This is a genomic window from Psychrobacter sp. PP-21 (assembly GCF_033790785.1).
GTDB lineage: Bacteria > Pseudomonadota > Gammaproteobacteria > Pseudomonadales > Moraxellaceae > Psychrobacter.
Window position 1 is genome coordinate 57672 of record NZ_JAMYEB010000009.1, and the last position, 55528, is coordinate 113199.

Consider the following 55528-nt stretch of genomic DNA (forward strand, 5'->3'; position numbering starts at 1 on the left):
TATGTGGAAACAAGCCGTTGAACAGGCAGGTACCACTGATGTCGATAAAGTACGTATTAGCATGGCTGGACAGACATTTGATGCCCCTTCAGGCTACACGCTAAAAATGGATGAGGAAAACCATCATTTATGGAAACCTGTCATGATTGGTCAAATTCGTGCCGATGGTCAATTTGATACGATTTTTAAGACGCCAGAAGTTATCCAAGCCCAGCCTTGGAGCGAGTACATTCCTAAATAGACCGTCTTTTTAATGACTGTATGCTGACAAATATATGGCTGGTGAGACTATAATGCCTGAGCACAATCACGAATCAGCGCGCTCAACTGCCATAGCTATGTTTGACCTTATAGTTATGTTTGACCTTTTAAAACCCTTCAAACTTTATCAAACCTTTATCGCTCAAGACATGAGCGGTAAAGGCTGAAGGTTTGTTGTCTGTAAAACATAGGGAGCCGCATATGCAGCGCCACACTTTACGCCCATTTGCAGGGCAAATATCGTCCAAAAATGATAACGCTCAGCAAGCATCGTTAAGCGGGCTAATGACGCACGTCACTCGTTTTTCAGTGTGCACGATTTTGCGGCTACTTGCAGTCACCACGTTATTCATAACGACCTTGGCCACCACTGCACATGCTGATCACGGTGACCATAGTAATACAGAACATGCCTATGACCATGTGATTAAGGCCACTCAATCTGCGAACACCGTCGCTGCGACATCGGAGTCAATGACCGACGGTAGTGACACATTACGCACAAACAATGAGCAGTCATTGACCACACCTGCTAATGCCTCAACGCCTGCAAAATCTCCCACTGCTCATCCAGCAACGATTAGCCAACCAACTGTAGGCGATGCTATTCCCCAATTTGTGGCAGGAGACTTTAGTCAACGCCAAGCCATGCTAAGTGATTGGCCAGGATCGGTTGAGAGTTTGGACAGTTTGGTTGAGTTGATTGCAAATGACGAGCTATACCAAGGCAATGGTGGACAGACTTATTTGCTCAATGCAGAGGATCAGCTATTTACTTATCCCGAAAAAAAAGAAACGTCAGACTGGCCCAGTGATTTATCACAAATAACGTTGACCAACACATTACGCTCGGCGCTTATTTTTGGACAGGCAAAGGTAAAGCTCGAATCTGACAAGCCAGCTCAGCGCCTGCAAGCGGTGGAGATTTTGGCTAATAACATCGATCAAGTCGATCCAGCCATTATCACAGCAGCGGCCGCAAACGAAGACAATACCAAAGTTCAAAAAGCATTAGCTGCATTGCAGGCTCGTATTGACTTCAAAAACGGTGACCTCCCCACTCAGATCGCCGCGGTCAATCTACTCGCCGATAGCGACAGCCCGCAGGTATTGGTTGATATCGAGTCCGCTCTTGCAGCCGATAACGTGGATCCTACGCTCGAAGCAGCGCTAATTGATGCCAGAGATAGCGTGGCACGCCGTATTCAGATAAGCACATGGACGGGGCATATTTTCACTGGTATGAGTACGGCCAGTATTTTATTGCTAGCAGCGCTTGGTCTTGCGATTACCTTTGGGTTGCTTGGCGTCATTAATATGGCGCACGGTGAGCTGATCATGATTGGTGCTTATACCACCTATATGGTGCAAAACGCATTTCAAGCTTATATGCCGGACATGGCGGGCTGGTACTTGCTTGCTGCTATTCCCGCAGCATTTTTGGTCAGCGCCATCATCGGTATGATTATTGAGCGCATTGTTATTCGTCCGTTATATGGTCGTGAGCTAGAGACACTATTGGCGACCTTTGGCGTGAGTCTGATTCTCATGCAGCTGGTGCGGATGATTTTTGGCGCGCAAAACGTTGAAGTCAGTAATGTGGCATGGCTCAGCGGTGCGTATCAAGTGTCCTCAAGCCTTGTACTGCCTTACAACCGTATCGCCATTATCGTGTTTACGGTCATCGTCGTGGCGCTACTGGTGTACTTGCTCAACAAGACTCGCTTTGGGTTATTTATACGTGCTGTCACTCAAAATCGTCAAATGGCACGTGCCGTGGGCATACCTTCGGCACGCATCGATATGATGGCATTCGGTCTAGGCTCTGGGCTGGCTGGTATGGCTGGTTGTGCACTGGCGCAAGTGGGCAACGTCGGTCCTGATCTGGGACAGACCTATATCATTGATACGTTTTTAGTCGTCGTTGTGGGCGGTGTCGGACAAGTGTGGGGCGCGGTATTGGCCGCCTTGGGATTGGGGGTCAGTGGTACCGTACTTGAGATTGGTATCGGTGCAGTATTGGCTAAGATTGTGTTGTTGGTTCTTGTGATTCTGTTTATTCAGAAGCGGCCACAAGGTTTATTTGCCCTCAAAGGCCGCTTTGTCGAATAAGGAGAGCTCTATGATACTGACCAAATTACTGTCTGACTCGCGGCGTAGTGCCATTTTAATCGGTTTATGTTTTGCCATACTTTTAATACTTCCTTGGCTACACCTGATGCCAGAGACCTCACCTTTTCACCTTTCAGCTTACTGGATCACGCTTATTGGTAAGATCATGGCACTAGCGATGGTGGCTTTGGCACTAGATCTGGTCTGGGGCTATGCTGGCATTCTAAGCTTGGGACATGGTCTGTACTTTGCCTTAGGTGGTTATGCGTTTGGTATGTACTTAACGCGTGAGACTGCTGGCGATGGCCTGCCTGATTTTATGCGTTTTTTGAGCTGGACTGAGATGCCATGGTATTGGGCTGGCACGCAGCATTTTTGGTGGGCAGTCGCATTAGTAGTCTTAGTGCCAGGACTGATTGCCTTTATCTTTGGTTTTTTTGCCTTTCGCTCCAAGATCAAAGGCGTGTATTTTTCCATCATCACCCAAGCGATGGTCTACGCAGCAGCGCTGCTATTCTTCCGTAATGAAACAGGATTTGGTGGTAACAATGGCTTTACTGGTTTCACTACCCTTTTAGGCTACGACATTACGGCTGCCTCAACCCGTGCGGTGCTATGTTTCGTGACTGCTTTGGCACTGCTTGTGTCTTACATGGGTTTGCGTCATTTGATGAACCAGCCTTATGGACGCGTACTGGGTGCGATTCGCGATAGCGAAAACCGCTTGCAGTATTTGGGTTATCGTACCCTATGGTACAAGCTATCAGCTTGGGTATTGTCCGCTGTCATAGCTGGTATCGCAGGTGCGCTCTATGTGCCGCAAGTCGGTATTATTAATCCGAGTGAAATGAACCCTGTGAACTCAATCGAGATGGCAGTCTGGGTCGCGACTGGCGGCCGAGGAAGTTTGATCGGTGCGATTTTAGGTACGGGTGTGGTGAACGCAGTAAAAACCTACTTTACGGTCGCCTACCCTGAGTTTTGGCTATTGATTTTAGGCGGGTTATTCGTTGTGGTCACCTTGTTTTTACCCAATGGCATTATGGGCTTGTTTGACCGATTCAAAAAGGAGAAACAATAATGCTAAGTGATAAACCATCAACGACTGAGCAGCTTATCAATGAGTATGGGCGTACTCATGGCGGTACGGGACGCAGTCACCCAAAGCCATCAGGCGTCGATTTTAGCCACGGTATTGCGCTATACCTAGAAGAGGTGAGCGTTTGGTTTGATTCGTTTCGAGCACTCAACAATCTGTCGCTCTATATCGAGGAAGGCGAGCTACGCTGTATTATTGGTCCCAATGGTGCGGGTAAAACCACGCTTATGGATGTCATCACTGGTAAGACCCGCCCTACTGACGGTAGTGTGTTTTTTGGTCAAACGCATAACCTTGCTAGCCTATCTACCGAAGAAATCGCTGAAGCAGGTATCGGTCGTAAGTTTCAAAAGCCCACCGTATTTGAAAATTTTACTGTCATGGATAATTTGCTACTTGCCGCACCCAAGGACAAGCGCGTGGCCAAAAGTTTATTTAACAAACTTGATGCCGACACGCGCGATACCCTGGATGCGACCCTTGAACAAATTCGTTTGACTGACAAAACCAACAAACCTGCTGGCTTGCTCTCACACGGTCAAAAGCAATGGCTAGAGATTGGTATGTTACTGATGCAAAGCCCCAAGCTGATTTTGCTCGATGAGCCAGTAGCAGGCATGACCGATGCCGAAACAGAACATACTGCAGAGCTGTGCCTACGCCTCAAAAAGAACCATACTCTAGTGGTTGTCGAGCATGACATGACCTTTATCGATGCGATTAGTGAAAAAGTCACGGTATTGGCACAAGGGGCGATATTAGCCGAAGGTACTTTGGCGGAAGTGCAAGCCAATGAAGCGGTTATTGAGTCCTATTTGGGGCGATAATTGGTCAATAGTTAGAGCGATAATCAAGTATATCTCGATTAAATACACGGCTAGACCATATAGACATCAGAAAACAATGTAGAGGTTAGGAGACCGTCATGTTACAAGTCAATGGCATCAATCAATATTACGGCGGCAGTCATATTTTACGAGACGTCTCGTTCACAGCACCTATAGGTGCGTGCAGCGTGGTACTTGGGCGTAACGGCGTGGGCAAAACCACGTTGCTCAAATGCTTGATGGGCATATTACCTATCAAATCAGGGCAGATATTACTGAATGATAAAGACATCAGCAAGATGTCCCCAGAGCAACGCGTCCGAGCAGGTTTGGCTTATGTGCCTCAAGGTCGTGATATTTTTTCGACACTGACGGTAGAAGAGAATATCTTGATCGGTATGGCAAAATTCTCACGCACTAAAGCCAAGCAAGTACCCAAGCATTTATATGATATCTTTCCAGTGCTCGATGAGATGAAGCATCGACGCGGCGGTGACCTGTCTGGTGGTCAGCAGCAGCAGCTTGCTATCGCTCGTGCGCTCGCCTCCGAGCCATCAGTGTTGATTTTGGATGAGCCAACCGAGGGTATACAGCCGTCTATTATTAAAGATATCGGCCGCGTACTTCGAGACTTAGCAGACAAGGGTGATATGGCGATTGTGTTGGTAGAGCAGTTTTATGAGTTTGCCGAAGAGCTCGCTGATAACTATACAGTGCTATCACGGGGCAAGGTCGTGTCTCAAGGTGCAGGCGACACCATGGTCGACAACAACGTACAAGAACTGGTGGCTATCTAATTGTTTTAATCCTATCTACTTGGTAGTGGGCATCTTTTATGCGCTAAGAACGCCATACTTTTCTTAGACTGTCCACTATCAAGAACCTCTTATGGTCACCTCAACCCCCTTCTTCTATCACTGCGGCTATATCTGAGATCTAACGCTTCTTTTCTTTCACACCTCTTGCCGAGCACTCTATCAACGACCCTTAACTCCATTAGTAAATCTCCTAGCGTCCCCTGACTGGCGTCATAGCAATTATGTATGCTGGGCGCATGAAATTTGCTATTATAGTCAGCACTTTATTATCAATATTATGACACTCTTATGACGATTCACCCTCAGTACGATCCTGTCGCTTTAGCACTGGGACCTGTCGAAGTCCACTGGTATGGGCTGATGTATTTACTGGCATTTGCTGCCGCTTATGGTCTGGCATGGTATCGCAGTACCAAGCGTGAGGGCTGGACGACAGATATGGTCTCAGACTTAGTGTTCTTTGGCGCACTTGGCGTTATTTTAGGCGGCCGTGTCGGTTATGTGTTGTTTTATCAATTTAGCGAGCTGCTACAAAACCCTGCTTATCTGTTCAAAGTCTGGGAAGGCGGTATGTCATTCCATGGCGGTCTGATCGGTGTGATGCTAGGTATGCTGTACTTTGCTCGCAAGTATAAAAAGACACCATTTCAAGTGCTCGATTTTATCGTCCCCTGCGTACCGACGGGTTTGTTATTTGGTCGCATCGGTAACTATATCAATGGCGAGCTGTGGGGCCGCGTCTCTGATGGTGGCTATAACTGGCTCACGTACTTCCCTCAGGCAGCTGGCTTTGATATGCAGCAGCTACAAGCCAACCCTGCGCTGCAAGACGTTATGACTGAAGTCAACGGTCAGTACTTGCTGCCTCGTCATCCGTCACAGCTCTACGAAGCTTTTGCCGAAGGTCTGCTATTGTTCTTATTCCTGTGGTGGTATTCATCAAAACCCCGTCCACGCATGGCGGTGACTGGTGTCTTTATGCTGGGCTATGGCTTGAGCCGTTTCATCATTGAGTTCTTCCGTCAGCCAGACGTTGATCAAGGGTTTATCTTGCTCGGTTGGATGACCAAAGGTCAGATATTGAGCGCACCGATGATACTCATTGGTCTGTTCTTGATCGGTTACGCTTACAAGCGCGGCATCTACGACTGGGGCAAACAAGCGGCTTACTAAGGCTGTGCTCCCAGTAGAGTGATGGATAACTTGAATAATAGGGTAAATGGTCGCAGCACCTACCCTAGCAATACTTTTCATAATGACAGCGGCGGTATCGGTTATTCGTCTAGTCGGTAGCTACTGTCAGCAGTAACTAAAGAGCATTTTTATGATCAATAGTAACCACAGTAATAACGAGCAAGCGTATCTTGATTTGCTACGCGTCACGTCTTAGACAACGGTACCGAAAAAGGTGATCGTACGGGTACGGGTACGCTGAGTCATTTTGGCGCGCAGTTGCGTTTTGACTTAGCAGAAGGTTTTCCACTGCTAACCACCAAAAAGGTTCATTTTAAATCTATTGCTTACGAACTGCTATGGTTTTTAAGTGGTAGTACTCATGTTCAGTACCTACAAGACAACGGAGTGCGCATTTGAAATGAGTGGGCAACAGCGGAGCAAACCGCACGCTTCAATCGTCCCGAAGGTGATCTTGGCCCAGTATATGGTCATCAATGGCGCAACTATGGCGCGACCAAAAACGAAGACGCCGGTTATAATTCTGATGGCGTCGATCAAATTGCACAAGTGGTCGAACAAATAAAAACCAATCCTAACTCGCGCCGCCTGATTGTTTCAGGTTGGAATCCAGGTGAGGCAGAGCAAGTAGCACTGCCCCCTTGTCATACGTTGTTTCAGTTCTTTGTGGCAGACGGTAAGCTCTCCTGCCAACTCTATCAGCGTTCAGCTGATTTATTTTTATTATACCCCCATAACAATAATGCACAATACGGAGTAATAAATCATATATAATGCAATACATAATTTAGTCTATGTATTGAGATAGTGATTATTATGGATGTTAAAGTTTGTTTTGATACAAAGTTAGATTTATCTAAGTCTTGTTTACTCAATGAGATTCCAAACTTATCATTGAACAAAACCGTAACAGTGAATGGTATTGGAGTATTTGATGATGATGGCAAGATCCTTCCTCTTGTTTCTGAGTATTTGTCGTATCGAACCAAACATCAAATAATCTCTTATAAATCAGCAGTTACTTATGGTAGAAACCTAAGCTACTTCTTAAGTTATATTCGTAGTCGTCCAGATTATGATGACAGTGAATCTGATGAAGTATTTATTACAGTTCCAAAATACGTAATTCAAGAATACCTGACATTTTTAATTCGTGAAGATCATAAGAACTCATCTACTGTTAGAAGTAGAGATGAGACAATACATGCCTTCATCGAATACCTTTGTAGCCCTACAGAAGACCGTGATAAGCTTAGACAAGATAACCCATACAGCGATGGCTTGCTATCAAAACCACCAAAGCGCACACCCATTAGCTCTTGCACACTTGATGAGCTTTTTATATTGATTGAATTTACTGATTCAGAACGAGAAAGAGCTTTACTCCAGTTTTTATACGACTCTGGCTTACGTCGTTCAGAACTACCTAGAGTTACTCTTCAAGACTTTAAAGATATTACTAGCCTTAATTCTGAAAAATATATTTCCCGCGATACTGACCTGCCTATTCATCCCGACTATGTATCTTTGAAAGTTAAAGGAAGTAAGGGCCGTGGTAATCAAATTAAGCCACGCTGGACTTTGCTTAGCTTAGTAACTATCAAACGTGTGGAAAAATACCACGCATCTCCTTTATATAAAAAATACGCTCGTAAATATTCAAAGCCATCTGAAACACCAGCGTTCCTTAATGCTGAAGGCACTCCTTACACCCCAAATTCAATCAGTAAGCTACTTGAACGTATAAGTAAACGCGCAATCAAACACGGTCGACTCAATCGAATGATTTCTCCCCACAAGCTACGGCATGGCAACGCTTATTCAATACTACAGTCAAAGGATTTAGGGTCTAACTATGTAGATCGGCTTGCTATTGTGCAAAAATGCTTAGGCCACAACCATCTTTATACTACACAGACATATACTAGTATTCCTCTGAGCTATGCTGAAAAAACTGTAGAACCAAACTTGGTAAACTAACGACTCAATGAGGAGTTTATCATGACTAAGAAAATCAGAACCTATAGTGCAGCATTCAAAGCTGAAGCCGTTAAAAAGATAGCAGATAATAAGGGCAATGTTTCAGCGACTGCAAAGCAGCTTGGCATCGCCATGCAGACATTATCTAACTGGCAAAACAAAGCTGATAAAGGCCAGCTTATTGGTACTAAAGAATATGATCCTGAGCTCATGGCTATACTAGAAGAGAATAAACGTCTTAAACGTGATCTAAAAGTTGCTCAGGAAGAGCGAGATATTCTAAAAAAGGCCACGGCGTACTTCGCCAATGAGGAACGTTAAGAAACAGTCTGGGAGACTGTTTTAGTGACGCAAGACGAAGGGCTATGCCCGCAGTGACAGTTGATGAGGTACGTCTTTATCAAGGATAACCAGAAAATATTTAGCATCACTTGTATGTGTCACGTATTAGATGTCAAGCCATCAAGCTATTATAACTGGATAAATCGTGGTGTTAGTAATCAGCAGATCCACCGCAACCAGTGTGAGCTGCTGGTTCGCGTGGCTCATGATGAAACTAAGCAGCGCTATGGCTGTGAGCGATTGCATGCTCATCTTGCAGAGCAAGGCCATCATATCAGTCAATACATGGTAAGACGCATTAAAGAAGAATACGGCATTGTTTGCCGTCGTCACAAGCGTTTTAAAGTTACCACCAACTCAAACCATAACAAGTTTATTTATCCAAACCTGCTCGATCAAAAATTTGATACCAGTCGTCCTAACGAAGCTTGGGTTAGTGACATCACTTACATATGGACAGATGAGGGTTGGCTATACTTAGCAGGTGTTAAAGACCTCTACACTAAAGAGCTGGTCGGCTATGCTATCCACAAGCGTATGACAGCAGATTTAGTTTGCCGTGCACTCAATATGGCCATCAAGAACAAACGACCCAACCAACGGCTGATTGTGCATTCTGATAGAGGCAGTCAGTACTGTAGTTATGACTATCATAAGATCATTAAGAAGCATAAATTTAAGGGTTCAATGTCCAGACGTGGTAATTGCTTTGATAATGCTCCGATAGAGAGTTTCTGGGGCATATTGAAAAATGAGTTAGTGTATCATCAGGATTATAAAATGAGATTCGAAGCTATCAATGACATCATTAAATATATTGAGCTTGAGTATAACCAGACTAGAATCCAAAAGGGTTTGGGCTATAAAACGCCAAGACAGGTGTGGTTTGATTTTTATCGTCAAGCTGCGTAACTAAAATCTCCCAAGTCAATGTCTACAGATTTGACAGCATAGGTCAGTAATTCTTCATCACCGCATAGGTGACTTAGAAAACGTCAGCAGCAGCACCGTGAGCGTCTTTCATCTTCATCACCGCATAGGTGACTTAGAAAATCAAGCCATAGCATAGGACGCAGTACGCCCACTTCATCACCGCATAGGTGACTTAGAAAGTCTTAGTTTCCACCTCAACAAATGCGGCGGTCTTCATCACCGCATAGGTGACTTAGAAATTGCTTTGGCTCAGTAATAGCGTACTCATGCACTTCATCACCGCATAGGTGACTTAGAAAAAGATTAGCCAAGTCATGACTCATGCTATCGCCTTCATCACCGCATAGGTGACTTAGAAAGCTTAAAGCGCCAAGTGAAGTTTGAGGTTGAGCTTCATCACCGCATAGGTGACTTAGAAATGAAAAGAACACTACGGTACTTGTTGTATATCCTTCATCACCGCATAGGTGACTTAGAAATGAAAAGAACACTACGGTACTTGTTGTATATCCTTCATCACCGCATAGGTGACTTAGAAAAATAAGAATACCGATGTTGCCATTAACCGCTACTTCATCACCGCATAGGTGACTTAGAAAGCTTGATTCAAAAGGATTTGTGCGACCATCTTCTTCATCACCGCATAGGTGACTTAGAAATCGCCCGTAATAGATTGGCAGTGATGCCGAGTCTTCATCACCGCATAGGTGACTTAGAAATTAATCGTGCGTTTGGTGACGTTGTAGAACACCTTCATCACCGCATAGGTGACTTAGAAACAGCGAACAGGGCGCATTGATAACGCAAGAGACTTCATCACCGCATAGGTGACTTAGAAAATTCAATATCATTGCATTGAAAGCGTTTACCCCTTCATCACCGCATAGGTGACTTAGAAAAATAAGAATACCGATGTTGCCATTAACCGCTACTTCATCACCGCATAGGTGACTTAGAAATCAATACTAAGACAGCTATCGTACTTCTCGACCTTCATCACCGCATAGGTGACTTAGAAAACATAAAAGCACTCAAAGATGCTGCTATCGGTCTTCATCACCGCATAGGTGACTTAGAAAGTAGTGTTCTTTTCAGGTGATTGTTTGCTCGCCTTCATCACCGCATAGGTGACTTAGAAAATGTACATGATTTCGTATTAGTGATGTAAATACCCCATTCTTAACACAACATCATCGTAGAATAATTAAGCCACCTGTCTGTACTCGGCAGGTGTCATATCATTAAGTGAATCATGGGGTCTTTCGGTGTTATAAACCGTGATCCATTCCTCAGTCAGTTGACTGACCTCGTTTAAATTGTTGAAAAGGTAGCAATCTAAAACCTCATTGCGATAACTGCGATTAAACCTTTCAATGTAAGCGTTCTGATAAGGACAGCCAGGCTCAATATAGTCAACATAGACACCATGAGCTGATGCCCAATCAGTGAATGTGCTAGATGTAAACTCACTGCCGTTATCTACCCTTATTTGCTTAGGGTAACCATGCCACTCGGCTAGCTGGTCAAGGTAACGAATTACTCGGAGTGAAGGCATGCTGGTACCAATATCAATGCCTAATACTTCACGGTTGTAATCATCAATCACATTAAAGGTTCGAAAGCGAATATTGTTGTGTAGTCTGTCGCTCATAAAGTCCATTGACCAAGTATGGCCCAATGCGTTTGGCACACTTAACGGCTGAGGATGACGTGTTGGTAGCCGTCTTTTAGACTTACGGTGTAGGTTTAAGTTTAACGCGGTATAAACACGGTGTACTCGCTTATGATTCCATGAATAGCCAAGCTTGCGTATACGCTTAAAACACTTAGGGAAGCCCCAACGATTGTGCTTATCTGTTAGCTTGTTTAAGACATCAATAATCTCACTATCATCAGATAGCTTAGGCTTATAGTAGTAAGCGGTTCGACTCATGCAGACAACCTGACAACTCACTGCAATGCTGACATCATACTGCGCCTGCAATTCTTGCGCCCAGACTTTGCGCTCGGGTACAGGCGCTATAGCTTTTTTATGATATCTTCCTGCATTTGTGCTTTAAGGCTTAAGTCAGCATACATCTGTTTAAGCCTACGGTTTTCTTCTTCAAGCTCTTTTAGTCGTTTGACATCAGAGGCTTCCATACCGCCATACTTAGATCTAACTTCGCTATCGCTTCGTCTTGCGTCACTAAAACAGTCTCCCAGACTGTTTCTTAACGTTCCTCATTATAAAAGTCGAGCTAGCAATCCCGTATTTACGACACAGCTCTTTAGCAGGTATTCCAGCGTCTGCTTCTTTTAATATCGATACGATTTGGGTCTCAGTCATTCGTTTGCTCATATCAAAACTCCTTATGGGTATGTTATAAGAAATTCTACGTTTGAGCTGTGTTAGTTTAGGGGATAGTTACATACTGATATTGGATATTCTGCCAATTTATTAAAGAGTATGCACAACTTTGCCAAGAGCAAATACAACCTTCCCTCTGTGAATTTCCAGCAGTCCAAAAATGGTCGGCGTGTACGTGCGGAGCTGATATCACCGCAAGCGTACCAAGCCATTATTACGCAGATACTGGGTTCTGTAGATATATTGGAGCGGGAGATGTTCGCGCTTTTATTTATCTTAGTCTATCGTACTGGGATGCGTAAAAAAGAGCTATTGGGTCTTAAGTATAATGACATCGAAGGCTTAAAAACAGCTGTACCCTCAGTGGTAATCAGGCCCAATAGCTACCGTCCAACTAAGACTCAAAGTAGTATTCGCCGCGTTCCCTTATTTGCTCTCCTCAAACCTAATGAGCTGAATTTTTTTATTAATTTTGTGCAGAGTAATATTGGCGAGAGTTCAAACAAATTTATCTTTACCTTATCATCGGATCAGCGCCCTATTGATGACCATGTTCCGTTGCAGTTACTCAAACGAGTCTTAAAAGACATATCGGTAGATGATAATGTAGCAGAGCATACCTTTCATGGGTTTAGGCATACGGCAGTGAGCAACCTATCTTTAGCGCTAGTAGGTCATTCAGATCTCGTAGAGGCACTCACCGATTATGACAAAAGCGACGTACTGCGTATAAAAGAAGGCCTACTCGGGGAGCATAACAAGGGACAAGATCGCTGGTATGCTCTCTCAGGTATTATGGGGCACTTATCGCCTGAGCGGAGCTTTGAGTATTACAATCACTTTGCTACTCTGATGGCTACTTATGCGTTAAGCGTCTCTAATATAAAACTGCCTAAACAAACACTGTGAACCGCCCCGACTTTATCGGAGGCTGATTTGCTTGAGTCAGGCAGCGATGCCTGACAGGGTTAAATTATCGTAATACCGCTTTTCAAACTCAAAGGGTGACACATAACCAATCGTGCTATGCAGACGTGTTTTATTAAACCAGTCCACCCATTCGAGGGTTGCCAGTTCAACATCATTAACGCCAGTCCAATTCTCCTTTAAATAGTCAATTACCTCATATTTATAGAGTCCATTGACCGTTTCAGCCAGTGCATTATCGTATGAATCACCAGTCGTGCCGACAGAAGCGATGATACCAGAGTCACACATTTTGTCAGTATAGCGAATGGATAAGTACTGAACCCCTCGATCACTGTGATGAATGACATCCTTAGGGTTGTTCCTGTCTGCTATCGCCTGATTTAGCGCAGCCATAACCATATCCGTGTTCATGCGATTAGATACTTTCCAACCGACAATGCTACGGGCAAACACGTCAATAATAAAAGCGGTATATACCCAGCCGCTAGTTGTTTTTATATAGGTGAAGTCAGCTACCCATAGCTGATTAGGACGATGGGCATTAAAATTACGATTAATCAGGTCATCAGCGCATTTTTGGTCATCACGGCTATTGGTGGTGATCTTGCCCTTACCGCGCCAGATACCTTGCATACCATACTGCTTCATTAAACGCTCTACCGTACAACGAGCCACATGAATACCATCTGCCTTCATCTGCTGCCAGACTTTACGAACACCGTAACGGCATTTACTGTCCTGCCAGATGCGTTTAATCTCGTTGATATAATAATCGTCATGCTGCTGACGCAACGAGCGCTTTTCAGGGTAACTCTCCAAGTCTTTAGTACGGTAGTAGGTTGATGGGGCAATCGGTAGTACTCTACAGATTGGCTCGATCCCGTATTTCTGCTTGTGATCATCGATAAATGTGACCATTATTTCGGTGGACGGCCCTTCTCCGCCTGGGCGAAAAAAGCGGCAGCCTTACGTATAATCTCATTGGCTTGCTTGAGCTCTCTGTTCTCACGTTCAAGATCTTTAATACGTTGCTCTTGGCTTTGAGCTTGTACCGATGCAGGGATAGTTTGATCTATATGCTTCTTGTGCCATGAGCGCAGGGTTTCAGGCGTGCAGCCAATCTTAGGGGCAATGGCTTGAATGGCTGCCCATGTGGAGGGATAGTCGTTTGCTGCTTCGATCAGCATACGGACGGCGCGTTCTTTAATCTCAGGAGTGTAGGTTTGTCTTTTCATTGTCGTATTCTCTCAGAATGTTAAGTCTCCGACAATACCGGGGCGGTTCAGTTTAAGTGTTTGCGCTGACATACTATAAAAGTGCTAAGCACTATTATCGCTTGGCACTAGTATGCTTCTATCCTACGTGACAACCTCCAAATTACTGACTAAATCATGACTGCTAACAACGTTTTGAACGTCAATAAAGGTACTTTTGCCTAACGCACCAAGGTTGTAGTTTGCAAACTCATGATATAAATTAACCACATCACCCATAATCAATAGCGCAGGTGTTGGCAGTTTTGCCTCAGCTTGCTGCTCCGCGATATTACCAAGCGTACCGATAAGAAGCTGCTGCGTTGGCAAACTGGCATGACTAATCACAGCAAAAGGTGTATTACTGTCGCGCCCTGCGGCAATTAGCCCTTGGGTCATCTCATCTAGTCGATTCAACCCCATATAAAAGACAACGGTTTGCGTACTGTCCAAAAGTTCATCATAGTCATTATTAGGTGCACCTGATTTTTTGCATGCTGTTACAAACTTCACGGCTTGTGCATGATCACGGTGTGTCAATGGAATACCTGCTCTGCTTGCAGCCGCACTAGCAGCAGTGATACCAGGAATAGATTCAAAATGAATACCATGACGCACCACTTCTTGCAGCTCTTCACCACCTCGTCCAAAAATAAAGGGGTCGCCCCCTTTGAGCCTAACGACCGTTTTACCCGCTAACGCATATTTGACCAGTAGCTCATTGATACCTTCTTGTGGTAGCGCGTGATTGGCACGGCGCTTACCGACGAATATCTTCTCTGCCGTCAGCGCACACATATCTAAAATATCCTCTGAAACCAAACTATCATAGAGCACGACATCTGCTTTTTGCATTACTCGTAATGCTTTTAACGTGAGTAGCTCAGGATCGCCAGAACCTGCACCAACCAAATGTACCGTGCCCGTTTTCACACTTTTTTCTATACCTAATGGCTCATCGCTCACTCTAATATGACAATTTATATTGGGTAAATTCTGTGAAGTTAATGCGGCAATGAAGGTAGATGAATCAGTCATGGTAATAACTCCTAATAACACTGTTAATAACGCGCAACTCTGCACCTAACAATGGCATACCTAAGAAAAGAAGAGCATATAAAATACGGTGCAAGCCCTATGCCATATTAACGATCAAACTTTGCAACAAACACTACTTAAGACGCATACCTATCGATCAAGGCATTAATTTGACTCACACATGAACCGCAGTTAGTCCCTGCTCGGCATGCCTTTCCAACCGCATGGGCACTCATACACTGCTGCTTGGTAATCGTCTCGATAATAATATTCTCTCCAACTGCCATACATGAACATACTAATGCACCTGGATCAACATACCCTGTCGCTGGACGACCTGCTAGCAACCACTTATAGCGTTGATTTTCTGGTATCGCATCAGTACTGGCGAAGCAATTGTTAAGCCAATGAATACTGGGTAGCTGCGCCACCTGCGGTGCAAAACAAACGCTTAGTAGTAGCTGATCGCTTGGTATGTCAGACTTTGACGTACTAATCGATGCCCGATCTATCGCTTTATTATTTGCTTCTACCTGCGTCGAGACGAAGCGAAGTTGCTTTGCTTGCTTGCTGCAAGTAAAGGCACTATTGATCGATTTATCGGTGAGAGATGCTTGATAGGCATTGATAAAATTTTGCCAGTACTCAGGGTCAAGCAGTTTACTGACGACTTTGTCTATAGGACTGGCTAAAGTAATCAAGACGCTATTGGTTTGACGACTTAAACTCCATGTCAATGCGGGTAATGAGTTTGATCTTTCAGAAGTTGTATTTGTATCAGAAGAAGATATCAGCACTCCTTGATCCTCAGACTCTTTCTCAAAATCCAATAAAGTCTCACGCAGATGCACTATCATGGTGTCTTGTAGATCAGGATGCACCAAAATCTTGCCATAAGTTTTCATCGGTACAGGCATTACGCTGATTGCAGAATTTTTTAATTCAGGCTGTCCTGAATGCGGATCAACGACCGTTGGGATCAGCGTACCTACGCGAGCAAAACGAGCAAAGGCGTTGCTCCAATGCATCGGCATAAAGGCATCGCCTACGCTCATACTGTCGCTGATGCCAACCTGTGCGAGCACCTGACTGTCTGTAGTTGTATTGCTGGCAACCATGCGCTGCGGCTGGCTATGTATTGATAAGTTTTTCTCATAGTTTTTCTCATAGTTTTTCTCATAGTTTTTCTCATAGTTTTTCTCATAGCTTTTCTCATAGCAGGGACGTAGCTGTACATAATCGCCTTGGTCAACACCGAGCTGCTTGGCATCATTTGGATGTACGGTGAGTGTTGGTACAGACTCGTGTTGGTTGAGCTGCGGTGCAAGTCCTGTGCGCGTCATCGTATGCCATTGATCGCGAAGCCTACCTGTAATCAGCCGTAGGTCTAATGAGTCATTCTGATGAAACGTATGACTGCCGTTATTTTTTTTACTATGAGCGCTTTTCAAGCTCAATCGTTGCGTATGCCTATTGGGTATACTGGCGTGACTGGGAGGCGTAATGGCAATAAATTTCGTTTTGCTAGGTGTAATACGTGCGCCGCCCCACTGAAACGGTGTCATGACATCATATGCGTCGTGACTGAAAGAGAATACGTTTTTATTTTGCTGCTTAAGATGGTTTGGGCTTTCCTCTATCGATGCTATCGCCCCTACTACCATTGGCGAAAGATCTTTTGCTAAATTAAGATGGCGCGGTTGATTGCTCGCTGATATATCTTGGCTGGCATCATTTCTATAAGCAGTTAGGGCGATATGCTCATTAAATATATCCCTAGGATGCTGATAATCAAACCCTGTCAAACCCATGCGTTTAGCGACTTGCGATAGTATCCACCAGTCAGGCTTTGCTTGTCCGAGTGCAGGCATTAACGCCCGCTGGCGCGAGATGCGGCGCTCCGAATTGGTCACTGTGCCTGATTTCTCCCCCCAACCCTGTGCAGGCAAAACAATATCTGCACACTTAACCGTATCGCTGTCGACGGAGCAGTCAGATACTATCACCAAATCACAGGTAGCCAATGCGCGGCGAAACTTATCAGCCTCAGGCAAGCTGACGACAGGATTGGTCGCCATAATCCAGATGGCTTTGATACGGCCATCTAGTATGGCATCAGCAGCATCGCAAGCTTTTACCCCAACTTCTGCGGCAAGCGGTTGCGGCGCTTGCCAAAAATCAGCCACCAAATGACGATGCTGCTCGTTGTCTAGGTCTAGATGCGCGGCAAGCAGGTTAGCTAATGCACCGACTTCGCGCCCGCCCATCGCATTTGGCTGACCGGTGAGTGAAAACGGACTTGCACCTACTCGGCCCACTCGCCCAGTATACAAGTGAGTATTGATAATGGCATTGACCTTGTCGGTACCACTTGCAGATTGGTTGACACCCATGCTAAATGCCGTGACGGTTTTATCATTTGCAGCGACCAGCGCATAAAACTCCTGTACCAGATCCGCACTGATACCACATGCCGTCGCCACTTTATCAATCGTCCATATTTTTGCGGCCTCTAAGGCGGGCGTGACATCCTGACACTGCTTAAGATAGTCTTTATCACCACAGCCTTCTTGCTCAAGATAATGCAGCAGTCCGTTATATAAGTGCGTATCCGTGCCAACAGTGATGGGCACGTGCAAATCGGCAAATTCACAAGAATCAGTACGACGCGGATCAATCACGATCAGTTTTTTATTAGGATCACGCTTTTTGGCGGCTAAAAACCGTCCGAATAAGATAGGATGACACCACGCCATATTGGAGCCCACCAATACCAATAAATCACAAGACTCTAAATCTTCATAATTACTAGGCACTAAGTCTGCACCAAAAGCACGCTTATGCCCTGCAACTGCTGAGGACATACAAAGACGCGAATTGGAATCGATATTATTATTACCAATGAAGCCTTTAATAAACTTATTGGCAACGTAGTAATCCTCTGTAAGCAGCTGCCCTGACACATAAAACATTACGCTGTCACGCCCGTGTGTCGCGATAGTGTTATTCAAACGACTGGCAATATCATCCAATACTACCTCCCACTCGACAGGCTGCTTATCTGTTGGTTGTCCTTTTGCAATTGATCGCTGTTTGTCTTGATAATAAGGCTGAGTCAACCTGCGCTCAGTGCCCAATGTTTGTGCCAATGCACTGCCTTTTGAGCAGAGTTTACCGAAGTTTGCTGGATGCTCAGGATCGCCTGTCACGCTGACTACACCTGCCTCATCGATGTTTGCTAGTACGCCGCAGCCTACGCCGCAGTAAGGACAAGTGGTACGAATCGGACTGACCAAATCCTCAGTGTAAATCGTAATACGAGAGGACGGTACAACATTGAGGTCTTGCTCATCATTTGAGATGGTGCTGCTCATGAGGCCTCTCCTATTAGGTGTGCGTCACTTGGCGCGGCAGATTCGGGCTCAGCTGCTTCTATTTTCTCTACATCGCAATAGGCTTCGCCAAAGATAAGGTCTTCTTTTATCGAGGATATGTCACTGCCATCAGTGATCAGCTGACTATAAAACCCGCTTTCACTCACATCACCGTATAGTACCGTGCCAATAAGTTTGCTTTCTTTAATGTAGAGACAAAGATAATGATCGAGGCTCGTTTGCTGATAAACCACGCGCTCTATCTGTGCCATTTCACTATCATCAAAAGCAATCTGACCTGCTGAAAAAGCGGCGATGCCAGATACTTTTAATTTTAAAGATAAAGGCTTGCTGATAAAGGGACGCCAGTGGTTTTTAGATTTATTTAGTTGTGAGTTACTATTGGCTGTCTTGCGACTTGAGATGCGTGGCGTTTTTAAGACAGACACCAAAGTATCGACCTGTTGATTGACAGGAGCCACCATCCCGAATAGCTCCCCGTCCAGCTCGACACATTCACCGATCGCATAGACATGAGGACAGCTCGTATGCATAAAGTTATCTACAAGGATACCTCGGTTAACCTCAAGACCGCTTTGCTGGGCCAGTGTCGTATTGGGGATGACACCAACGGCCATGACAATAAAGTCTGCTGGCAGTGTGCGACCATCCTTTAATAACAGACCATTAACCTCGTGTTGATCATTGACCGTAATACATTCTGTGTTGGCTAACACCTCCAGCTTGACACTTCGACTGAAGAGCTCTGCTTGTAGCAGATGAGCGGCGGGCATATCAAGCTGTCGGTTGAGAACATGACTATCGACATGAACCACTGTCATATCTGCCCCTTGAGACGCCAAAGCACAAGCGGCTTCCAGACCCAGCACCCCGCCACCAATGACAAGACCCTTTTTTGCTTGGCGCGCGTACTCCGTCAATACCTGCACATCAGCAATCTCTCGAAATACATGAACCCCCTTAGCATCATGATTGGCAAAAGGGATGACGCGAGCTTGCGAGCCAGTAGCCAGCACCAGCTCGGTATAATCTAGGACTTGTCCATCACTCAATTCAATACACTGTTGCTTGGTTTCGATTGCATCTACCGACGTGCCAGCCAATACCGTGATACCCAATTGCTCATATTCTGCTAGCTCGTATAAATATGTCTCTTCAAAAACCGACTCTCCTGAAAGTACTGGTGACAGCATGATACGGTTGTAGCCCACTTGCGGTTCTTTGCTAATCAGCGTGATGGGTAAATGAGCTGCGCCTTTTTCTTGGCTGCTTTGCTGCTGGGCACGTGCCAGCTCAATGGCAAAACGACTGCCTGCCATCCCAGCGCCTATAATAACGATGCCCGCAGTAGTCTGACGTCTAGAAGAAGAAGCATTGGTAGAGAAAGCAGTATGGGTTGGTTCTGGTGAATCAAGTGACATAGGAAAATCATTCCTTAGCCGCAACACGCAGCGTTGAATAAAATGGCTTGTCGTACTATTTACGTTTAACAAGGTTTTATGAAAAATAAATCAGCAACGATATGATAATGACAAATTGAATAAAGCAAATGCTGTGCCAAACCAATAAGGGATGACGTATGATCAGCGGTTCAGGGTCTCTGGTATCGTTACTATTATCAGGATTAAAGTCTTGTAAGAACTCGCCAATCGCTTGATACCTTGCCTGCGTACTAGAGTGTAGTGCACGCATCAACGCTTGCTGGCTGGTAGCGGGCACTCGGTTTTGACGCAGGCGCTCGGCAGGTACGATCAGTGAGGCGGATGGGTTCATCAACTCTTGCGAGCTAAATGGCAGCTCACCTGTAAGTAACTCATAACCAATCACGGCAATGGAAAACAAATCAGAATGCACGCCTTTTGGGGCATCGGTGTAGTATTCTGGTGCAGCGTAGTGCAAATCACCATTAGGAGGACGCGTACTGTCTTTTAGTATGGAGGAGCTAGCAGAGCCAAAGTCGATTAACTTGACCGCACCTGATTGAGTTAATAATATATTTTCAGGCTTGATATCTTGATGCAGTAGATAGTTCCGATGCATCACACGGACCGCCATACCGATCTTAGTAAGTAAATCGTAAGTTTGCCAAATATCACAAGGGGCTTGACGATCCATAAATACTCGTAGGCTCTCCCCTTCGATATATTCCGTTAAATGATATAAATAAGTGCTACTGGCAGGTACTGGGTAGTAGCGCAAAAGCCCCGATGCATTAGACGCATTAAAGGTCGCACTCAGTTTTTTAGAGACATCACTGGTTAAAAGCGGATCATGGGAGGATACGCTATTGGGGTTCACTTGATTGTAAGCGGGCTCACCAATACGTTTGTGCTTGGACAGGCTCAAACCGATTTTGCGTTCCTTTAAAAACTCACGTAGATAATGCCCATCAGCAATGACGTTGAGACTTGGCGACTTCAAAACAAATGCATGCTGGTCATCATCCTCTACTAAATACACCTCACTGCGAGCTGTGCGCGCGATGATTTTTTTGACCACAAAACTATCAATCTGTGCCCCTACTGCCAAGCCCGTTGGTAAGCGATAGTGATTGATATCCTGAGCGTGACTACTCTCGCTATCCACACTTTGATCAAGCGCAATGCCGTTGTCGGTTTCTCTGTGCGTTTTGCTCTTTGTGATTACATCGTTCATACCCAGCATGATCACACTGAGATTATCGTAACTGCCCTCGCTAAAGGCGTGCTCACATAAGCGCTGGCTCATCTGAAGATGGTCAATGATTTGATTGGGACATCCCACTGATTGATGCATGGCCTGTACCGCAGCACACAGCTCAAACTGTAACTCTGCTGGCGCGATAGACTCATAAACCCCATCAGTCATGAGCGCCAAACACTCGTTTTGATGCAAGGTAAACACCGACTGTTGCAGCTCAACTCGGGTATCAGCACCGATAGCAGCAGACAGTGCTCCTTTATCCCGTCCGTGGTGGATATGATGGTCTTTGGTCAATAGCACCATACTGTCGATACCGATACGATAGATACGAGAATCGCCCGTATGAAACAGATGAATACGGTCGCCTATGCATAGCAATCCTGATAAAGTCGATAATAAAGCTGGCAGGCGCTCATACGTTTGCGGGAAATAAAGCGCATCATTGGCTTGGTGCACCGCCTCCTTAATCACGATGGCAACTTGATCGTCATCAAAACGGTGTAGTGGATTTGGCGATTGCTCTTGAGATTCGTTTGATATCTCATTTGCTTGCACCCTATCTGTCTGTACCATCTCTGCAAGTTTTGAGGTGATATGGTGTGTCACCGTGTTTATCACTGACTGACTGGCTTGTTTGGGAAACTGGCAAGCACTGACCCCATCAGCCATTAGAACCAATAAAGGCGCTGTAAAAGAGGGATGATCGCCACTATGCGCTGACGATGATAACGATGGGAACCCATAAGGCAAGCAGGTCGTTATGAGTAGGCTATCTTGGTTCTCAGCTTTGCGCCCTGCCATCGTACAAAAATCAGGCAGCCACAATGCAACGTCCGCATTATGACTGCTTACTTGATTTGTTTGTTTAGGCGCTTGTTTGACGCTCTCATGCATAATTTAGCTCACTTGTATTTGAGCAAAGCTGCCATCTGGCATCTCTTCAATAATAACGCCTTCAGGCTCTTTTAATAAAAACAGCGCCAAGAAGCCAACCACAGCCGTTGCAGCAATTACAAAGAAGAATGCCTGATACGATACCAGACTCAGTACAGTTAGATAGACCACTGACCCGACGTTACCGTAAGCACCCGTCATTCCTGCAAACTGACCTGTCATACTACGTTTAATCAAAGGAATCACAGCAAACACTGCTCCCTCACCCGCCTGTACAAAGAAAGAGCAGAACATGGTAATCAACAGCGCAAGTGCGATCGGCCATGAAGAGTCAACGACACCCATCAACAGATAACCAATAGCCAAACCTGCGGTAAGAATCAACAGCGTGATTTTACGGCCGAATTTATCACTCAACCAGCCGCCGCCAGGACGCGACATCAGATTCATAAAGGCGTAGCTTGATGCCAAGACACCTGCCATGACAATCGATAAGTTAAAAGTCTCTTGATAAAAAAGCGGCAACATAGACACCACGGCCAACTCTGAGCCAAAAGTCGCAAAGTATAAAATATTCAAAATACCGACTTGCTTAAAGTCATATCGGTGAGCTTTTGGCACAGGCGTGGTGAATACTTCTTTATTAAAACGATAACTACTGATAAATTCATAAACATATAACACCACCAACGCAATATAGACAATGTTGACACTTGCCTGATTCAGCAAACTCACACCAGCTGGTGATAATTTCCACGCCAATAAGGCCAATGCCAAATACATCGGCAGTTTAAATACCATCATGAGCCAGAAGTCACCTGATGAAGTCACCATCATGGCACCCGATTTTTTAGGTTTGAAATATGTGGCACCCTTAGGGGTATCACGTACCATCTTATAAAAAATCACACTATAGAGCATCATAACCAACCCTGAAGTAGCCGTTGCATAACGCCAACCTTCCTCACCGCCGAAAATGGCAGCGGCCGCAATAGCGACTGTCGGTAGTAGCAGTGCCGCGGCGGCAGAGCCGAAATTTCCCCAGCCCCCATAGATACCTTCAGCTGTACCCAGCTCATTGGCAGGAAACCAGTCACTCATGAGACGAATACCGACCACAAACCCTGCACCAACGAAACCTAACAAAAAGCGTGATAGCGCTAGCGTATTGTAATCTTGCGCAAAAGCGAAGGTGAAACAGGGAATAGCGCCAATGGCTAAAATTGCAGTGTAAACAAGCCGCGGACCAAAGCGATCGGTCAACATACCGATGATGACTCGGGCTGGAATAGTCAAGGCAACATTTAATATCAATAAGGTTTTTACCTGGTCTTTGGTGAGGTTCAAGCTCTCCCCTATCGCAGATAAGAATGGTGCGTGGTTAAACCACACAAAAAAGGTGAAAAAAAACGCCATCCACCCAAGATGGAGAATTTTGTTTTTACCGCTAAAAGAAAAGATATTCAGCTTGTTTTTATTTGGCACATCAGGTTTCGATGAAGGCATAGACGATTTCCTCAAATGGCTAACATTAAAGTTATAAAAACACGTTATGAGTCAGAAACTTATCAGTTGCGACCATTAAGAGAGTGCAATGGATGTGCCAGCTGCAAATATAAAATTGACATAGATATAAAGCATCATCTTTTTTAATAGGGCTACGCTTTGTACCAGATGGCTCTAAAGGCATCCCAATTAAATAATATTGCTTAGATAAAACTAAATTACCTCTCGATTAAGTAAAGTAAGCGATGCACCTTTAAAGTAACAATCAAAACCAAATTGGTGCATTTTTGTCACTATTTTGGTGCATAGGATGTAAATGACAACTATTAAAAAGATCATATTAAGCAATTACTTACAACAGAAAATAGCATCACCAAAAGTACTGGCATGACCTTATAAACTGGTAAGGCTACATATTTTTTAACTATATAAGGGTTCGATAATTGAATGTCATTAATTGTGTTTGGCACGATTATTGAGGGCTTAATAGTTATAGGCATCTAAGTATTAACGACTATCTATCATTGAACCATCTAAAAATTAACTTGCGACTTTTGGATGGGACATTAGATGAAAGTATTTAAGCAAACCCATTACTGAGGATAGGCATATGAGTAGCACTATAGTAAGTACGATGAATAAAGCTAAATTAGTGGTGATTGGTAACGGCATGGTGGGACATCACTTTATCGAGCGAGCCATAGAGCAAGGCTTACACGATCAGTTTGAGATTCACGTATTTGCTGAAGAGGATCGCCCAGCTTATGACCGGGTGTATCTATCGAGCTATTTTGAACATAAAGATGTGAGTAAACTAAACTTAGTGGACTTGAGCAGGTATGAGGATGCTCAGATTCAGTTGCATCTTAATCAGCGAATCACAAACATCGATGCCGCCAATCAATGTATCAGCACGGAAGACGGTACCCAGATAGACTATGCTGAATTGGTACTAGCAACAGGCTCCTATCCGTTTGTGCCGCCAATTCCAGGGCGCGAGCATCGGCACTGTCATGTCTATCGTACGATTAAAGATTTGGATGATATTCTTAGTACTGCTGAGCAGCAAAAAGTTAAAAAAGGTGTCGTGGTCGGTGGTGGTCTGCTGGGTCTTGAAGCCGCCAAAGCCCTAGTCACACTAGGACTAGAGACTTACGTAGTCGAGTTTGCGCCTCAGCTGATGGGCGTACAGCTTGATGCTGCTGGCGGTGATATTTTAAAGCGTAAAATTGAAGCCCTTGGCGTCAAAGTACTAACAGGTAAAAATACTAAGACCATTATCGACAATACCCTGTCGGATGAAGCATCGTGTCACTTAACCATGCAGTTCGCTGATGATACGTCGCTCGATACCGACATGATCGTCTTTAGTGCGGGTATTCGTCCGCAAGATGGCATTATCAAAAGCAACCCTGAATGCGGTATTGAAATCGGCACCCGTGGCGGTATTTTGATTGATGAAGCCTGCCGTACCAGTGCCCCGAATGTATATGCCATTGGAGAATGCGCCGTATGGGACAACACCGTTTTTGGCTTGGTCGCACCAGGTTATAGCATGGCTAGTATTTGCGCTGCTCAAATCGCAGGCGATCACGCTCAGACCTTTACAGGCGCTGACATGAGCACCAAGCTCAAACTGATGGGCGTCGATGTGGGCAGTATCGGTGATGCGCACGGTGCAACAGAGAACAGTTTGAGCTATTTATACCAAAACCCTGCTGAGGGTATCTATAAAAAACTGGTAACCACAGCAGACAATAAGCGGCTATTGGGCGCTGTATTGGTAGGCGACACTGAGGATTACAACAATCTCTTGCAGCTATTTCTAAACGATATTGACCTGCCTGCCCATCCTGAAAGCCTGATCCTACCCAACGTAGAAAAACCCACCATGGGTATCGAGAACCTGCCCGATAGCGCCACGATTTGCTCTTGTTACAACGTCACCAAAGGTGCTATTTGTGCCGCCGTTGAAGACGGTGCTTATACCATGGCAGAGGTGAAATCATGTACCAGTGCTGGTACCGGCTGTGGCGGCTGCGCACCTATGGTAAAAGACACATTGGGCTATCAACTAACCGCGCTTGGTTTTGAAGTCAATAATGATCTGTGTGAGCATTTTGCTTACTCACGTCAGGAGTTGTATAGCTTGATTCGAGTACAAGGCATTAAGACATTTGATGCGCTATTAGATGAGCACGGTAGTGGTCATGGCTGCGAGATTTGCAAACCAACCGTCGCCTCTATTTTGGCGTCTTGTTGGAATGATTATGTACTCAAGCCCGAACTCACGCCACTGCAAGACAGCAACGATTACTATCTAGGCAATATTCAAAAAGATGGGACTTATTCGGTCGTGCCACGCGTGCCTGGCGGTGAAATCACTGCAGATAAACTCATCATCCTCGGACAAGTCGCCAAAGAGTTCAATCTATATACCAAAATCACTGGCGGTCAGCGCGTCGACTTATTTGGCGCACGTTTAGACCAACTGCCCGATATCTGGACCCAACTGGTCGATGCTGGATTTGAGACGGGCCATGCTTATGGTAAATCTCTGCGTACAGTGAAATCTTGTGTGGGCAACAACTGGTGTCGCTACGGTGTCGATGACAGCGTGGGCTTAGCACTTAGACTAGAAGACCGCTACAAAGGAGTACGCTCACCACACAAAATAAAAATGGGCGTATCTGGATGTACCCGTGAGTGCGCTGAAGCGCAAAGCAAAGATTTTGGGATTATTGCCACTGAAAACGGCTGGAATCTCTTTGTCTGTGGTAATGGTGGCATGACCCCACGTCATGGCGAGCTATTCGCAACGGATCTTGATACGGATACAGTTGTCAAATATATCGACCGTATTATCATGTTTTATATCAAGACCGCAGATAAGCTTCAGCGTACATCCAAATGGCGCGAGAGCCTTGAAGGTGGACTTGAGTATCTACAGGCAGTCATTATTGAGGACAGTTTAGGTATCGCTGAGGAGCTAGAGTCACAGATGCAATTACTCATCGACAACTATGTTTGTGAATGGAAAGCCACCATTACTGATAGCGAAAAACTCAAACGTTTCCGCCATTTTGTGAATAGTGAGCAAGGCGATGACAATGTGGTATTCGTCACTGAGCGAGAGCAGATTCGCCCTGCAACCGATATCGAAAAGACGCAAATCAAAGTGACCGAATTGGCGTAATCTTAACGTGTCAGCGTCTATTAATATTAGACGCTAAAAAGCATTTTTTGTTGTTGGTCTCATTTATATTTTACTATTAAGGATCTTCTGATGACTCAGCTCACTGTATGCAAAATCAATGATATTATTCCCGAGACAGGTGTCTGTGCGCTCGTAAACGGCAAACAAGTGGCTATTTTTTGCACCAAGCAAACACAGTTATTTGCGCTTGATAATTATGATCCGTTCAGTCAAGCCAACGTCTTGTCTAGAGGTCTGATTGGCGGCACCACTATTACCAACGAGGATGGCTCTGATGAAAATGTGCTATATGTCGCCTCACCTATTTATAAGCAACGCTTTAATCTTGCCACAGGTCAATGTTTAGATGACAAAAGCATTAGACTCGACACGTATAAAGTAGAGCTTGAGGGTAGCGATGTCATCGTAAAATATAACTAGGTATTTGTGTGTCTAGCACATACTACCTTCTAGACTATTAAAGCAGCCTTTGATTTTAAGAGTCGAAGGCCGTTTTATTCTTCATCAAACCTTTTGTCATCCCCTAATAAATTAATGAGATTGATGTCTGCTAGTAAGTTATCGATATTAAACAAGATTAGAAAAGCTATTTGTGATTATTTATAAATCAACACTAAAATGACAATGCACATTTATCACACAGGAATAAGGCATCTTGCTTTATTTTCTACAATCAATAACTGCATAGTAGATGTATAGCAAAGTCTAAGCGCTTTTATCCTCTTGAACAATCAGCTTGGACTCTATGTTGATCCCTTGTACATACAAAGAAGACCTTCTAAATGTAACCCTCTTATAAAGTTAAGACTTCCTTATCGTATCGAATATTTTAGACCTTCATAATGGAACCACTCATATTATGTCACTGAATGGGTTGTCTCTATTACCGCTTATTTGTATACTTTATTGCTGCCATAGCAGACTTGAACAATATAGTTTTTATCATAAAACCAACTCATAACTCGTACTGCGCCCTGATGCTACAGATTTTTGCATCATATCCTTCTCTATTAAATCATTAATATCTCTTAGTGCCGTGTCTATAGAACACTTAGTCATGGTCGCCCATTTTTTAGTGGTGAGTTTGCCATAAAAATCAGTCAGCAAAGTATTTAACATTTTCACCTGCCTGTCATTCAAAGCATGCTGTCGATGCGTCTGCCAAAAGCCCGCCTTACTGATAATTTTATCTGTAGTTTCTTGAGCTACAATGAGGGATTGCTCTAGCGTTTGTAAAAACCACATCAACCAATCCGTGATATCTTTATCACCTTTTTGCGTACGCTCTAGTATTTTGTAGTAGTCATTACGCTGTTTAAGGATTTGCGCTGACATACTATAAAAGCGTTGGGCACTGTTATCGCTTTTTGCCAGCATTCGTTCTGTGAGTGCTCGTGTTAGTCGTCCATTTCCATCATCGAATGGATGCAAAGTCACAAACCATAAATGAGCAATACCTGCTTTTATGACCAAATCTATATCTTCTTGCTTATTTGGCGAAGTGTTAAACCATAATAAAAATTTGTCTAGCTCATCTGGCAACCTATCTGCACTGGGTGCAACAAAATGAACCTGCTCACGACCATACCCACCAGACACTACTTGCATTGGTCCTTTACTATCATCACGGATACTGCCTGCTTGAATACGATAAAGCCCACTATATCCATCTGGAAATAATGCTCGATGCCATCCGAGTAAATCATCGAACAATAGCGGCTGTTGATAACGATAGGTAGCACTTAGCATCATCTCTACCACTGCATCGATCTCACGAGTAGTCGTTGGCATACTGGCATTATTTAACCCTAAATGCCGTGCAACTGAGGAACGCACTTGATCGTTATTTAGAGACTCCCCTTCTATCTCAGAGGTTTTGACAATCTCTAAAGTCACAGCATCTAATTGCGCCTCAACATTTAACTCAAACCCTAGCGTTAGCAATTTTCCTAATAAACGACCTTGTAATATCCGCACACGACTGACGAGTGGCAATAGCTTCTTGTCCGACCATTGCCATTCAGTCCAGTTTGGATGTTCATGAATATAAGTAGTATGCTTCATACGTTCCCCAGAGATATGCAGAGATTAGAACAGTAATCTCCTTATATTATGCAGAGATTAAGCAATAGAAACAATATGTAGCCCTTCAAAAACGACAATAGTAGATGCAATAGGAATAGATTCTCAACGAACACACATATTTTTTTGTTCTAAGAAGAGCTTGAGTGGAGGTAAAAACACTATAAAAATACAGTTCCTAAATACGAGTTAAATTTTATTAAACTATAATTTACATCGTGATTATTTGATCGTATAACATTTACAGGCTATTAATATCAATGCGTATAAGATATTGTCAGAATATACGCTTTGGTCGACCTACCTTGACATGGTAGAGGTTGGTGTCTACTCTATCAACAGTACAACGTTTGATATGGTGTTCATGGTAGGACTTGGTATCTTTGGTTATTTCTTACGTAAACTGCACTTCCCTCTATCAGCCCTTATCCTAGGTTATGTACTAGGTGAGCTTATGGAGTCTAACCTACGTCGTGCGCTCTCTATCTCTCAAGGTGAGATGTCTATCCTGTGGAGCAGCCCAATCACCGTATCATTATGGGGTCTGGTCGTTGTCATGATTTTTATGCCAATCATTCGTAAAATGTATCGTAAACGCTTTAAGAAGACTGCTGCATAAGTTTTTGCTAGTTCGTCTCTAAATGTCTCTCCGGCGGTGGTTATACTCAGGTATGGCCACCGTTTTTTTAGAGATACTTTTACCATACTTTCAATAGTTATTAGGGACAAGCCTTTAACACTCCTCACTTTTTTGTCAGCTGTCCAACATTAGCAACACATCACTACTTGATGTCACTCATGAAATAGGATTTTATAGTGCCCCTTGTTTTAGATTTATTGCAAACCATTCCAACGTGGCACTTAGTAGGACTATTCAGTGCTGGTATGATCGCTTTTATTATCTCTACGATATCTGGTGGTGGCGGTGCGATGCTGCTGATACCAGTCACTTCTTCGATGATAGGGACTGCGGTTGCGCCGCCTGTGATCAACGTGGCTACCTTTATGAGTAATGCCTCGCGGCTCTATTTATTTTGGCATGATATTGATTGGTCATTGACCAAATACTATGTGCCAAGTGCTATCGTAGGAGCGTGTTTGGCGGCATTGGTCTTTAGTCGTTTGGATGCAGGCTGGATTCAGTTATTGGTAGGTGCGTTTTTAGTCTCTACTATTTTCCAATACAAGTTCGGTAAAGTAAGTAAAACGTTTGATATGCCAAAAGTAGGTTTTGTACCTGTGGGCTTTTTCATTGCCTTTATGAGCACGTTGGTGGGTGGCCTAGGTCCCATTCTTAACCCTTTTTATATGAACGCAGGTCTAGAAAAAGAGAATCTTATTGCGACCAAAACGGCGAATTCTTTTTTTGTCGGTATTGTACAAGTCGTCAGCTACGCCTTTTTTGGCATACTCACAGTCAAGATCTGTGTGTATGGTATTGTATTAGGACTGGGTGCCGTTATTGGCAACGTCATTGGCAAGCACTTTTTGGCTGGCATCAGTATTAGTCAGTTTAGAATAATGCTGCTGATACTAATGGTGATTAGCGGTCTAATAATGATCATAAGAAACATAAACGTATTGTTTTAATAAGCCTATCACTCGATACCGTAATTATGTCACGCAAATTCTTATAAATACGGGTATTTATTCTTTATTAAAGATAATGCTCAATCATATGCTGACCTGATATAGCATCTTAATCAGAATATCTTACATCATCATGCGCCAGCCTCTAAACTTGGCAAAGAAACCCTTCAATCTTTCAGAAAAATTAAAAGTCTCAGCTTCTGGCACTTCTTCAACATGATGACGAGTTGCTAATATCGGCTGCTGTACCAGTTTTTCGTGATGCTCAAACGCGCGGTCCAGACTGATACTCATGATAGAGAAGTTGGTAGGACGTGGCAGACAGCGATACACCTGACCTTTATTGATGAGATCAATCACCATGTGAGCGTCTTTAAATTCAGTCAACATCAGCACCATCAGATCGGGCTGGATATTTTTTAGGGCGTAGACAATAGGAGTAATATTTTCTTCGTTGAGCGTCGCATCCGTGATGGTGACACCAAACTTCTTTTTTTGTAATAACTTCGCAGCCTGCTCGAGGTTGCTTGCCCAGCTCACTGTATAAGTACTTTTAAACTGATTTTTTATTTCTTGATAAATACTCTCATCATCATCTAATACCAGTATATTCCTTTTGCTACTAGCATTCATAAAACTCTGAGATTCATCACCTTGCTTCATATTTTGGGTAATATCTTGCGTTTGCTGAGCAATCTCTGTGGCTTTATTTACGATCTTTTTGAGCTCATCATTTTGCCAAGGCTTGGTGATATAACGGTAAATCTCTCCGTCATTGACCGAGTCAATCACCGCATTGAGATCCGCATAGCCTGTTAACAAGATACGAATGGTATTGGGTGACGCTTCTTTAACATCACGCAAGACTTCCGTCCCTTGCTTATCAGGCATACGTTGGTCACTGATGACCACTTGTACATCGTGCTCGCTGACATATTTCATAAGCTCAGTGGCATCCGTGGTGGTAAATACATCGTGTGACTGGCGAAAGTGCATCTTTAGACTGCGTAAAATGCGCGGCTCATCATCGATAAAGGCAATTTTTGGTTTTTGCATGATGCTCTCTTTGGGTAAATGGTGAGAAGTATTTCAACCTTCAAACAAGGCTTTGGAGGGTTTATTCTCATAAGTTTTCGACTGTATTGGCAGCACAATAGTAAAAGTTGTGCCCTCGCCGACAATGGAGGTCGCTGCAATACTGCCACCATGCTGCTCCATAATCTGTGTGCTGATCGCCAGCCCCAAACCCGTCCCATCACCTGCTTTTTTGGTCGTGAAAAACGGCTCAAAAATACGGTCTAACGTGTGCTCGTTGATGCCGACCCCATTGTCAGTGACTCGAACCACGACTTGTTGCTGTGCTTCATCGACCGCTGAGATGATGTGCAATTCGCCTTTATGATCAGGCGCTATGGCTTGAGCGGCATTGTTGAATAAATTTAACAGCACTTGGTTGATTTGCGAGGGGTTGCATTGAATCAGCGGCAGTGTCGCTAGGTTGGTCGCAATATCTAAGGTTTTAAGGTTGTTGCGCGCCATGACTAGCGAGGTATTGATACAGTCATTGATATCGACGTCTTTTACTTTTGATTCATCAATTCTAGAAAAATCGCGCAAACTTACCACCAGCTCAGCAATCTGATCCACCCCGTACAAACTGTCTTTGATCAAATCAGCCAAATCTTCACTGACTTCATCTTCTTTGATTTCTTCACAGCACTCTAGGGTTTGAGCCGTCAATTGTGTTACTTGCGCTTGGTCAGCATTGGCGTCTTTTAGCGCCTGCAATAGCTGGTCAGTATGGTTGATCAGTTCATCGAAACGCATCAGGTTATCACCGACCAATTCGATATTACTGCGGACATAGCCCAGTGGCGTATTGACTTCGTGCGCCACCCCAGCCACCATTTGTCCTAAGGTTGCCATTTTTTCGGAGCGCACTAATTGTACTTGCGAGGCTTTTAACTCATCCATCGCTTGCTGTAGATCTTGGGTACGGGCAGCGACTTGTTTTTCGAGATGGACGTTGATTTCAGCAAGCGCGCCTTCGTTCTCAACGACACGATCAATCAGTTGGTTGGTCTGCTCACTGATGATTTGAATTTCGCTCACGCTTGAGTTGGGCAGCTTATGTGCGAGTAGTTGTTGATATTGTTTTTGTTCAATCAAAGCGCCCATCTCAGCCACCAAAAGCGACATACGTTGTAATGGACGAGTAAAATACTTACGAAACACCCATGCCGTTAATAATAAAATAGGGATAAAACCCAGTAGCATGGCCTGAATCAGCTGGTTCGATAGCGCATTTGCAACGCTGAGCAAGTCACTATTGGGTTTTACAATCACCATTTTCCAATAAGTAAATGGCATGCGAAAGACAAAGGCGGTGGCTGGCTGCTGTAAGACAAAATCATTAGGTACAGCGATGGTATCGACCAGATGACTGTCGACTAAATTGAAAGTTTGATCGATATTTAACAAAAGCAACGCTGAGAGCAACTCAGACTCTTGCTCACTTATTTTGCCCAGATTGGTTGTGCTCAAAATACTACGAGCCGCTAACGTAAAACGACCTTTATCTTTGGCAGTGGCATCATCAATGAGCGTATCGTTAATGCGACCCAAACTGTCCGCGATAGGCGCAAAGCTCGGATTGATAGTCGCCAACTGACTGGCGTTCATCATCTCACCTTGCGGATTGTTGGCCGTCGTTTGCGTGACGAGCGACTGCTTAGGAAAGGTCAAAAATCGATTGTCCAAATCAACCAAAAAGACATAGCCGCCTATTTTCTCTTGCCACCTCTTCATGGCGGCATCAAGATTGTCCAATAATAAGTTAAAACTCACCACGCCATCAAACGCTTGATTGCTACTGTTGTACAACGCTTTAGCACAAGTCATCATCGGCTGATTGCTCGTGGGGTCGATGTATGCCCGACTCCAGACACAGTGATCATGATTGGCATACATCGCTGGGATATACCACCAATCTCGATAATAAGCATTGGGCGTTTGGCTCACTTGGTCATAGCGCGTTACTGACTGCATGCTGCCTGAATCATCACGCGCCCATACAAAAGACTGACGCTCTTGACCTTGGGCATACATATTTGGGTCGAACCACACGCCGCCACCGACAATTCGTTGATCCATTTGTTGCATGAGGTTGCCAAAGGTTTCTTGGTAGAGTGCATCTTCTTTAGGTAGACCGCCCGCCATCGTGCTGCTCGCCTTTGCCAGTCCATCGACATGGTTGATACTCACCATGATGCTATTGATGACTTCGTTGCCTGTTTCAACCACGGTCTCTGAAGTCATCTCCATAATGCGCGGCTTACCTTGGGTTTCAATGACCAAGTAGACCATGAGGATAATAAGTGAAAAAGCCAACGCTAAAATAATCAGCATACGGGTAGAGATACTACCAAGCCTGCCAGCAACGCTCATACACACACCTTTTATATACGCACTAACCAGTATCAATGAATCACTTAATGGATAAAGAGATAAGTTATACGCAGCAACTATTTATAGTGGGCTTAAGAATACGGCCGATTTGTGAACATATGATGACAAAGAAGATACTGGTTGATAAAAGTTGGACGACTGAAAAGAGCTTGCAAAAACGGAGAATGAGAGAGGTTGAACGATAAGGATTTTTAGGTATGCATAAAAAAACGCAAAGCCCCGCTTTATGCTTTGCGTTTTTTGAATTCATTTTTTAAAGCATACGAGTTCTAAACGGTAGATAAGCCATCATTATCACCAAAGTGTCTTTTATTTATGCAAAAGTGTCTTTTACTTATGCATATATAATGTCCTTGATGGTAATACTCATCTAAATCCACCCGTATGTCATCACTCCTCAAACGATGGGTCAGTACGGCGTAGCTTTCTTAATAAGGCAGGCCATGCGATATCACCATTCGCCCCTCTGGTTACTTGCTCCGATGCCGCTTGAATACCGGCCAATATCTGTGCGGGTATCGGCGTCAATGCACTGCCACCGCTTTGCGCCTTGATTTGAATCTCGCAGGCGTTTTGTAAAATATACATATATAAGAACGCATTTGCCACGGTATCGGCACACGTCAGCAGACCATGGTTACGTAAAATCATAAAGTGAGCGTCACCTAAATCAGCGACCAAACGAACTTTTTCTTCTGGGTTAAGCGCGACGCCTTCGTAGCCGTGGTACGCTAGATTAGACAAAGGAAATAGCGACTGCTGGGAGATGGGTAATAAGCCTTGCTCTTGTGCCGATACAGCAACACCGTCATTTGTGTGCAAATGAATCACGCAGTGGGCATCGTCACGAGCTTCGTGCACCGCACTATGGATGATAAACCCTGCTGGATTGACATCGAATTCTGATGGCGCTAATTTTTCGCCAGCTTTGTTTACTTTGACTAGGTTAGATGCGGTAATCTCTTCAAATAACATTCCGTACGGATTGATCAAAAACTCGTCTTCTGTCCCTGGAACACGGGCTGAGATATGCGTGAATACCAAATCATCCCAGCCATAAGAGGCAATGATGCGATAGCAGGCTGCAAGATTGACGCGCATCTCCCATTCTTGCTCGCTCATGTTTTGGTGTACACTCGAGGTTGAATGCGTTTGTGTGGTGGTGTCCATAGCTGTTTGCATTGTATAGTCCTTTACAATTGTAGATATCCTGAAACATCACTCTACACTATTTTGTAACCCCAAATCTGTCAAAAACATTACACTTATGAATATCACTCATCATCTAGATAATGACCCTTGGTTTACTCACTTGCCAGCCGAAATCCAGACACAACTGGCACATAGCGCTGTGCTAAAAACGTATCAAAAAAACCAGATGATTCATGCGGTTGGTGATAATGATGATGCGGCCTTACACTTAGTTCTAGGAGGGACGATCAGGGTTTGTAATGTAAGCGCTAGCGGAAACGCCATGACCCTTACCCACCTGTCTAGTGGTGATTGGTTTGGTGAGATATCTATCATCGATGACAACCCTCGTACCCATGATGCGTGGACTACAAACAAGGTTACTTTACTGTCCATCCCTAGAAAAGCAGTGATCCACACCGCTGAGCAGCATCCGATTTTGTACAAGCATCTCGCGCTCATTACCTGCGGGCGGATACGTAGAGCCTTTGAATGGATTGATAATGCGACCTCGCTAAATACATCCGCAAGACTAGCTAGTATGCTCATCGGGCTGATTGGCACTTATGGCAAGCAGGTAGGCGCTGATATAAAAATAGATCTACGCTTGTCGCAAGAGGAGCTTGGCTTCATGCTCGGTACCACCCGACAGACCATCAATAAAATCATTCAATCATGGCAAAAACAGACCATTATCAATATGCACTATGGCTTTATTACCATAAAGAACAAGCCTCAGCTAATGGCTATGATGAACCCCGAATAATTTGAGTATGCTATAGCATCTATCAGTGAACGTCTTAACACACGTCTAAACGAACCATTCAACCTCTCTTCTATTGGCATAAGTATCAGAGATACCACCTTAACACCTTCTTAACAGCCCGTTTGGTACGGTAAGGAATGACGTTTCCTACCATTTTGTTGAGAAGTTCTTGTATGTCAATACCTCAAGCCGTCAAAATAAATACGCCCACAGCTCGTGGAAAAACCCATTTCCTAAGTCAGCCATATCATCGTGAAGTCAATCTCAGTTATCTTCTGATTACCACTGCCTTGTATTTGGTCGCGACTGCTAATACTGGATTTTTCGAGCAGGTGCTAAATGTCTATCCATTTATCAAAAACATAGGTTTTATACTGTCTATTACGGGTGTGCTATTTGGACTGATGTGGCTAGTATTACAGCTGCTTTGCTATCGCCAGATTGCCAAGCCAGTGTTGATAACGCTGCTGATTACTGCCGCCATCTGTGGTTATTTTACTGATGCTTACGGAACGATATTTGACACCAATATGCTAATCAATAGCATGGAGACCGATCAAGCAGAAGCGATGGGATTGTTCACACCCAGTCTGGTGATTCGAGTGCTGATATTGGGGGTGTTGCCAGCGTTTATTATTAGCAAAATTCGCTTAAAGCGCTTTACCTGGCAACTCAGCATTCTACAAAAAACAGTTACGCTGATATTATCTATCGCAGTCATCGCCGCTTGTCTCTTACCCTTTGGTGATCAGTACGCCAGCTTCTTTCGTCAGCATAAAGAAGTGCGCTCTTATGCCAACCCGATTACGCCTATTTACTCAATGTTAAAACTTGGCGAAAACTATATTAAAGAGCTGCGCCGTCCTGATACTTTCACGCTGCATGCGACAGATGCAAGGCGATTAACCCCTGACAACAGCATTGCAAAACCCAAACTGATGGTGTTTGTGGTTGGCGAAACTGCTCGAGCGGATCACTTTGGTTTAAATGGCTATACACGCAATACCACACCCCTGCTCTCAAAGCAGTCAGACCTCTATAGTTTTCAGAATGCTGTCTCTTGTGGAACCTCTACGGCCTACTCCGTACCTTGCATGTTTAGCTATGCAAATCGAACAGACTACGATATCGATACCGCCAAGTATAATGAAAACGTATTAGATACACTAAACAAGCAAGGGGTCAATGTCATTTGGCGGGACAATAACTCTAGCTCAAAAGGCGTGGCCGATCGTGTTACTTTTGAAGACTACAAAACAGCTGATACCAATCCGAAATGTGATGTCGAATGCCGAGATATCGGTATGCTTGATGGGTTTGATAAACTGGTTAAATCAGGTAGCTCACAGAAAGAGATGGCTAAAGACACGCTCATTCTGATGCATCAAATGGGCAATCATGGCCCCGCCTATTATCAGCGCTATCCGAAAGAATTTGAAGCGTATAACCCTGTCTGCATGACCAATGAGCTGTCCAAATGTGATGCTCAGTCTGTGATAAATGGCTATGATAATGCGATTCGTTATACCGATTATTTTTTGAGTAATGTGATTGATACGCTAAAGCCTTATGAGCAAGATTATGATGTAGTAATGGTATATATTAGTGATCATGGGGAGAGTTTGGGTGAAGATAATATCTACCTTCACGGCTTACCCTATAAATTTGCACCAGATGCACAAAAACACGTGCCTACGATAGTTTGGTCGCCCAATAGCAATAGTATCGATACTGAAAGTCTTTCTAGTATGGTCAATCAGCCAGTGTCACACGATTTTATTACGCCGACATTGCTTAGCTTTTTTGGTATTACAACCGATGAAATCAAAGGTGCATCAACCTTTTTTAAACTTGCCCATTCTAATTGAGTGGTTAAAAGTGAGTTAATAAAATTAATTTGTTAGAAATAGCTCGCGGCATTCGTTCTTATATTACTCAGTCCTTTTAGGTAACCACTATTTTTTAGGTCAGCATCATGTACAAGATACTCGTTATTGAAGACAACCCCGATATCGTGGCCAATATTTATGCTTTTTTTGAGCCAAAAGGGTTTGAGTTGGACAACGCACATAATGGCTATAGCGGGCTAACACTTGCCTCAAACAATCGTTATGATGTGATATTGCTAGATGTGATGCTACCAGGTATGGATGGCACGCAGCTGTGCAAAAAACTCAGAGAAGAGTTGCATGACAAAACGCCTGTGCTCATGCTCACGGCTCGCGATACAATCTTGGATAAAGTCGCTGGGTTTGATAGCGGCGCTGACGATTATTTGGTCAAGCCGTTTTCGTTGGTTGAGTTGGAGTGCCGTATCAAAGCACTCATACGTCGCCATGAGGACGATCATTTTGCCCACAGTATTGCCGTCGGAGCGTTATCCTTAAACAATAGTGAGCATACTATTATGCGTGAGGGACAATCACTGAAGCTTACCCCAACTGGCTTTAAAATACTGCATATCCTAATGAGTGCAGCGCCTAGAGTCGTCAGTAAAACTGAGATTGAAGAAAAGGTATGGGGACTAGATGTACCCAGTAGTGATGCACTGCGCACCCATATGCATAGCGTGCGGGCGCAGGTTGATAAGCCATTTGACACACCCATGATAGTCACAGTACCTGGCGTGGGCTACCAAATTGTTGACCCTAATAAATCAGCAAGCGCGTAGTCATCATTATAGTATGAATTGAATAAACCTTATCCAATTTACTAATCGACTGACCGTATCGTATTTATCGCTCTATTACATATAGCCCTGTTATATATCGCCTTCTTCTATTAGGTTGTCTTACGCCATGCTCAATATAGACTCGATAGCCAATAAGTTCAGACTGTCTTACTTCATATTCGCATTATTACTGTGCGCAGCTTTTGTCAGTATTTTCTTGTACGCGGAGAGCCGAATAGAGCAAGATTTGGTCAAGGCTCGCCTATTGCAGCAGCTAGAACTCAGTCAAGAAAAGTACGGTGACCAACCTATTTATGTCGCCGAACCAGGTATCAAGATTTATCGCTATGACAAAGCACCTGCTAGTTTACAAGCGATAGCCAATGACACGGTGCAAGAGACTTCTGTCACTGTTAGTAAAGCCTCTGGAGCAGGTCATGCCAACCTGCATCTTTTCGCCTATACTCAAGATGGTCAAGCTTATATTTTGACTTACTTAGAAAACACAGAAATGGTGATGGAAAATTATCCAGTCTTGGCGATATTTGAGCACCTAGAAGACATATTTGCAGATACGCTAAAAGTAGCCGTGATTTTAAGCTTACTTATCGCTGCTATTTTTTCCCAATTGTCCTCTAAACAAATCATCAAGCCTTTACTAGATCTGAAACGAGCCGTCGAGACTGACCATCACAATTTAAGCGATTTGACACACTTGCCATCTGAGGTTGGTGTCTTGGCACGGGCTATCGATGATAAAAACCACAAGTTAGAACAGTACCTCAAGCGCGAGCAACTGTTTACTGGTGATGTCAGTCATGAGCTGCGTACGCCGTTGACTATTATCATGGGAGCTTCTGAAGTGTTGGCCTCGCAATTAGACGCTGACAGCCACTTAAATGAATTTACCAATCGCATCAGCACTACTGCCAAAGAAACTTCTGAGATTATCACCGCCCTGCTTCTACTATCGCGCGCGCCTGAAAAATTAGACGCACCGCAAACCTCTATCAACAATATCGCTTTAGCGGAAATGCAGCGCCTAAAATACTTACTGCGGTATAAGTCTGTTACTTGTCAGGTAATTGCTGAGCAAGAATACAGCGCTTACGTACGTCCCGAACTACTAAAAATGGCATTGGGCAACCTCATTAAAAATGCGTTTCAATATACCGATAATGGCGAGGTAACCATTACTATCGATGACGAAAAAATCACGGTGACTGATACTGGTCTGGGTATTCCTGAGGCGATGATGCCGCTGCTATATGAACGGTTTGAGCGATTGACTTATGACTATCAAGACGAGGGTACAGGCACAGCCTTGTCACCAGAGCATGATATCAATCACAAGGTTGAAGGCTCAGGTTTGGGACTAAGTATCGTACAACGCATCATGTCTCATATGGGCTGGCAGCTGACCCATCAAGCCAACCCCTCAGGCGGCAGCACTTTTAGTATCTATTACAAGTGACCGCAACCAATGTAATCAATAGTGCTAGAAATCTCATCTAAAAAATACGCTCTTCCCTATTTAATGTTCATTACCACGTATCCCAGCCTCTTTATAGTCTCTTAACACTTTCTTAATCTCTCTCGTCTTATACTTAAGCTATATCGACTTTGCGTGACTGTTTTTTTGGTCGTGCAAAGCCGAGCGCATACCTTGATATTAATAGACCATTAAGAATTCTATATGAATAAAATCACTCCTATTAATCTTGAAGACAAGACAGCCAGTCACAGCTCTATCAAGCAGGCAGCACATCATAGTGCATTCACGCCTGATAACTTTGCAGAGAACGCAAAAGGCAAAACGGGCTTTTATCGCATTATAAAAGCTGCTAGCTATTCAATGGACGGCTTTAGGGCAGCATACAAGTTTGAGGCGGCTTTTAGACAAGTCGTGTGGCTCAACTTTGCCCTGTTTGTGGCTATCGCTTTTATGCCTTTTGCAATGAGCATAAAAATGATGCTAGTCATCGCGTCTTTTTTATCTTTGATTGTTGAGCTGATCAATACCGGTATCGAAGCTTGCGTTGACCACACGTCAACCGCCAAGCATCCACTCGCCAAGATAGCAAAAGATGTCGGCTCCGCTGCGCAATTTTTGTCGTTGTTTCTTTTAACCGTCTTATGGTTAATGGCGCTGTCTATCTTTTTATAGTTGTCTATTTTTTTATAACAACATGCTGGAATCTATCATCACTTAATATACGTTATCAGGTGTATCTATGACTTTAGAAAACCACTCAATAGCTTGGGGCTGGCTAAAATTACTGTGCGTGACCATCATTGCCACATTGGTTGTTGAGCATAGCCAGTTGGACATACGCATCAGTGAGCTTTTTTATAGCCATGGACACTGGCTACTAGAAAAAGGCGCGCAGCCTTATGCGTTTATCTTTTATGATTTGCCCAAAGCCCTATTAATTCTACTGGCGGTCTACCTCATAGTAGTGTTAATCATTAAGTACCGACAACCTTTACCTAACACCGCCTCACAGCATCGCCGTAAATTTGATAGATTTCTGCTTCCGTTACCAATTCGAGAGATCGGCTATCTACTGATTATAATCGCGATTGTACCGGCTAGCATTGCCACGCTCAAAGGCTTTACTCATGTGAGCTGCCCGAATGACTTAGTTATTTTTAACGGTGATCTGCCTTATCTTAACCTATGGCAAAACATCGTAGCAGCTACGCCCGCCAGATGCTTCCCAGCGGCTCACGCCAGCGCAGGGTTTTCTTTATATGGATTGACTTTTTTGCCGACGTTAAAAAAGTATCGCTATCAAATATTTACCACAGTCACGGTCTTAGGATGGATAATGGGGCTGTATAAAATGCTGTTTGGCGATCATTTCTTTAGTCATACTTTGGTCTCTATGCTGCTATCACTGACGATAGCGTGTGCGATTGCCACCCTTTTCTTCAAACACTCAATAGCGAATACAAATAAAAATATCGACAGTCATAGAAACCGCGCTGATATGAAGCTATCTAACACTGATACACCCAATATTCAGAATCAATATTGAGATATGAATGTTTAGATATAACTGAAACCAGCGGTTATATATTGACCAAAATAACACTACTAACCATTTGAAAAACAATGTATAAATAAGAAATGAGAACTGGCTTAGTATTGAGCAAAACCATGGATGGCGCTCGTTAATAAAACGCTTTATATATCGATAGCCCACAAAGGAATGTAGCCATGCACCTTTTATGCATTGGACAAAAAATCCCCCACATCTACGCCTTATTGATTATTCCATTAATGCTTGTCAGCACTATCGGTGACAGTCATGCCGCCAGTTACTCCATCAATCCTACCAATACTCACATACGATTTGCCATTGAACGCTTCCAGACCTCTGCCACTACTGGTGGCTTTTATGATATCAAAGGTCAATTGCAATACGACCCAAGTCGGCAAACAGGCGACATCTCATTAATCATACCGATAGAGTCCCTCAATACAGGCAATCCCTCTTTTAATAGTAGTCTGACGGGAACTGATTTTTTTGATGCAAAAAAATTTCCCTCGGCGCAATTTAAGTCGACGAAGTGGTATTTTGATCAAAATAAGAATAGCCCGCAGGTAACAAGAGTAGATGGCAAGCTGACGCTACATGGCGAGACACATCCTATTAGCCTGAAAGCCACGAATTTTGATTGTTATTTGAGCCCTAGCCTCAAAAAGGATGTCTGCGGTGGCGACTTCACTGCGACGATTGATCGCACAAAATGGAATATAAACAAACTTGTCTGGTTTGGACTGACCAAAAACCTTAACTTAAATATAAAAGTCGAAGCCGCCAGACAATAGTAGTCAGTGTTAACTTTACGACAGTACTTTTTTGCGACAATGTTTTTTGAAATATGAATTTTTATCATTTTGATTTATTTTGCTAGACGCGACTGGCGAATTGCAGGCATATTAGGATGAGGGATTAAGGATGATTTATCAGTATTATAAGGACATTATGAAGCCACTTTCTGCCGTCATGCCAACATTGTCGTTTTCATTGGCAGTAGCATTGGGACTGGGATTTAGCTTAGTGTCTACTGTCGTGATGGCAGACAATGTCAGTTTGCCAATAAACACTTTGCCCAGTCGAATAACCCTACCAAATGTCAGTCCAGCCAATAGTGCGCTTGCCAACCGTGGCGCTTACGTGGCGCGTACCGCTGACTGTATGGCTTGCCATCGTGAAGACTATAGTGGCGGCGTGCCGATTGAGACGCCGATTGGCAATATCTACTCGACCAATATCACACCATCGACGCGCTATGGTATTGGCAATTATACTGAGGCAGATTTTAAAAAAGCCTTGCGAAAAGGTCGCGCGCCCGGTCATCAGATCTATCCTGCTATGCCTTACCCGTCCTATCATGGCCTGACGGATGATGACGTCAGTGCTTTATTCGCTTATTTCCAGACCGTCCCTATCGTAGACAAACCCCCTGAAAAAACCACTCATTTGCCTTTTCCATTAAATATCCGCAGCTTGATGCTGGCATGGAATGTGATCAACGTACCCTCTACCGAAAATCGCTCAGGACTTACGCAAACCCAGCAACGCGGTGAATATCTGGTCAATAATCTAGAGCATTGTGGCACCTGCCATACCCCGCGCAACTTAACCCAAGGCCTTGATAAAGACCGTTATCTATCTGGTGCACCGCTCGGTAAATGGTTTGCCCCAAATATCACCCCTGACAACGACACAGGCATTGGCCTTTGGAGCGAAATGGACATCGTGACTTACCTGCGTACAGGAACGCTTGATAAGCGCGCTTATGCGGGCGGACCAATGGCGGAAGCCGTGGCACATAGTACGCGCTATCTCACTGATGAAGATCTGATCGCGATGGCGTCTTATCTCAAAGTCGTCCCAGCCATTAAGACCGATGACTATTTGATACCTGTCAATGTGTCTCGCCTACCGCAGCCAGTCAGCAACTCCATTACTTATAACTTACTTGAGCAAAAAGACTATCTAGCGCAAGCCAAAACGAATATTGTCAACAGTGCCAACAATAGCGGCAGCAATAATAACTTGGGCAGCAACTCGCCAAAAGACTTATATTTAGCGAATTGCGCCAGCTGTCATGGCGTCGATGGTTACGCTCAGCCCGATGCACGCTATGCATCCATCGTTGGCCTCAGTAGTATTCGCCGCGTAAAACCTAATGCGCTCGTTGGCGTGATTGCTTTTGGGGCGAAAGGTGCATTTAACACGGCACCAAAAATGCCAGGCTTCTCAAAAGATTTAAGCCCTGCACAAATCGCTAGTATCACTAACTATGTACGAGTCACATTTGGTGGTCTACCAAGCAGCGATGTCAGCGCGGCTGATGTCACGCGTGTGATAAAAGAAAAAAGCTAACCCTAAGAATTGGCATTAAAACTAACTATAAAAATGCGCTCTAATCTTCGCCTTTTATCATATGGCAGAGACCCGCACGATAAGGATAATCCTATGAATGACCTGCTTCAATCCCCTACGCGTCGGCAACTGCTCTCAATGATAGGCAAGACCGCAGGCGCGACCGCAATGTATCAAGCGATGACCACGTTGGGGTTTGCCTCCGAGTCGAGCTTTAAAGAAGAAATGAGTCTGAAAGGTGCACCAGCTGGTGCCAGCATTGTGATTTTGGGTGCAGGATTGGGCGGGCTAACTGCGGCCTATGAGCTACGCAAAGCAGGCTACAAAGTGACCGTGCTTGAGTACCAAAATCGTGGCGGCGGACGTAGCTGGACACTCAATAGCGGTGACAAATATACAGAGCTGGGCGGCGCTGAGGTCACTTGCGACTTTAAACAAGGCAATTACTTTAATGGCGGTCCATGGCGATTGCCCATCCATCATTACGCGGTCTTTCATTACTGCAAAAAGTTTGGCGTCGCATTGCAACCCTTTATCCAAACCAATGATCGTGCTTATCTACACCGTACCAATCACTTTAACGGCGCGCCGCAGCGCTTGGGCGAATTACAGAGCGATATTCGTGGTTATGTGTCAGAGTTATTGTCCAAAGCCGTAAATAAAGGCAGTCTCGATAGTACGGTCAATAAAGAGGACAAAGAAAAACTACTCGAAGGTCTAAAGGGCTGGGGCGTCCTAGATAACAATTATCGCTATGTCAAAAGCCATGAAACGGGTAAGCATCGGGGCTATAGTGTGTATCCGGGTGGTGGATTGATGCCAGATGCCAAACCATCAACGCCCATACCGATGGATAAGCTACTAGACTCAGGCATGTGGTCGGACATTTATAGCAACTATACCGTCCATGTGCATCAACCAACGATGTTTCAGCCTGTCGGCGGTATGGGAAAAATTGGTGATGCGTTCACACGTGAGTGCCGAGATATGATTACCTTCAATGCCAAAGTCACCAAAATCAATCAAGACGAGACGGGCGTCACCGTTGACTATGTTGATAGCAATAGCCCTGACGGTGCTACCAAAACGGTGCGCGCGGATTGGTGCATTTGTACGATTCCTTTATCCATATTGACTCAAATTGATATCAATGTCTCCGCTCCAATGAAGAAAGCGATGGCGGCCGTCCCTTATGACAGCTCGTATAAAGTGGGTTTAGAGTTCAAACGGCGGTTCTGGGAAGAGGATGAATGGATCTATGGCGGTATCACCTATACTGATCTGCCGATCACCCAAATCTCTTACCCGTCACAAGATATGTTTAGCACAGGCGCTGGTGTGTTGCTTGGCGCTTACGGATTTGGCGAGACTTCGTACAAATTTAACTCATTAACACCCAAAGAACGTATCAACGCGGCGCTCGCCTATGGCAAACAGATTCATCCGCAGTATACCAAAGAGTTCCGCTCGGGCACTTCGGTTGCATGGCATCGTATTCCTTGGTCGCTTGGCTGTTATGGTATCTGGAGCGAGTCCAGTCGTGAGCAGTATTACGAGACACTCTGCGAGATTGATCACCGCATCGTACTGGCAGGTGAGCACTGTTCGCACATTCCTGCGTGGCAAGAAGGGGCAATATTATCTGGTATGGATGCCGCCAAACGCTTGCATCAAAAAGCTAAAAAACTTGGGTAGCAGTGTCTTTTTAATAAGATTTCGGATAACCAGTCTAGCGTTGAAGCAAGGATGATAACAATGAGACTAGACATATTAGGAATAATCATGAATATGGTGACAGTAAACCCAATCGCATCGTCTGGCTCAGGCAAGGCCGTAATAAAGCTCATAGTTGGCGGGTCGATCGCGTTGCTAACATTGTCAGGCTGTAGTCAGAATAGAACACAAGATGTAGCCACTATCGCCAATCCACAGACGACGCCTGTACTATTTAACAGCAGTTTCGACAATCAGGCCAGTCGCAATCAAGGCGCATGGGGCGGCGTATACATGTCCAAAAGTGAGTTGGCTGAACCCACTAGTAATATCGTCGATGTGCGCTCGATACCAAAAATGAGCGATGATGCCAGCATGCAGCAGTGGCTCGCCAAGTTTGAAGGCAGCACACAAGGCAAAACAGGATTTGCTACAACCAGCGGTAAGAAACTCTATGACGACTCTTGTGCAGGTTGTCATATGCAAAAAGGTGACGGCGCGCAAGGCGCTGGTTACTATCCGCCACTGACCAATAACAGTAAGATGGAATCAAAGTACTATATTATTAGCGTAATCATTAACGGCCTGCGCGGTATGCCATCTTTCCATAGCATGATGAATGATGCGCAAATAGCTGCCGTCACACAATACGTGCATAGCGATCTCAATAACTTCACAGATACGGTCACAACGGATAATGTCGCACAATTACGTCATGACTTTCCACCATGATCGGACCCGAGTGAGTAAGCAATTAAGTAAGGAAAGCTAGCCAGTTATTAAAGTATGCTATTTCGTAGACAACACTCAAAAAAACGCCACTGGATTTGATCCAATAGCGTTTTGTAGAAGATAAAAGTCAAACCCCGTACTAGTTGAATAGACCTATATAATAATATTGGTCGTAATATCAGTCTGAATCAACAGATCGTGCGTTCCATTGGTATCTGAGAAGCTATAGACATCGTAGCTAATACCATCCTGCGATACAGTAGTATTCGTATCCGTCCATTCATCGGTCAACGTTACACTATCAGAACTATCACCATTGATGATCAAATCTTTATCAGTAAGTACTGTATCATTGATAATATCAAGCACATCATTAGTGGACAGATTGGTAAGCGCTTGAGCGCCATTACCTGTCATATCGATGACTTCAATACTCTCAAACACAGTAGCATTAAAGGTGCCAAAATCAATGGTGGTACTATCTTCATTGATGAGTATGGTGTCGATACCAGTGCCACCATCCATTAAGATATTGTCAGCAGCAAAGACTATCGTATCATTGCCTGTACCGGCATCAATCGTATCTGCGCCTGCACCGCCGTTAATTGTATCATTGCCAATGCCGCCATTAATTATGTCGTTACCAGCATCGCCATTCAGGACATCGTTACCTGCGCCACCACTGATAGTATCATTACCGATGCCACCGTTAATGGTATCGTTACCGGCATTGCCAGTTAAAGTATCATTGCCAGCATCACCATTAAAAATATCGTTTCCACTACCACCGACAAACAAATCATCGCCTGCGCCGCCAGTATATTTAAGCGCAGACGTCTGGTTTACTGAAATTAAAGCATCATCGTCAGGGGTGCCATTGAATACTAAAGTAGGCGCTACATCGATATTAATGGTACCTGGGTCTGTGACAAAAGTATCCCCATTGCCCGTTTCAACTGTTTCTAATGTAATGGTTAAAGGACCAACATAAGATGTCGCCGATTGTACACGCAAATTGTTAATACTTTCATAAGGTACTCCTTCGATAACGTAGGTTTGTATACTGGCATTCCACGTTACGTTTAATGGCGCGCCATCTCTGGTTGTTACCTGTAGTACATCACCATATAGATTGTCACCAGTTACAATGATATTAACGGTTTCACTGCCGTCAATATCTTCCATTGCAGCATTTAAGTTGAGCGTCGTCCACTTACCTTGGAAACCAACCAAAGTAGATGGATTAAATACGATTTCATCGGCCACAGGTGTCACATCTAAGGTCACTACAAGCGGGGTACTGGCCAAACCACTGTCACTGATGACGCTGACTTCAATATCTGAAACCGTGCCACTGACATTCTCAGGCGCTTGAATAAAGATATTATCCATCTCACCTACTTCACCACGATTAATGTTATTTAACTGACTGGCATTGATTGACCATGAGTTATTGTTATTACCACCTGAGACGCCATTGTTACTGGCTAGAACAGTGTCTCCTGCAGTATTAACGTAATACACCAGATAACCATTAGGCACCTCGTCTAAAGTGATCGCTGCTGCATCGTCTCCTTCATCTACTGGATTGATCTGATAAGGTATGGCTATGAGTGTATCCTCATCCCCCGTTGCAGTAACCATTAAATCATCATCTCTATCCAAAATAGCCAATGCATCTGGTTGTGCAGCAACTGCGATATCGTAACTGTGCTGATATGTCAATGTCACGCTATCATCACCATTGATCTCATCGACTTCATTGTGTGCTGCGTATACATTCACTACTGCCGTGCCATCTTCATTTTCGGCAGGGGTATAATTGACCGTGATCGTGTCAGCAGGGTTGATACCATCGATATCACTGTCTGTATCTGCAACATCAACGACGTAGTAAGTACCAGCAGGAATATCGCCCACTTGACCATCGGTCAACGTGACAGATACTAGTGGGTTGTTACTACTATCAGTCAGCACACCAGTACCACCATTGACATCGGTCAAACCACTCTCATCGAGTTGTAGATAAAGCCTACCATCAACCAGAGAAACATAGTCTCCATCTGCACTATTGGTCAAGTTGATGTTGATGGCAACAGGGGTATCCTCATTGACGGCCAATGCTGTAGTCTGACCATCGTTGTCGAAAGGATCAGTGATTGGTGTTATCTCTACATTAACATCGTCAATTCTCAAATTGTCTTCTAGACCCCGATCGTTCAGCGCAGTGAATTCAACATTAAAACTGAGCTCTTGACCAACATTAGCCTCATTGGTACTAAAGTTTTCAGGTGGCGTCAAAACAACATTACCTAGCGCTTGATTAGGTGTTAGGTTCGCACTGGCTTCAACGCTAACAATCCACTGACCTGCGACTTGCTGTACACTTACGTTTGGATTATTGCTACTCAACACTGTGCCTTCAGGTAGATCGGTTAGTAAGAAGCTATAAGCACTAACTACATTTGTATCGCTCAACTCAGCATTTACTAAACTAGACAATAAAATAGCAGCATCTTCTGACTGAGGCGCAGGAGTAACATTGAGCGTATCGATCAAATCAACCGTTCCAGGATCACCGCCATTCCCGTCTCTCGTCAAGGTAATAGGGAATATACCTACAACAGTCGCTTCACTACCATCGATGCCCTCTCCATTGATATCTTGTGTGACACCTACTACAGTGACATTGAAGGTGCCTACAGGGATATCGTTGGTTTTTGGGTTGCGAGCCAATACCAGTGTATACTCTGGCGCTGAGTCTGTAATGGCCGTATCTGGTACGTCGACATACCAGGTACTACCCGCTAGGATACCACCTTGTACAATAATACCATCAGGGACGTCGCGAACCTCTAAGCGAGTAAACAACTCAGACCCGTCCTGGTCAGGTGAGGATATGGCGACAATCGCTGACGCCGTATCATCTGTACCATTATTATTGATACTGTTGTCGGTAACATCTACGCTTATCGTTGGTGTGTCAGTCACTGCTTGGAATGTCACGTTTACATTAGCCGTTCCTGTTGATGATTGACTGCTAATCGTAGCGTCGTCCGCGAGTGATGCGGTATCTGTATAAGTGTACTCAAACGGCAATGTGACATTGTCATCGCTATGGCGCTTGTCATCATCGTACCTAATCTCAATCGTTTGATTGGGACCATATGAATACGTTTCATTTGCATTCAGAGGCACTTCGACACCATCGACACGTAGTGATAAGTCTCTACTTATCAAGTCATTAGCCCTGAGTATTACAGTCTCAAGCGACTCATATCCAATATCGCTGTTGCCTGGCACGACTGTATCGTCACTCACAAATGCTGCAAGGAAATTGACAGTTGCCCATACATCCTCTGTTGCTAGCACTTGTGGGTTGTTGACTACCCCATCGGCAGCATCAGGTGTAATTAATACAGAGACCGTTCTTGTGCCGTGAGTCACACTATTGCCAGACACTACTTCTGTCGTCGTTCCTGTAATGGTCAGCTCGATATCACCAGCAAAGTTTTCAGGCGTTGTCAGTTTTGCTGAGCCGTCTTTGAGAGCGTCTAAAGATACAGACCAGCTACGAGTACCTTCACTTTCACTACCGCCTAAGAACACTGCTCCCGTGATGCCAAATCCTATAGGCACGCCTGTCACCTTGTAAGTGACCTGCTCTGCTGCTGGACTACCAGTATCATAAGCGGCAATATTGGCAGTATCAGCAAAGAACGCTGACAACGATATGCTGTCATTGCCAGCGCCTTCGATACCAACATACGTATAATCTTTGGTGACAGACTGCTCATCGATATCCACTATCGTTGCAGTCTCAGTTGCTAGGTTGTCATTTACAATAAGATCTGCTAGACCAACGACACTAATAGGTAAGTTCAATGTTGCGCTAGAAGCACTGATGTTTCCATCGCTCTCTCTACTGACTGCTGATACTTGGAGATTGGCTTTGCCGCTATAGTTTTCAGCTGGTACAAAGTATAAATCGCTCACTGTATTGGTGTAATTAGCTATGGTTACTGAGCCCCCAATAGTATCCAACAGCGTCAGTGTCCCATCATTATCGGCATATAGCTGAGCGCCTAGCGGAATGTCTGTAATAGTAACATCGTAAGCTTCAGAGCCATCATCGTCACGTGAGCTTGGGCGGATATTCAAAGGAATACCATCAGTAGGAATAACAACTGCAACTGATGACCCATCACGATTATTACCACCGCTAATTGCCTGATCCTCTAAACCTGTAGCAGGGTCGACACCTAGCGTAACTTGGTCAGCAACACCTGCAACTGTGAAAGTTAAGTAACTCTCACCACTCGTTACTGGCTCGATACTAGTGTCTGTATCTTCATCATAGTCAATAGTCACAGCTTCTACCTTGACTGCTGTCTCAGCAGTAGCCGATACCGAAGTGACTGTATAATCACTATAGTCTTGCGGCGGGGTCACAGTAACCGTGTTCAGATAAGCGGCTGGGATATCGACACCCGTTCCATTATCTGTAAGCGACAAGGTATTACTACCGTTGTTATAGGTAAATACGGCGCCTTCAATGGCAGTAAACACACCACTGTCTCTACTACCAAACGTCAGATGAGCATAAGTCTGCTCAGAATCATTGAGAGCAGTAGTATGGCTTTCTTCTCCAAAATCAACCGTATCATCTTGGTTTGACCAGTTATCGAGTAATCTGAATGTACCGTCAACACCAAGGTCAAATGCAGCGTCTTCTTGCGCTACAGCAGTGTAAGTGTAGTCTGGATTAATGGTTAAGTCAGGCGTACCATCACCATCAATATCACTACCCACAACTTCGGCTACAGGCGTGATGTTAATCGTTTGGGTTAATGTGGTTGTTTCACTGATAGCAACGGCTACATCTCCATCATCATCCAAATCTGCACTGGTTACTTCAAAGTCGATATCAGTATCTGTTGAAGACTGCGCAGGTGGCGTAAGCGACAAGCTACCCAAGTCAGAGGTGTCGGTAATAACAATCACCGTACCGCCACTCGCGCCTACTGTATCGGTGGTACCATCGTTATATGTCCAACCTTCCGGCAAGGTAAATCGAATTGCAGTGATGATTTCGGCAACAGCTGAGCTGCCGTCTTGGTCATCAAGTACTGCAAAATTAAACTCATCAAGTGTGAAGGCTGTATCTTCAGTTGTACTAACATCATTCGCTACTACTTGACCAGCAACAGGTGTCACGGTCAGATTAACGTTAACAGTATCGATTAGCTCAACCGTTTTATTTCTTGGAGATGAGTCAGTATCGTGGTCTTGGGTAAATAACGACACGGTAATATTACTCATATCTTGTGAGTTATATTCAGCTGATGTGATGCTAATTTGCGGCTCTGAGCCACCATTGACTCTCAAACTAGTAGATGTCGGTGCGGCAGCATTAACACCAATCAATACCTGACCGTTGGTATCAACAGTATACTCGGTCACCCTACTACTACCAGCAGGTATAAATGAGACAACAGCATCTGGCTGTAATCCGCTAATTACGAAACCATAGGTCTCTAGACTTCCACCTCTACCCACTAAGTCACCAAAATTGGTGGTGATTGGTAAATCAACAGACTCACCTTCATTTACAGTGACCGTTAAGGTATCTCCCGTGACTTCATTCTGGTCATAGCCAAAGGTACTATAGTCAATACTATTATCATCATTAGGGTTATTATTCGCAGCATTATTATCTTCAGTATCCGTCACAGCTTGGACTTCAATATCAATAGTGACGGTACTCTCTGCACCATCAACATTAGAACCATTTACTTGTGCAATATCACCATTGTCATCGACCTCGTATTCAGTTACCGACATATCAAATGAGATATTGGTAGCATCGTCGGTAGGTGGCGTTAGTGTCATCGCTTCAAATTCAGCACTGGTCATGGTGATGGTTGGTGTGCCTGCATTGTTGATTATTTGGTCATTAGTCAAATAATCACTTAATAATATGGTGATGTCAGCACCAGTTGATGCATAGGTATTACCCCCGTAGTTTAGGGTTGCACTATCTGGTATACCCGTTAAGGTAATCAAACCGATACGTTCAGGGTTGTCAGTAGCATTCCCTATGCCATCTAAATCCGCATCATCACTAATAACAGGTGCTTGTAAACCTAAGCTAGCAGTAGTGTTATCTTCGTCAGTTGATAATGCAATATCATCACCAATATCTGGTGCATCTGATACTGGATTGACGGTGATCGTCAGTGTCTCTGTACCGCTTTCTGGAGTTGCGGCATTAGGACCATTATTGACAGCAATAGTGACCACTGGTACGGTGCCACTAAAGTTTTCAGCAGGATCAAAGATATAGCTTCCATCAGTGTTTATGGTCAGCTCACCAATGATAGAGCCGTCTATAGTGACGCTAGTAGCAACACCTACGTTGAATGTCCCCATCATACCAGCAACGGTATAACTATCGACAGTTAACTCTGTATTGGCATCAGCATCTGCAGTATCGTTTGCAAAAATACCATTGGCAGCCGCCACTGATAATACTGTATCTTCATCGGTACTATCAGTATCATCTACAAGCGCGATACTATCATCAGTACCTGTAATGGTCACTTCAATGTAGCGAAGCTCACTGGTACTGATTTCGTTACCATTAACAGCATTGGTGATACCTTCATTATCATTGACTTGTACGGCATAACGAATGGTGATGGTTTCCCCTTCAGGAAGGAAATCAATGACGTCCGCCTCAGCATTAATACTCCAGCTACCCTCTTCAAAACTGCCTGCATTATTATCTGCTTCAAATATACTTGATAAGGCTGCTTTTTGAACATCTGTTAATGGATTGGCATTGGTGAAGGTTGTGTTGTTTGAGTCATAGACATAGATGTTTTCTGCCGCGATTTCACTAATCGTCGGCTCATCACTGTCATCAGTATCCGCAAAGCTAAGGGTACCCGTTCGAATGATAGCAGTACCATCAGCCTGCTCGGTTATTGCTGCAGCAGTTTCGATGATGTTGTTACCGTTCGCAACGTTAGTGATGACAGGTCTATCGTTAGTACCATTGATAGTCACAGTCAAAGTGGTCGTACTGGTATCACCATCAGCATCTGTGATGGTGTAGTTGAAGGTTTCGGTTAAAGGTTCATCATCGACAGCAAGATATTGTACTGCATCGTTATCAAGATCGTAACTGTAACTGCCATCTGCATTGAGCGAAAGCACACCATATTCACCTTGTGTACTTCCGCCTACTGTACCCGTCACCGTGGTAGATGTAACTGATTCTATCGCCGTGACAAGTGTTGCGTCTACCCCTAAACTGTCGGCGACATCTGTTGCAGCGGCACCTGTAGCCGTGAGCACGTTACCTGTTACTTTGTCTGTCTCTTCAGTAAGGCTATTAGTATCTGGATTGGCAGTAGGTGCGGTATCAATGATACGAATATCTAACGTGTCAGATGAAGTCCCACCTGCACTATTGGTGAGATTGACAGTAAACTGGTCTAATACATTGTCACCAGCGGTGTTGTGCATTTCAGCACTGCCATCTTCGGTATATGCATAAGTGAGCGAGCCTGTGGCCGAGTTGTAACCCGTAATAACCAGTTGGCCTTCGCTACCATTTATAATCACAGGATTAGCAGCGGTGGCTGTGGTCACATCGACACTGTTGATAGTCAGCGCTGCGACACTTTGCGGGTTAGTGATATCGATAGCGCCAGTCACATTGTTACCTGTGCCTTCAACCACGCTGTTATCTTGTGGTGTTGTGGCTGCATCTGTATCTTCAATAGTGACGGTTGGCGCTATATCATTGTCAGTAATGACGGTGGTAACACTTGCTTGCGTGCTATCAATACTGGCATTGAGTGATGGATTAGATAAAGCGATAGTATAGTTCTCAGAATTTTCAAACAGGGTGTCGTCAGTAATAGCAACCGTTACCGTTTTGGTTACCTCCCCTGGTGCAAAAGTCAACGTACCTGAGTTTGCACCATAATCAGCCCCAGCAGTGGCTGTACCATTACTGGTGGCATAATCAACCGTCACAGCCGTTGATGATGGGTTGGTTAAGCTAACGGTATAAGTGACCGTACCAGCATCTTCATTTACTAAAGTAGCACCAACAATTGAAACAACAGGCGCAGCATCGTTATCAATGATGGTACCAGTCGCTGTGCTTGGTGTGACTTGGTCAGTTGCGCTTGCTGTCAGTGTAATGGTTTCATCTGGCTCATCAATATTGTCATCCACAGTAGGCACACGTACGATTATGCCATTCGTGCTGTTAGCTGGAACATCGACACTAAAAGTGCCATCTACAGCAACAGTGACTGTGCTAAAGGTGTTGCCACCATCTAAGCTTACTTCGACAGACATATTCGTGTCTGTGCCAAGTACCGCTGTACCATTCGCTAACGTCAGCGCTACTGTTGTATCAGACTCAGATAGGTTGCTCAAATCAACGGTGAACTCAAGAGTATTCCCCTCAACCACACTGTCTCTAGTGACAATTGCAGTCGGCTTATCACCTGCTTGAGGTGTACCGTCTACCGCATCTTCATCTAAAATAGTGCCAGTCGCAACAGCACTATCAATGTCTGCATTATCAGCACTAGTGACCACAAAGCTGAGCTGCTCACTGCTCTCAAAGATATCATCATTATTAGTAGTGACGATAATAGCAGGTGCTGTTTGGCTTCCTGCAGGAATTTTGATCTCAAGTATAGTACTACCATCTAAAACTTCTGCTATGACCGTAGCATCGGTAATAACCACTTGATCACCAGTCGCATTGATATAGATAATCGAAGCAATATCTGCCGCTTCTACGTCACTACTTGGATCAACTGTCACTTGCACTGTAGTGTCAAAATTACTTTCACTATCTTGCTCAACCGTAAAGCTCAAGACATTGTCCACCCCTTCAATCGATTGCGCATCAGTGGCAGCAATGCTAACGCTCGGCTTGTCGCCCTCGTTGACGGTGCCGTCTGCTGCATCTTCGTCGAAGATGGTGGCGACATCAAAGGCGGTGCCAATGCTGGCGTTGATCGGATTGCTGATGCTCATGCTTAGGGCT

33 protein-coding genes, 3 pseudogenes, 1 CRISPR repeat array and 1 other annotated feature (1 of these 38 running past the window's edge) are annotated in these 55528 nt (G+C 44.3%); of the genes and pseudogenes, 24 read left to right on the top strand and 12 right to left on the bottom strand.

Going from position 1 to position 55528, the window contains the following annotated elements; all coding sequences use genetic code 11:
* The 9 genes and pseudogenes from urtA to NJD71_RS08940 all read left to right on the top strand — a co-directional run.
* Nucleotides 1–241, top strand: the end of a protein-coding gene (gene urtA, locus NJD71_RS08900) for an urea ABC transporter substrate-binding protein (protein ID WP_319051615.1). The gene continues 1112 nt to the left of window position 1, outside the view; the window shows 241 of its 1353 coding nt (coding positions 1113–1353); the start codon falls outside the window, past its left edge; it ends in the stop codon at nucleotides 239–241.
* A 494-nt stretch (nucleotides 242–735) separates the two neighbouring features.
* A complete protein-coding gene (urtB, locus tag NJD71_RS08905; protein WP_319051648.1) occupies nucleotides 736–2373 on the top strand; it encodes an urea ABC transporter permease subunit UrtB in 1638 nt (545 codons plus the stop codon).
* Nucleotides 2374–2383: 10 nt separating this feature from the next.
* A complete protein-coding gene (gene urtC, locus NJD71_RS08910) occupies nucleotides 2384–3454 on the top strand; it encodes an urea ABC transporter permease subunit UrtC (protein ID WP_319051616.1) in 1071 nt (356 codons plus the stop codon).
* Nucleotides 3454–4299 (top strand): urea ABC transporter ATP-binding protein UrtD, encoded by an 846-nt coding sequence (urtD, locus tag NJD71_RS08915; RefSeq protein WP_319051617.1) that lies wholly within the window; start codon nucleotides 3454–3456, stop codon nucleotides 4297–4299. The genes urtC and urtD overlap by 1 nt, the downstream gene beginning before the upstream one ends.
* A 98-nt stretch (nucleotides 4300–4397) precedes the next feature.
* A complete protein-coding gene (urtE, locus tag NJD71_RS08920) occupies nucleotides 4398–5096 on the top strand; it encodes an urea ABC transporter ATP-binding subunit UrtE (RefSeq protein ID WP_319051618.1) in 699 nt (232 codons plus the stop codon).
* A gap of 309 nt (nucleotides 5097–5405) precedes the next feature.
* A complete protein-coding gene (gene lgt / locus NJD71_RS08925; protein ID WP_319051619.1) occupies nucleotides 5406–6290 on the top strand; it encodes a prolipoprotein diacylglyceryl transferase in 885 nt (294 codons plus the stop codon).
* A 151-nt stretch (nucleotides 6291–6441) separates the two neighbouring features.
* Nucleotides 6442–7082, top strand: a pseudogene (gene thyA, locus NJD71_RS08930) (thymidylate synthase); the annotation flags it as partial.
* 45 nt (nucleotides 7083–7127) lie between these two features.
* Complete coding sequence (locus NJD71_RS08935) at nucleotides 7128–8291, top strand: tyrosine-type recombinase/integrase (protein ID WP_319051620.1); 1164 nt, start codon at nucleotides 7128–7130, stop codon at nucleotides 8289–8291.
* A gap of 21 nt (nucleotides 8292–8312) precedes the next feature.
* Nucleotides 8313–9545 (top strand): annotated as a pseudogene (locus NJD71_RS08940) (IS3 family transposase).
* Between the two features lie 52 nt (nucleotides 9546–9597).
* Nucleotides 9598–10705: a CRISPR direct-repeat array (repeat unit 28 nt; unit sequence CTTCATCACCGCATAGGTGACTTAGAAA).
* 65 nt (nucleotides 10706–10770) lie between these two features.
* Here NJD71_RS08940 and NJD71_RS08945 read toward each other — a convergent pair.
* Nucleotides 10771–11907, bottom strand: a pseudogene (locus NJD71_RS08945) (IS3 family transposase).
* A 108-nt stretch (nucleotides 11908–12015) separates the two neighbouring features.
* Between NJD71_RS08945 and NJD71_RS08950 the strand changes: the two are divergent.
* Nucleotides 12016–12825, top strand: a complete 810-nt coding sequence (locus NJD71_RS08950) for a tyrosine-type recombinase/integrase (protein ID WP_319051621.1) — start codon at nucleotides 12016–12018, stop codon at nucleotides 12823–12825.
* 36 nt (nucleotides 12826–12861) lie between these two features.
* Here NJD71_RS08950 and NJD71_RS08955 read toward each other — a convergent pair.
* The 6 genes from NJD71_RS08955 to NJD71_RS08980 form a co-directional block, all read right to left on the bottom strand.
* Nucleotides 12862–14081, bottom strand: a protein-coding gene (locus NJD71_RS08955; RefSeq protein WP_442967664.1) for an IS3 family transposase whose coding sequence is annotated in 2 segments (ribosomal slippage) — nucleotides 12862–13805 and nucleotides 13805–14081 — 1221 coding nt in all. Because the reading frame shifts where the segments join, the coding sequence is not laid out codon by codon here.
* Nucleotides 13690–13806: a sequence feature (AL1L pseudoknot), on the bottom strand. It overlaps the preceding gene by 117 nt.
* A 123-nt stretch (nucleotides 14082–14204) precedes the next feature.
* Nucleotides 14205–15137, bottom strand: a complete 933-nt coding sequence (gene cobA / locus NJD71_RS08960) for a uroporphyrinogen-III C-methyltransferase (RefSeq protein WP_319051624.1) — start codon at nucleotides 15135–15137, stop codon at nucleotides 14205–14207.
* A gap of 137 nt (nucleotides 15138–15274) precedes the next feature.
* Nucleotides 15275–18511 (bottom strand): nitrate reductase, encoded by a 3237-nt coding sequence (locus NJD71_RS08965; RefSeq protein ID WP_319051625.1) that lies wholly within the window; start codon nucleotides 18509–18511, stop codon nucleotides 15275–15277.
* Complete coding sequence (locus tag NJD71_RS08970; protein WP_319051626.1) at nucleotides 18508–19953, bottom strand: NAD(P)/FAD-dependent oxidoreductase; 1446 nt, start codon at nucleotides 19951–19953, stop codon at nucleotides 18508–18510. Before NJD71_RS08970 ends, NJD71_RS08965 begins: the two co-directional genes overlap by 4 nt.
* A gap of 76 nt (nucleotides 19954–20029) precedes the next feature.
* Nucleotides 20030–22108 (bottom strand): protein kinase domain-containing protein, encoded by a 2079-nt coding sequence (locus NJD71_RS08975; protein ID WP_319051627.1) that lies wholly within the window; start codon nucleotides 22106–22108, stop codon nucleotides 20030–20032.
* Nucleotides 22109–22111: 3 nt separating this feature from the next.
* Nucleotides 22112–23614, bottom strand: a complete 1503-nt coding sequence (locus tag NJD71_RS08980) for a NarK family nitrate/nitrite MFS transporter (protein ID WP_319051628.1) — start codon at nucleotides 23612–23614, stop codon at nucleotides 22112–22114.
* Nucleotides 23615–24224: 610 nt separating this feature from the next.
* Here NJD71_RS08980 and nirB point away from each other — a divergent pair.
* Both nirB and nirD read left to right on the top strand, forming a co-directional pair.
* Nucleotides 24225–26810 carry a nitrite reductase large subunit NirB gene (nirB, locus tag NJD71_RS08985; protein ID WP_319051629.1) on the top strand — a complete coding sequence of 862 codons (2586 nt, stop codon included), beginning with the start codon at nucleotides 24225–24227 and terminating at the stop codon, nucleotides 26808–26810.
* Between the two features lie 90 nt (nucleotides 26811–26900).
* Nucleotides 26901–27251 (top strand): nitrite reductase small subunit NirD, encoded by a 351-nt coding sequence (gene nirD, locus NJD71_RS08990; RefSeq protein WP_201559461.1) that lies wholly within the window; start codon nucleotides 26901–26903, stop codon nucleotides 27249–27251.
* A 522-nt stretch (nucleotides 27252–27773) separates the two neighbouring features.
* Here nirD and NJD71_RS08995 read toward each other — a convergent pair.
* A complete protein-coding gene (locus tag NJD71_RS08995; RefSeq protein WP_319051630.1) occupies nucleotides 27774–28895 on the bottom strand; it encodes a Fic family protein in 1122 nt (373 codons plus the stop codon).
* 274 nt (nucleotides 28896–29169) lie between these two features.
* Between NJD71_RS08995 and NJD71_RS09000 the strand changes: the two genes are divergently transcribed.
* Together NJD71_RS09000 and NJD71_RS09005 are read left to right on the top strand one after the other, a co-directional pair.
* A complete protein-coding gene (locus NJD71_RS09000) occupies nucleotides 29170–29532 on the top strand; it encodes a tripartite tricarboxylate transporter permease (protein ID WP_336623810.1) in 363 nt (120 codons plus the stop codon).
* 197 nt (nucleotides 29533–29729) lie between these two features.
* Nucleotides 29730–30503 (top strand): sulfite exporter TauE/SafE family protein, encoded by a 774-nt coding sequence (locus tag NJD71_RS09005; RefSeq protein WP_319051631.1) that lies wholly within the window; start codon nucleotides 29730–29732, stop codon nucleotides 30501–30503.
* A gap of 123 nt (nucleotides 30504–30626) precedes the next feature.
* Here NJD71_RS09005 and NJD71_RS09010 read toward each other — a convergent pair whose 3' ends face one another.
* The 3 genes from NJD71_RS09010 to NJD71_RS09020 all read right to left on the bottom strand — a co-directional run bounded on the left by NJD71_RS09010 (nucleotide 30627) and on the right by NJD71_RS09020 (nucleotide 35153).
* Nucleotides 30627–31559, bottom strand: coding sequence for a response regulator (locus NJD71_RS09010; RefSeq protein ID WP_319051632.1), 933 nt, complete (start codon nucleotides 31557–31559; stop codon nucleotides 30627–30629).
* 33 nt (nucleotides 31560–31592) lie between these two features.
* Nucleotides 31593–33950, bottom strand: a complete 2358-nt coding sequence (locus NJD71_RS09015) for a sensor histidine kinase (protein ID WP_319051633.1) — start codon at nucleotides 33948–33950, stop codon at nucleotides 31593–31595.
* A gap of 411 nt (nucleotides 33951–34361) precedes the next feature.
* Nucleotides 34362–35153: a class II aldolase/adducin family protein gene (locus NJD71_RS09020; protein WP_319051634.1), complete on the bottom strand. Its 792-nt coding sequence runs from the start codon at nucleotides 35151–35153 to the stop codon at nucleotides 34362–34364.
* A gap of 85 nt (nucleotides 35154–35238) precedes the next feature.
* On the opposite strand from NJD71_RS09020, the gene NJD71_RS09025 reads away from it, so the two are divergent.
* From NJD71_RS09025 to NJD71_RS09070, 10 genes are all read left to right on the top strand, one after another.
* Nucleotides 35239–35928: a Crp/Fnr family transcriptional regulator gene (locus NJD71_RS09025; RefSeq protein WP_319051635.1), complete on the top strand. Its 690-nt coding sequence runs from the start codon at nucleotides 35239–35241 to the stop codon at nucleotides 35926–35928.
* A gap of 173 nt (nucleotides 35929–36101) precedes the next feature.
* Nucleotides 36102–37796, top strand: a complete 1695-nt coding sequence (locus NJD71_RS09030; protein ID WP_319051636.1) for a phosphoethanolamine transferase — start codon at nucleotides 36102–36104, stop codon at nucleotides 37794–37796.
* Between the two features lie 107 nt (nucleotides 37797–37903).
* Nucleotides 37904–38599, top strand: a complete 696-nt coding sequence (locus tag NJD71_RS09035; RefSeq protein WP_319051637.1) for a response regulator transcription factor — start codon at nucleotides 37904–37906, stop codon at nucleotides 38597–38599.
* Between the two features lie 127 nt (nucleotides 38600–38726).
* On the top strand, nucleotides 38727–40073 hold the full coding sequence (locus NJD71_RS09040) for a sensor histidine kinase (protein ID WP_319051638.1): 1347 nt from the start codon (nucleotides 38727–38729) through the stop codon (nucleotides 40071–40073).
* 222 nt (nucleotides 40074–40295) lie between these two features.
* Entirely contained in the window at nucleotides 40296–40766 is a 471-nt protein-coding gene (locus tag NJD71_RS09045) for a diacylglycerol kinase (protein ID WP_319051639.1), read from the top strand.
* Nucleotides 40767–40833: 67 nt separating this feature from the next.
* The gene (locus NJD71_RS09050) at nucleotides 40834–41640 is read left to right on the top strand and encodes a PAP2 family lipid A phosphatase (RefSeq protein WP_319051640.1); all 807 of its coding nucleotides are present in this window, start codon (nucleotides 40834–40836) and stop codon (nucleotides 41638–41640) included.
* 182 nt (nucleotides 41641–41822) lie between these two features.
* On the top strand, nucleotides 41823–42437 hold the full coding sequence (locus NJD71_RS09055; RefSeq protein ID WP_319051641.1) for a YceI family protein: 615 nt from the start codon (nucleotides 41823–41825) through the stop codon (nucleotides 42435–42437).
* 157 nt (nucleotides 42438–42594) lie between these two features.
* Nucleotides 42595–44001, top strand: coding sequence for a cytochrome c (locus NJD71_RS09060; protein WP_319051642.1), 1407 nt, complete (start codon nucleotides 42595–42597; stop codon nucleotides 43999–44001).
* A 93-nt stretch (nucleotides 44002–44094) separates the two neighbouring features.
* A complete protein-coding gene (locus NJD71_RS09065; RefSeq protein ID WP_319051643.1) occupies nucleotides 44095–45696 on the top strand; it encodes a flavin monoamine oxidase family protein in 1602 nt (533 codons plus the stop codon).
* Between the two features lie 87 nt (nucleotides 45697–45783).
* Nucleotides 45784–46446 (top strand): c-type cytochrome, encoded by a 663-nt coding sequence (locus tag NJD71_RS09070; RefSeq protein WP_319051644.1) that lies wholly within the window; start codon nucleotides 45784–45786, stop codon nucleotides 46444–46446.
* 153 nt (nucleotides 46447–46599) lie between these two features.
* Here the strand turns inward: NJD71_RS09070 and NJD71_RS09075 are convergent, their stop codons facing one another.
* Nucleotides 46600–55518, bottom strand: coding sequence for a Calx-beta domain-containing protein (locus NJD71_RS09075; RefSeq protein WP_319051645.1), 8919 nt, complete (start codon nucleotides 55516–55518; stop codon nucleotides 46600–46602).
* Nucleotides 55519–55528: the final 10 nt, after the last annotated feature.

Excerpts from the sequence above, each read along its gene's own strand:
- urtB (WP_319051648.1), top strand. The coding sequence starts at position 736 with ATGACCGACGGTAGTGACACATTACGCACAAACAATGAGCAGTCATTG.
- urtC (WP_319051616.1), top strand. The coding sequence starts at position 2,384 with ATGATACTGACCAAATTACTGTCTGACTCGCGGCGTAGTGCCATTTTA.
- urtD (WP_319051617.1), top strand. The coding sequence starts at position 3,454 with ATGCTAAGTGATAAACCATCAACGACTGAGCAGCTTATCAATGAGTAT.
- urtE (WP_319051618.1), top strand. The coding sequence starts at position 4,398 with ATGTTACAAGTCAATGGCATCAATCAATATTACGGCGGCAGTCATATT.
- lgt (WP_319051619.1), top strand. The coding sequence starts at position 5,406 with ATGACGATTCACCCTCAGTACGATCCTGTCGCTTTAGCACTGGGACCT.
- NJD71_RS08935 (WP_319051620.1), top strand. The coding sequence starts at position 7,128 with ATGGATGTTAAAGTTTGTTTTGATACAAAGTTAGATTTATCTAAGTCT.
- NJD71_RS08950 (WP_319051621.1), top strand. The coding sequence starts at position 12,016 with ATGCACAACTTTGCCAAGAGCAAATACAACCTTCCCTCTGTGAATTTC.
- cobA (WP_319051624.1), bottom strand. The coding sequence starts at position 15,137 with ATGACTGATTCATCTACCTTCATTGCCGCATTAACTTCACAGAATTTA.
- NJD71_RS08965 (WP_319051625.1), bottom strand. The coding sequence starts at position 18,511 with ATGAGCAGCACCATCTCAAATGATGAGCAAGACCTCAATGTTGTACCG.
- NJD71_RS08970 (WP_319051626.1), bottom strand. The coding sequence starts at position 19,953 with ATGTCACTTGATTCACCAGAACCAACCCATACTGCTTTCTCTACCAAT.
- NJD71_RS08975 (WP_319051627.1), bottom strand. The coding sequence starts at position 22,108 with ATGCATGAGAGCGTCAAACAAGCGCCTAAACAAACAAATCAAGTAAGC.
- NJD71_RS08980 (WP_319051628.1), bottom strand. The coding sequence starts at position 23,614 with ATGCCTTCATCGAAACCTGATGTGCCAAATAAAAACAAGCTGAATATC.
- nirB (WP_319051629.1), top strand. The coding sequence starts at position 24,225 with ATGAGTAGCACTATAGTAAGTACGATGAATAAAGCTAAATTAGTGGTG.
- nirD (WP_201559461.1), top strand. The coding sequence starts at position 26,901 with ATGACTCAGCTCACTGTATGCAAAATCAATGATATTATTCCCGAGACA.
- NJD71_RS08995 (WP_319051630.1), bottom strand. The coding sequence starts at position 28,895 with ATGAAGCATACTACTTATATTCATGAACATCCAAACTGGACTGAATGG.
- NJD71_RS09010 (WP_319051632.1), bottom strand. The coding sequence starts at position 31,559 with ATGCAAAAACCAAAAATTGCCTTTATCGATGATGAGCCGCGCATTTTA.
- NJD71_RS09015 (WP_319051633.1), bottom strand. The coding sequence starts at position 33,950 with ATGAGCGTTGCTGGCAGGCTTGGTAGTATCTCTACCCGTATGCTGATT.
- NJD71_RS09020 (WP_319051634.1), bottom strand. The coding sequence starts at position 35,153 with ATGCAAACAGCTATGGACACCACCACACAAACGCATTCAACCTCGAGT.
- NJD71_RS09025 (WP_319051635.1), top strand. The coding sequence starts at position 35,239 with ATGAATATCACTCATCATCTAGATAATGACCCTTGGTTTACTCACTTG.
- NJD71_RS09030 (WP_319051636.1), top strand. The coding sequence starts at position 36,102 with ATGTCAATACCTCAAGCCGTCAAAATAAATACGCCCACAGCTCGTGGA.
- NJD71_RS09035 (WP_319051637.1), top strand. The coding sequence starts at position 37,904 with ATGTACAAGATACTCGTTATTGAAGACAACCCCGATATCGTGGCCAAT.
- NJD71_RS09040 (WP_319051638.1), top strand. The coding sequence starts at position 38,727 with ATGCTCAATATAGACTCGATAGCCAATAAGTTCAGACTGTCTTACTTC.
- NJD71_RS09045 (WP_319051639.1), top strand. The coding sequence starts at position 40,296 with ATGAATAAAATCACTCCTATTAATCTTGAAGACAAGACAGCCAGTCAC.
- NJD71_RS09050 (WP_319051640.1), top strand. The coding sequence starts at position 40,834 with ATGACTTTAGAAAACCACTCAATAGCTTGGGGCTGGCTAAAATTACTG.
- NJD71_RS09055 (WP_319051641.1), top strand. The coding sequence starts at position 41,823 with ATGCACCTTTTATGCATTGGACAAAAAATCCCCCACATCTACGCCTTA.
- NJD71_RS09060 (WP_319051642.1), top strand. The coding sequence starts at position 42,595 with ATGAAGCCACTTTCTGCCGTCATGCCAACATTGTCGTTTTCATTGGCA.
- NJD71_RS09065 (WP_319051643.1), top strand. The coding sequence starts at position 44,095 with ATGAATGACCTGCTTCAATCCCCTACGCGTCGGCAACTGCTCTCAATG.
- NJD71_RS09070 (WP_319051644.1), top strand. The coding sequence starts at position 45,784 with ATGAATATGGTGACAGTAAACCCAATCGCATCGTCTGGCTCAGGCAAG.
- NJD71_RS09075 (WP_319051645.1), bottom strand. The coding sequence starts at position 55,518 with ATGAGCATCAGCAATCCGATCAACGCCAGCATTGGCACCGCCTTTGAT.